The sequence below is a fragment of the Bradyrhizobium sp. JR4.3 genome (genome assembly GCF_040547695.1).
Lineage (GTDB): Bacteria > Pseudomonadota > Alphaproteobacteria > Rhizobiales > Xanthobacteraceae > Bradyrhizobium > Bradyrhizobium canariense.
Genome location: NZ_JBEPQF010000003.1, coordinates 56,545 through 111,149, shown reverse-complemented (window position 1 = coordinate 111,149; position 54,605 = coordinate 56,545). Strand labels below are relative to the sequence as shown.

Annotated in this window: 59 protein-coding genes and 1 tRNA gene (2 of these 60 only partly in view); 35 read left to right on the top strand and 25 right to left on the bottom strand. The window is 64.4% G+C overall.

What is annotated here, in order from left to right:
• Positions 1–361, top strand: the final stretch of a protein-coding gene (locus ABIB91_RS06445; RefSeq protein ID WP_354160826.1) for an AMP-binding protein. 1,142 nt of this gene lie to the left of the window's left edge; 361 of the gene's 1,503 nt are visible here — the last part of the coding sequence; its start codon lies beyond the left edge, outside the window; it ends in the stop codon at positions 359–361.
• Between the two features lie 85 nt (positions 362–446).
• Positions 447–1,673, top strand: coding sequence for a GGDEF domain-containing protein (locus ABIB91_RS06440; RefSeq protein WP_354160828.1), 1,227 nt, complete (start codon positions 447–449; stop codon positions 1,671–1,673).
• Positions 1,674–1,803: 130 nt separating this feature from the next.
• Here the strand turns inward: ABIB91_RS06440 and mfd are convergent, their stop codons facing one another.
• Positions 1,804–5,322, bottom strand: coding sequence for a transcription-repair coupling factor (gene mfd / locus ABIB91_RS06435; RefSeq protein ID WP_354160830.1), 3,519 nt, complete (start codon positions 5,320–5,322; stop codon positions 1,804–1,806).
• Entirely contained in the window at positions 5,319–5,609 is a 291-nt protein-coding gene (locus tag ABIB91_RS06430; protein ID WP_009859479.1) for an FAD assembly factor SdhE, read from the bottom strand. The genes mfd and ABIB91_RS06430 overlap by 4 nt, the downstream gene beginning before the upstream one ends.
• A gap of 184 nt (positions 5,610–5,793) precedes the next feature.
• Here ABIB91_RS06430 and recG point away from each other — a divergent pair, with 184 nt between their 5' ends.
• A complete protein-coding gene (recG, locus tag ABIB91_RS06425) occupies positions 5,794–7,902 on the top strand; it encodes an ATP-dependent DNA helicase RecG (RefSeq protein ID WP_354160832.1) in 2,109 nt (702 codons plus the stop codon).
• Here the strand turns inward: recG and panE are convergent.
• A complete protein-coding gene (gene panE / locus ABIB91_RS06420; protein WP_354160834.1) occupies positions 7,899–8,828 on the bottom strand; it encodes a 2-dehydropantoate 2-reductase in 930 nt (309 codons plus the stop codon). The genes recG and panE overlap by 4 nt on opposite strands.
• Positions 8,829–9,074: 246 nt before the next feature.
• Between panE and ABIB91_RS06415 the strand changes: the two genes are divergently transcribed.
• The gene (locus ABIB91_RS06415) at positions 9,075–9,590 is read left to right on the top strand and encodes a P-loop NTPase family protein (protein WP_354160836.1); all 516 of its coding nucleotides are present in this window, start codon (positions 9,075–9,077) and stop codon (positions 9,588–9,590) included.
• A gap of 28 nt (positions 9,591–9,618) precedes the next feature.
• Here the strand turns inward: ABIB91_RS06415 and ABIB91_RS06410 are convergent, their stop codons facing one another.
• The 3 genes from ABIB91_RS06410 to glmS form a co-directional block, all read right to left on the bottom strand.
• On the bottom strand, positions 9,619–10,476 hold the full coding sequence (locus tag ABIB91_RS06410) for an NAD(P)-dependent oxidoreductase (protein WP_354160838.1): 858 nt from the start codon (positions 10,474–10,476) through the stop codon (positions 9,619–9,621).
• Between the two features lie 104 nt (positions 10,477–10,580).
• Entirely contained in the window at positions 10,581–11,345 is a 765-nt protein-coding gene (locus tag ABIB91_RS06405; protein WP_354160840.1) for a DUF502 domain-containing protein, read from the bottom strand.
• 88 nt (positions 11,346–11,433) lie between these two features.
• Positions 11,434–13,260, bottom strand: coding sequence for a glutamine--fructose-6-phosphate transaminase (isomerizing) (gene glmS, locus ABIB91_RS06400; protein WP_007590830.1), 1,827 nt, complete (start codon positions 13,258–13,260; stop codon positions 11,434–11,436).
• Positions 13,261–13,479: 219 nt separating this feature from the next.
• Here glmS and ABIB91_RS06395 point away from each other — a divergent pair, with 219 nt between their 5' ends.
• The gene (locus ABIB91_RS06395) at positions 13,480–13,698 is read left to right on the top strand and encodes a hypothetical protein (protein WP_354160842.1); all 219 of its coding nucleotides are present in this window, start codon (positions 13,480–13,482) and stop codon (positions 13,696–13,698) included.
• 6 nt (positions 13,699–13,704) lie between these two features.
• Here the strand turns inward: ABIB91_RS06395 and glmU are convergent, their stop codons facing one another.
• Positions 13,705–15,072 (bottom strand): bifunctional UDP-N-acetylglucosamine diphosphorylase/glucosamine-1-phosphate N-acetyltransferase GlmU, encoded by a 1,368-nt coding sequence (gene glmU / locus ABIB91_RS06390; RefSeq protein WP_354160844.1) that lies wholly within the window; start codon positions 15,070–15,072, stop codon positions 13,705–13,707.
• Between the two features lie 173 nt (positions 15,073–15,245).
• Here glmU and ABIB91_RS06385 point away from each other — a divergent pair, with 173 nt between their 5' ends.
• Positions 15,246–16,589 (top strand): hypothetical protein, encoded by a 1,344-nt coding sequence (locus ABIB91_RS06385; protein WP_354160846.1) that lies wholly within the window; start codon positions 15,246–15,248, stop codon positions 16,587–16,589.
• Between the two features lie 110 nt (positions 16,590–16,699).
• The gene (locus ABIB91_RS06380) at positions 16,700–17,080 is read left to right on the top strand and encodes a hypothetical protein (RefSeq protein WP_354160848.1); all 381 of its coding nucleotides are present in this window, start codon (positions 16,700–16,702) and stop codon (positions 17,078–17,080) included.
• On the opposite strand, the gene ABIB91_RS06375 is transcribed toward ABIB91_RS06380, so the two are convergent.
• The gene (locus ABIB91_RS06375) at positions 17,040–18,599 is read right to left on the bottom strand and encodes a glycoside hydrolase family 17 protein (protein WP_354160850.1); all 1,560 of its coding nucleotides are present in this window, start codon (positions 18,597–18,599) and stop codon (positions 17,040–17,042) included. The two genes, ABIB91_RS06380 and ABIB91_RS06375, sit on opposite strands and share 41 nt — an antisense overlap.
• A 330-nt stretch (positions 18,600–18,929) precedes the next feature.
• Here ABIB91_RS06375 and ABIB91_RS06370 point away from each other — a divergent pair, with 330 nt between their 5' ends.
• Together ABIB91_RS06370 and ABIB91_RS06365 are read left to right on the top strand one after the other, a co-directional pair.
• A complete protein-coding gene (locus tag ABIB91_RS06370) occupies positions 18,930–19,520 on the top strand; it encodes a beta-1-3, beta-1-6-glucan biosynthesis protein (RefSeq protein WP_247289897.1) in 591 nt (196 codons plus the stop codon).
• Positions 19,521–19,733: 213 nt separating this feature from the next.
• On the top strand, positions 19,734–22,409 hold the full coding sequence (locus ABIB91_RS06365; protein WP_354160852.1) for a glycosyltransferase: 2,676 nt from the start codon (positions 19,734–19,736) through the stop codon (positions 22,407–22,409).
• A gap of 179 nt (positions 22,410–22,588) precedes the next feature.
• On the opposite strand, the gene ABIB91_RS06360 is transcribed toward ABIB91_RS06365, so the two are convergent.
• Complete coding sequence (locus tag ABIB91_RS06360; RefSeq protein WP_256375789.1) at positions 22,589–22,723, bottom strand: hypothetical protein; 135 nt, start codon at positions 22,721–22,723, stop codon at positions 22,589–22,591.
• 2 nt (positions 22,724–22,725) lie between these two features.
• On the opposite strand from ABIB91_RS06360, the gene ABIB91_RS06355 reads away from it, so the two are divergent.
• The 7 genes from ABIB91_RS06355 (at position 22,726) to ABIB91_RS06325 (ending at position 26,511) form a co-directional block, all read left to right on the top strand.
• Positions 22,726–22,801, top strand: a tRNA-Lys gene (locus tag ABIB91_RS06355).
• Between the two features lie 190 nt (positions 22,802–22,991).
• Entirely contained in the window at positions 22,992–23,522 is a 531-nt protein-coding gene (locus tag ABIB91_RS06350; protein WP_354160854.1) for a hypothetical protein, read from the top strand.
• Between the two features lie 474 nt (positions 23,523–23,996).
• Positions 23,997–24,266, top strand: coding sequence for a hypothetical protein (locus ABIB91_RS06345; RefSeq protein ID WP_007590810.1), 270 nt, complete (start codon positions 23,997–23,999; stop codon positions 24,264–24,266).
• Positions 24,267–25,166: 900 nt separating this feature from the next.
• Complete coding sequence (locus ABIB91_RS06340; RefSeq protein WP_354160856.1) at positions 25,167–25,523, top strand: hypothetical protein; 357 nt, start codon at positions 25,167–25,169, stop codon at positions 25,521–25,523.
• Positions 25,468–26,019: a hypothetical protein gene (locus ABIB91_RS06335; RefSeq protein ID WP_354200659.1), complete on the top strand. Its 552-nt coding sequence runs from the start codon at positions 25,468–25,470 to the stop codon at positions 26,017–26,019. The genes ABIB91_RS06340 and ABIB91_RS06335 overlap by 56 nt, the downstream gene beginning before the upstream one ends.
• Positions 26,020–26,067: 48 nt before the next feature.
• Entirely contained in the window at positions 26,068–26,259 is a 192-nt protein-coding gene (locus ABIB91_RS06330) for a hypothetical protein (RefSeq protein ID WP_007590801.1), read from the top strand.
• Positions 26,260–26,328: 69 nt separating this feature from the next.
• Positions 26,329–26,511 carry a hypothetical protein gene (locus ABIB91_RS06325; RefSeq protein WP_157158529.1) on the top strand — a complete coding sequence of 61 codons (183 nt, stop codon included), beginning with the start codon at positions 26,329–26,331 and terminating at the stop codon, positions 26,509–26,511.
• An 80-nt stretch (positions 26,512–26,591) separates the two neighbouring features.
• Here ABIB91_RS06325 and ABIB91_RS06320 read toward each other — a convergent pair whose 3' ends face one another.
• Both ABIB91_RS06320 and ABIB91_RS06315 read right to left on the bottom strand, forming a co-directional pair.
• A complete protein-coding gene (locus ABIB91_RS06320) occupies positions 26,592–26,798 on the bottom strand; it encodes a hypothetical protein (RefSeq protein ID WP_007590800.1) in 207 nt (68 codons plus the stop codon).
• 158 nt (positions 26,799–26,956) lie between these two features.
• On the bottom strand, positions 26,957–27,619 hold the full coding sequence (locus ABIB91_RS06315; RefSeq protein WP_354160861.1) for a hypothetical protein: 663 nt from the start codon (positions 27,617–27,619) through the stop codon (positions 26,957–26,959).
• A 484-nt stretch (positions 27,620–28,103) separates the two neighbouring features.
• Between ABIB91_RS06315 and ABIB91_RS06310 the strand changes: the two genes are divergently transcribed.
• The 4 genes from ABIB91_RS06310 (at position 28,104) to ABIB91_RS06295 (ending at position 29,588) form a co-directional block, all read left to right on the top strand.
• A complete protein-coding gene (locus ABIB91_RS06310) occupies positions 28,104–28,274 on the top strand; it encodes a hypothetical protein (protein ID WP_007590796.1) in 171 nt (56 codons plus the stop codon).
• A 312-nt stretch (positions 28,275–28,586) separates the two neighbouring features.
• Entirely contained in the window at positions 28,587–28,829 is a 243-nt protein-coding gene (locus tag ABIB91_RS06305; protein ID WP_007590794.1) for a hypothetical protein, read from the top strand.
• 134 nt (positions 28,830–28,963) lie between these two features.
• On the top strand, positions 28,964–29,191 hold the full coding sequence (locus ABIB91_RS06300) for a hypothetical protein (RefSeq protein ID WP_198288291.1): 228 nt from the start codon (positions 28,964–28,966) through the stop codon (positions 29,189–29,191).
• A 106-nt stretch (positions 29,192–29,297) separates the two neighbouring features.
• Positions 29,298–29,588, top strand: coding sequence for a hypothetical protein (locus tag ABIB91_RS06295; RefSeq protein ID WP_354160863.1), 291 nt, complete (start codon positions 29,298–29,300; stop codon positions 29,586–29,588).
• Between the two features lies 1 nt (position 29,589).
• Here ABIB91_RS06295 and ABIB91_RS06290 read toward each other — a convergent pair whose 3' ends face one another.
• Together ABIB91_RS06290 and ABIB91_RS06285 are read right to left on the bottom strand one after the other, a co-directional pair.
• A complete protein-coding gene (locus ABIB91_RS06290) occupies positions 29,590–29,976 on the bottom strand; it encodes an NUDIX hydrolase (protein WP_198288224.1) in 387 nt (128 codons plus the stop codon).
• Positions 29,977–30,118: 142 nt separating this feature from the next.
• Entirely contained in the window at positions 30,119–31,228 is a 1,110-nt protein-coding gene (locus ABIB91_RS06285) for an AI-2E family transporter (protein ID WP_007590777.1), read from the bottom strand.
• A gap of 514 nt (positions 31,229–31,742) precedes the next feature.
• Here ABIB91_RS06285 and ABIB91_RS06280 point away from each other — a divergent pair.
• Positions 31,743–31,970: a hypothetical protein gene (locus ABIB91_RS06280; RefSeq protein ID WP_354160866.1), complete on the top strand. Its 228-nt coding sequence runs from the start codon at positions 31,743–31,745 to the stop codon at positions 31,968–31,970.
• 74 nt (positions 31,971–32,044) lie between these two features.
• On the opposite strand, the gene dapD is transcribed toward ABIB91_RS06280, so the two are convergent.
• Entirely contained in the window at positions 32,045–33,016 is a 972-nt protein-coding gene (gene dapD / locus ABIB91_RS06275) for a 2,3,4,5-tetrahydropyridine-2,6-dicarboxylate N-succinyltransferase (RefSeq protein ID WP_354160868.1), read from the bottom strand.
• A 183-nt stretch (positions 33,017–33,199) separates the two neighbouring features.
• Between dapD and ABIB91_RS06270 the strand changes: the two genes are divergently transcribed.
• Both ABIB91_RS06270 and ABIB91_RS06265 read left to right on the top strand, forming a co-directional pair.
• Positions 33,200–35,248 (top strand): acetoacetate--CoA ligase, encoded by a 2,049-nt coding sequence (locus tag ABIB91_RS06270; protein ID WP_354160870.1) that lies wholly within the window; start codon positions 33,200–33,202, stop codon positions 35,246–35,248.
• 93 nt (positions 35,249–35,341) lie between these two features.
• A complete protein-coding gene (locus ABIB91_RS06265) occupies positions 35,342–35,644 on the top strand; it encodes a hypothetical protein (protein WP_007590765.1) in 303 nt (100 codons plus the stop codon).
• Between the two features lie 3 nt (positions 35,645–35,647).
• On the opposite strand, the gene ABIB91_RS06260 is transcribed toward ABIB91_RS06265, so the two are convergent.
• Both ABIB91_RS06260 and ABIB91_RS06255 read right to left on the bottom strand, forming a co-directional pair.
• Complete coding sequence (locus ABIB91_RS06260) at positions 35,648–35,884, bottom strand: hypothetical protein (protein WP_026233472.1); 237 nt, start codon at positions 35,882–35,884, stop codon at positions 35,648–35,650.
• A gap of 338 nt (positions 35,885–36,222) precedes the next feature.
• On the bottom strand, positions 36,223–36,510 hold the full coding sequence (locus tag ABIB91_RS06255; RefSeq protein WP_354160872.1) for a hypothetical protein: 288 nt from the start codon (positions 36,508–36,510) through the stop codon (positions 36,223–36,225).
• Positions 36,511–36,700: 190 nt separating this feature from the next.
• Here ABIB91_RS06255 and ABIB91_RS06250 point away from each other — a divergent pair, with 190 nt between their 5' ends.
• The 3 genes from ABIB91_RS06250 (at position 36,701) to ABIB91_RS06240 (ending at position 38,334) form a co-directional block, all read left to right on the top strand.
• Positions 36,701–37,288 (top strand): formyltransferase family protein, encoded by a 588-nt coding sequence (locus ABIB91_RS06250; protein ID WP_007590762.1) that lies wholly within the window; start codon positions 36,701–36,703, stop codon positions 37,286–37,288.
• Between the two features lie 211 nt (positions 37,289–37,499).
• The gene (locus ABIB91_RS06245) at positions 37,500–37,844 is read left to right on the top strand and encodes a hypothetical protein (protein ID WP_007590760.1); all 345 of its coding nucleotides are present in this window, start codon (positions 37,500–37,502) and stop codon (positions 37,842–37,844) included.
• Positions 37,789–38,334: a hypothetical protein gene (locus tag ABIB91_RS06240; RefSeq protein ID WP_007590758.1), complete on the top strand. Its 546-nt coding sequence runs from the start codon at positions 37,789–37,791 to the stop codon at positions 38,332–38,334. Before ABIB91_RS06245 ends, ABIB91_RS06240 begins: the two co-directional genes overlap by 56 nt.
• Before the next feature lie 52 nt (positions 38,335–38,386).
• On the opposite strand, the gene ABIB91_RS06235 is transcribed toward ABIB91_RS06240, so the two are convergent.
• Positions 38,387–38,785, bottom strand: coding sequence for a RidA family protein (locus tag ABIB91_RS06235; RefSeq protein ID WP_247392007.1), 399 nt, complete (start codon positions 38,783–38,785; stop codon positions 38,387–38,389).
• Between the two features lie 152 nt (positions 38,786–38,937).
• On the opposite strand from ABIB91_RS06235, the gene ABIB91_RS06230 reads away from it, so the two are divergent.
• Complete coding sequence (locus ABIB91_RS06230; RefSeq protein ID WP_354160875.1) at positions 38,938–39,813, top strand: DMT family transporter; 876 nt, start codon at positions 38,938–38,940, stop codon at positions 39,811–39,813.
• Positions 39,814–40,063: 250 nt separating this feature from the next.
• Positions 40,064–41,494: a caspase family protein gene (locus ABIB91_RS06225; protein WP_007590751.1), complete on the top strand. Its 1,431-nt coding sequence runs from the start codon at positions 40,064–40,066 to the stop codon at positions 41,492–41,494.
• A gap of 75 nt (positions 41,495–41,569) precedes the next feature.
• On the opposite strand, the gene ABIB91_RS06220 is transcribed toward ABIB91_RS06225, so the two are convergent.
• Entirely contained in the window at positions 41,570–41,812 is a 243-nt protein-coding gene (locus ABIB91_RS06220) for a BrnA antitoxin family protein (RefSeq protein WP_027518078.1), read from the bottom strand.
• Between the two features lie 3 nt (positions 41,813–41,815).
• Positions 41,816–42,793: a cysteine synthase A gene (gene cysK / locus ABIB91_RS06215; RefSeq protein WP_354160878.1), complete on the bottom strand. Its 978-nt coding sequence runs from the start codon at positions 42,791–42,793 to the stop codon at positions 41,816–41,818.
• A gap of 223 nt (positions 42,794–43,016) precedes the next feature.
• On the opposite strand from cysK, the gene ABIB91_RS06210 reads away from it, so the two are divergent.
• Positions 43,017–43,235, top strand: coding sequence for a hypothetical protein (locus ABIB91_RS06210; RefSeq protein WP_007590746.1), 219 nt, complete (start codon positions 43,017–43,019; stop codon positions 43,233–43,235).
• A 31-nt stretch (positions 43,236–43,266) separates the two neighbouring features.
• Here ABIB91_RS06210 and tgt read toward each other — a convergent pair whose 3' ends face one another.
• Positions 43,267–44,415, bottom strand: a complete 1,149-nt coding sequence (gene tgt, locus ABIB91_RS06205; RefSeq protein ID WP_354160880.1) for a tRNA guanosine(34) transglycosylase Tgt — start codon at positions 44,413–44,415, stop codon at positions 43,267–43,269.
• Between the two features lie 229 nt (positions 44,416–44,644).
• Here tgt and ABIB91_RS06200 point away from each other — a divergent pair, with 229 nt between their 5' ends.
• From ABIB91_RS06200 to ABIB91_RS06185, 4 genes are all read left to right on the top strand, one after another.
• On the top strand, positions 44,645–45,829 hold the full coding sequence (locus ABIB91_RS06200; protein WP_354160882.1) for a patatin-like phospholipase family protein: 1,185 nt from the start codon (positions 44,645–44,647) through the stop codon (positions 45,827–45,829).
• A 134-nt stretch (positions 45,830–45,963) separates the two neighbouring features.
• Positions 45,964–46,710 carry a TetR/AcrR family transcriptional regulator gene (locus tag ABIB91_RS06195; protein WP_354160884.1) on the top strand — a complete coding sequence of 249 codons (747 nt, stop codon included), beginning with the start codon at positions 45,964–45,966 and terminating at the stop codon, positions 46,708–46,710.
• A gap of 248 nt (positions 46,711–46,958) precedes the next feature.
• Entirely contained in the window at positions 46,959–47,561 is a 603-nt protein-coding gene (locus ABIB91_RS06190; protein ID WP_063996249.1) for a PepSY domain-containing protein, read from the top strand.
• Between the two features lie 219 nt (positions 47,562–47,780).
• Positions 47,781–48,818: an aspartate-semialdehyde dehydrogenase gene (locus tag ABIB91_RS06185; protein ID WP_354160886.1), complete on the top strand. Its 1,038-nt coding sequence runs from the start codon at positions 47,781–47,783 to the stop codon at positions 48,816–48,818.
• A 96-nt stretch (positions 48,819–48,914) separates the two neighbouring features.
• On the opposite strand, the gene queA is transcribed toward ABIB91_RS06185, so the two are convergent.
• From queA to coaD, 5 genes are all read right to left on the bottom strand, one after another.
• Positions 48,915–49,985, bottom strand: a complete 1,071-nt coding sequence (gene queA / locus ABIB91_RS06180; protein WP_354160888.1) for a tRNA preQ1(34) S-adenosylmethionine ribosyltransferase-isomerase QueA — start codon at positions 49,983–49,985, stop codon at positions 48,915–48,917.
• A 141-nt stretch (positions 49,986–50,126) separates the two neighbouring features.
• Positions 50,127–50,591 (bottom strand): peptidylprolyl isomerase, encoded by a 465-nt coding sequence (locus tag ABIB91_RS06175; protein WP_007590736.1) that lies wholly within the window; start codon positions 50,589–50,591, stop codon positions 50,127–50,129.
• Positions 50,588–51,013: a UCP034077 family protein gene (locus ABIB91_RS06170; protein ID WP_354160891.1), complete on the bottom strand. Its 426-nt coding sequence runs from the start codon at positions 51,011–51,013 to the stop codon at positions 50,588–50,590. Before ABIB91_RS06170 ends, ABIB91_RS06175 begins: the two co-directional genes overlap by 4 nt.
• An 8-nt stretch (positions 51,014–51,021) precedes the next feature.
• The gene (locus ABIB91_RS06165; RefSeq protein WP_007590733.1) at positions 51,022–51,585 is read right to left on the bottom strand and encodes a peptidylprolyl isomerase; all 564 of its coding nucleotides are present in this window, start codon (positions 51,583–51,585) and stop codon (positions 51,022–51,024) included.
• A gap of 41 nt (positions 51,586–51,626) precedes the next feature.
• Positions 51,627–52,121, bottom strand: a complete 495-nt coding sequence (gene coaD / locus ABIB91_RS06160) for a pantetheine-phosphate adenylyltransferase (RefSeq protein ID WP_007590732.1) — start codon at positions 52,119–52,121, stop codon at positions 51,627–51,629.
• A 248-nt stretch (positions 52,122–52,369) separates the two neighbouring features.
• Between coaD and ABIB91_RS06155 the strand changes: the two genes are divergently transcribed.
• Both ABIB91_RS06155 and ABIB91_RS06150 read left to right on the top strand, forming a co-directional pair.
• The gene (locus ABIB91_RS06155; RefSeq protein WP_354160893.1) at positions 52,370–52,627 is read left to right on the top strand and encodes a hypothetical protein; all 258 of its coding nucleotides are present in this window, start codon (positions 52,370–52,372) and stop codon (positions 52,625–52,627) included.
• 199 nt (positions 52,628–52,826) lie between these two features.
• Positions 52,827–54,605, top strand: the 5' portion of a protein-coding gene (locus ABIB91_RS06150) for a potassium transporter Kup (RefSeq protein ID WP_051058391.1). 75 nt of this gene lie beyond the right edge of the window; the window shows 1,779 of its 1,854 coding nt (coding positions 1–1,779); it begins with the start codon at positions 52,827–52,829; its stop codon lies off the right edge, out of view.

Below are 54,605 nucleotides of genomic sequence, written 5' to 3'. Positions count from 1 at the left end.
GATCGCGGCCTACGCCCCGCCACAGCCGGCCGGCGACACCCTGATCGCGCAGCCGCCACGTGACTATGTCGATACCGGCTATGCCGCGCGGCTCGATCGTCCCAGCGGCGCGATCTGCATCACCGCGCCGCCCTCCGGGATCATGGCCGTCGGCGGCTACCGCTTCCTCTCCAACGATCTCCAGGAATGGGCCCGCCGGCTCGGCCAGGGCGCCCTGCTGACCGCGCTGCCCGACCGGCTCTCCGGTCACCGGCTCGCGGGCCGAGCCCAGGACAATGCCCGCGCCCGCGAGACGCTCAGTGAACTCGGGCTTAACCCCCTGATGGTCGAAGCTTTTCGCGACCGTTCCGGGCCGGTCTAAGCGTAGTTTCGACCGTTCCATTGACGCTGCATTAAGGCGGCCGGACTAGATTGCGCAGCACCTGTTGCGTGACCAGAGTTTCTCGATGTCCCAGGCCGGCCCGATCCTGTTTGTGTCCAATGGCGAGCGGCCGGCCTTCATCGCGGCGCTGGACGAGGCGCGATTCTTCCCCGTGATCGACACCGGCTGGGCCGGCGCGACGCGCGCGGTCGAAGAGGTGCAGCCGGCCGTTGTTCTCGCCGCGATGGATGCCGGGCACGAGCCGCATCTGGCGCTGCTCGCCAGGAAGATCGCCGAGCAATCGCCTTACCTTCCCTTCGTGGCGTTGGATGCGGCGGGCGCGCTCCCGCACAACGCCCTGCCTTTCTCCTCCTCGCGCGCCGGCCATTCCGAACGCCTGATCGCGCGGCTTCGCGCCGCGCTACGGATTCGCACGCTTCATGCCACGGTGCTGCGCCGGCTGCCCGAGGTGAAAGTCGCGCTGCCGGACGCTGATCCCGTTCGCGATGCTACGGTGCTTCTGATCGGTCGCGGCGCGGCTTACCCCGCGCTTTCCGTTGCGCTAGGCGAGCGTATTGGCGTCGTCGGCGCGCTCTCGATCGAGGCCGCGGCCAAGCATCTCAACACCCGCGACCTCGACGGCGTCGTGCTCGCCGAAGGTTTTACCGCCCGCGTGACCGATGCCTTCCTCACGGTGCTCGCCGAGGACACTCGCTTCCGCAGCCTGCCCGTGGTCGTCACCGCGCATCAATTGACGCAGACTTACGACCTGCCCAATCTCGAGCTGATCCCGGGCGAGCCGGCGAAAGTCGCCGCCAATGCGCTGCCCTTGATCCGCCAGCACGCGATGGAAGCCCAGCTGAGCCGCACGCTGCGCTCGATCGATGCCGGCGGCTGGCTCGACCCGCGCAGCGGCCTGCTCACGGTAGAAGCTTTTGCGCGCGATTTTGCCAAGGCGGTCGAGCAGACGCTGGCTCGTGGCGGCGGCCTCTCGGTCGCACGCTTCGCCTTCGATCCCGGCAATTCCCGAGCCCAGCTCGATGCCGCGCGCATTCTCAGCAGGCTGATGCGGCAGATGGATTTTGGCGTGGCGCAGAAGGACGGTTCGGTCATCGTCGTGTTCGCGGAGACCGACTTCCGCACCGCCCATATGATCGCCCGCCGCCTCTCCGCGGTGATGCGGCACACCTCGAACGGCAAGCACGAGATGCGCAGCGATCCCGTCGTCAGCGTGGACTCCCTGTCGCCGTCGGACACGGCGCGGTCGCTGCTCGGGCGACTGTCGGCCGAGGCGTCGCGGGCGGCGTCGTAGTTTCTTCAAGCTGCTGCAACAAACACCGTCATTGCGCGCGCAGCGAAGCAATCCAGAATCTCTCCGCGGGGAACAGTCTGGATTGCTTCGCTTCGCTGCGCTCGCAATGACGTGGTGAGACCTGAAGCCTCTACGCCGCCTTCTTGCTCTGCGCGAGCTGCGCCAGCTGGCGCATGATCTCGGTGGTGCCGGCCAGACGCTCTTCCGGCGTCTCCCAGTCTTGCAGGAACACCACCTTCATGTCGGGCCGTACCTTCGCGGCCTGGCCGTGGCTGCGGATGAAGCTCACCAGCCGATCGGGATGGGCGAAGGAATTGTCTCGGAAGGCGATGACGGCGCCCTTCGGACCGGCATCGATCTTGCCGACATTAGCCTGGCGGCAGAACGCCTTGATCGCGGCGACCTTGAACAAATAGCGCACCTCGTCCGGCAGCACGCCGAAACGATCGCGCATCTCGGCACCGAAATTCTCGATCTCCTCCTCGCTGTCGAGGTCGGCGAGCCGCCGGTAGAGTGACAGCCGCACCGAGAGATCGCCGACATAGTCCTCCGGAATCAGCACGGGCATGCCGATTGTGATCGTCGGCGACCAGCGATCGGCGGCGGGCTCGGACACGCCGGCCTTGAGGTTGACGATCGCCTCCTCCAGCATCGACTGGTAGAGCTCGAAACCGACCTCCTTGATGTGGCCGGACTGCTGCTCGCCCAGGATGTTGCCGGCGCCGCGGATGTCGAGGTCGTGCGAGGCGAGCTGGAAGCCCGCGCCCAGCGTCTCCAGCGATTGCAGCACGGTGAGCCTGCGCTCGGCCTGCGCCGTGATCTTCTGCTGCGCTGGCAGCGTGAACAGCGCATAGGCCCGCAGCTTGGAACGGCCGACGCGACCACGGAGCTGGTAGAGCTGGGCGAGGCCGAACATGTCGGCGCGATGCACGATCAGCGTGTTGGCGTTGGGGATGTCGAGGCCGGATTCCACGATCGTGGTCGACAGCAGGATGTCGAACTTGCCGTCGTAGAACGCGGTCATGATGTCCTCAATCACGGCGGGCGGCATCTGCCCGTGCGCGACCGCGACCTTCATCTCCGGCACGTTCTTGTCGAGGAAGTCCTTGACCTCGGCGAGGTCGTCGATGCGCGGCACCACGTAGAACGCCTGGCCGCCGCGATAGCGCTCGCGCAGCAGCGCCTCGCGGATCATCAAGGGGTCGTGCGGGGCGACGAAGGTGCGCACCGCGAGACGGTCGACCGGGGGCGATGCGATGATCGAGAGCTCGCGCACGCCGGTGAGCGCCAATTGAAGCGTGCGCGGAATCGGCGTCGCCGACAGCGTCAGCACGTGCACCTCGGCGCGGAGCTGCTTCAGCCGCTCCTTGTGGGTGACGCCGAAATGCTGCTCCTCGTCGACGATCAGCAGGCCGAGGTCGCGGAACTTGATCGACTTGCTGAGCAGCGCGTGGGTGCCGACGACGATATCGACCGAACCGTCGGTGAGGCCTTTCTTGACCAGATTGAGCTGCTTGGCCGGCACCAGGCGCGAGGCCTGTGCGACCTGCAGCGGGAAACCCTTGAAGCGGTCGGTGAACGTCCTGTAGTGCTGACGGGCGAGCAGCGTGGTCGGCACCACGACTGCGACCTGCTTGCCTTCGAGCGCGACCGCGAAGGCGGCACGCAGCGCCACCTCGGTCTTGCCGAAGCCGACGTCGCCGCAAATCAGCCGGTCCATGGGACGGCCGAGCTCGAGGTCCTTCAGCGTGGACTCGATCGCGCCGAGCTGATCCTCGGTCTCGTCATACGGGAAGCGCGCGCAGAACTCGTCATAGAGGCCCGGCTGCACCGGCAGCTTCGGCGCCTCGTGGAGGTGGCGCTCGGCAGCGATCTTGATCAGCTCGCCCGCGATCTCGCGGATGCGGTTCTTGAGCTTGGCCTTGCGCGTCTGCCAGCCGGAGCCGCCGAGACGATCGAGTTCGACCGAGGTCTGGTCGGAGCCGTAGCGCGACAGCAGCTCGATGTTCTCGACCGGCAGGAACAGCTTGGTCTCGGCGGCATAATGCAGCTCGAGGCAGTCATGCGGCGCGCCGGCGACGTCGAGCGTCTGCAGCCCGATGAAGCGGCCGATGCCGTGATCGACATGGACCACGATGTCGCCGGCGGCGAGACTCGTCACCTCCGAGATGAAATTGTCGAGCTTGCGGCTCGCCTTGCGCGGCCGCACCAGGCGATCGCCAAGAATGTCCTGCTCGCTGATGACAGCGATCTCGTCGGTCTCGAAACCGCTTTCGAGGCCGAGCACGGCAAGCATGGTCTCGTTGCGCGGGGTCGCCTGCACCGTGCGCCAGCTGTTGACGCTGGTTACAGGGGTGAGCTTGTGATCGCGCAGCATCGAGGTCATGCGGTCCCTCGAGCCCTCCGTCCAGAGCGCGATGACCACCTTCTTGCGGCTTGTCAGCAGCCCATGCACATGTGCGACGACGGCTTCGAAGACGTTGACCTTGTTATCATTGCGCTCCGGCGCGAAGTCGCGGCCCTTGCGTGCCCCGGCATCGACCACGCTGGTACCATCGGCAGGCACCGAAAACTGTGTCAGCCGCACCAGCGGCATCCCGCTCTCGCGCTTGCCCCACTCCTCCTCGGTCAGATAGAGCCGGTCAGGCGGCAGCGGCTTGTAGATGGCGCCGCCACCCGGATGCTCCATCGCATCGCGGCGGGCCTGGTAATAGTCGAGGATCTGCTTGAAGCGCTCGCGGATGGCGTCCTCGGCCTGCGGCTCGATCGCGATCGCCGCGCCCTGCAGGTAGTCGAACAGCGTGTCCATCCGGTCCTGGAACAGCGGCAGCCAGTGCTCCATGCCGGGATGACGGCGGCCCTCGCTGACGGCCTCGTAGAGTGCATCGTCGCGCTCGGGCGCGCCGAACTCGGCGACGTAGCCCATGCGAAAGCGGCGGATGGTATCGGTGACGAGCTGGAATTCGGAGATCGGCACGAGATCGAGCGCGCGCATGTCGAGCAGCGTGCGCTGGGTCTCGGCATCGAAGGTGCGGATCGATTCCAGGCTGTCGCCGAAGAAGTCGAAACGGACGGGCTGTTCGAGGCCGGCCGGAAACAGGTCCAGAATGCCGCCGCGCACCGCGTATTCGCCGGGCTCGCGCACGGTCGAGGAGCGGTTGTAGCCATTGTGCTCGAGCCAGGCGACGATGGTGTCCATCGGCACGACGTTGCCGGGCGCGACCGACAGCGCCTGCGCCGCGACGAGTTCGCGCGCCGGCACCCGCTGCACGACGGCGTTCACCGTGGTCAGCACGATCAGCGGCTTGTCGCTACCGGTCAGGGACGCCAGCCGTGCCAGCGTCGTCAGGCGCTGCGCGAGGACGCCGCCATGCGGCGAGACGCGGTCATAGGGTTGGCAGTCCCAGGCCGGGAAGGTCAGCACGGGCAAATCGGGCGCGAAGAATTGCAAGGCACGTTCGAGCTGCTGCATCCGCGGCCCGTCGCGGCAGATCACGGCGAGGCTGACGGCCGGCTTCTTCGGCCGCGCCGCGATTGCGCGCGCGAGATCGGAGACGACGAGGCCCTCGGCACCGTCGGCGACATTGGCAAGCGTCAGCGCGCGGCCGGGCGTGAGCAGCTCGGCCGGCGATTTCATCCCCTGCTTCATACGTCGCGGTCCGCGATCGGAAACGCCTTGATGCGCGCAAACAGCGGGCCGATGACTTCGGCGGGAAGCACCTTGTCGCCGGTGATGGCGGCGTAGAGGTCGGGATCGGCCTCTTCGAGCAGGGTCTCGAGCTGCGTCAGCTCGTCGTCGGACAGATTGCCGATCTCGGCATCCGCGAAGCGGCCGAGGATCAGGTCCATCTCGCGCGTGCCGCGGTGCCAGCAGCGGAACAGAAGCCGCTTGCGGCGGTCGTCCAGCCCGTCGCTCGATCGTGTCGTTCCCGTCATGTCTCAATTCCAGTCAAACGCCAAAAGCCCGGACGTGCCGGGCCGGGGTGATATAGCCACTCAGGCGGGCCCTGTCAGCCCTCGATTTGTCATGCCCCGCTGCCGCCGCAGGGACACGAAAAAACACGTGGATGCCGGGCATAAAGCCGGGCATGACGAGCGAAAACGATCCTAGGTTCGCCTGATGCGCCCCAGCCTGCTCAATCCGCTGTTTGCCCCCGTGACCAGCCTGCCCGGCGTCGGTCCGAAGCAGGACAAGCTGCTGCAATATCTGCTCAGCCGCAATGAGACACCGCGGCTGGTCGATCTGTTGCTGCATTTGCCGAGCCAGGTCATCGACCGCCGGGCGCGGCCGAAGATCCGCGACGCCGTGCAGGGAACTATGGTGACGCTGGAGGTCACCGTCGATCGCCACCGCCCGCCACCGCCGCGCAATGCGCGCGCGCCCTACCTCGTCTACGCCAGCGACGATACCGGCGACGTCGTGCTGACGTTCTTCCGCGCAAAGCCCGGCTATGTCGAGAAGCTGCTGCCGATCGGCGAGAAGCGCTTCGTCTCCGGCACGCTCCAGATGTACGACGGCATCCCGCAGATCGTGCATCCCGACCGGGTGCTGGACGAGGAGGCGATTTCCAAACTCTCCGGCATCGATCCCGTCTATCCCTTGACCGAGGGCCTTGCACTCGGCTCACTCCGCCGCGCGGTCGCCCAGGCGCTGCAGAAGCTACCGGCGCTGCCGGAATGGATCAGCCCGGAGGTGCTGCGCCGCTGCGGCTTCCCGCCGATCGCCGAGGCGCTCACCCGCGTGCACCAGCCGGTTGAGCTCACCGACATTCTGCCCGACCAGCCGTTCTGGTCCCGTCTCGCGTTCGACGAACTCCTGGCCGGGCAACTCGCCCTTGCCCTGATTCGCGCCCAATTGCGCCGCCCGGCCGGCGTGCGCAACGCCGGCGACGGGCACCTCCGCAACAAGATCATCGACGCCCTGCCCTATGCGCTGACATCCTCCCAGCGCGACGCGGCAGCCGCCATCGCGAGCGATCTGCAACAGCCGGTGCGCATGCTGCGCCTGCTCCAGGGCGACGTCGGCTCCGGCAAGACCGTGGTCGCGCTGCTCGCCGCCGCTGCCGTCACCGAGGTCGGCAAGCAGGCGGCGCTAATGGCGCCGACCGAAATTCTGGCGCGCCAGCACATCAAGACCATCGCGCCGCTCGCCGAGCGTGCGGGCATGCGGGTCGCGATCCTCACCGGCCGCGAAAAAGGCAAGGAGCGGCGGGAACTCTTGGCACAGCTCGAAGCCGGCGAGATCGACCTGCTCGTCGGCACCCATGCGTTGATCCAGGACGACGTGATCTTTCGCGATCTCGCCCTCGCGGTCGTCGACGAGCAGCATCGTTTTGGCGTGCGCGAGCGGCTGGCGCTGACCTCAAAGGGCGAGGCCGTCGACGTGCTGGTGCTGAGCGCCACGCCGATCCCGCGCACGCTGGTGCTGACCTATTTCGGCGACATGGACATCAGCGAGCTCAGGGAGAAGCCGGCCGGCCGCCAGCCGATCGAAACCCGCACCATCTCGATGAGCCGCCTCGGCGAGGTCACCGACAGCATCGGCCGTGCGCTCGAATCCGGCAAGCTGGTCTACTGGATCTGCCCGCTGGTCGAGGAATCCGAGGCCGAGGGCACCGAGCACCTGACCAATGCGACCAAGCGCTTCGAAAGCCTGCAGAAGCGTTTCGGCGACCGCGTCGGCCTTGTCCACGGCCAGATGAAGGGCACCGAGAAGGACCGCGTCATGGGCCAGTTCGCCGCCCACGAGATCGGGCTGCTGGTCGCGACCACCGTGGTCGAGGTCGGTGTCGACGTGCCGGCGGCGACCATCATGGTGATCGAGAACGCCGAACGCTTTGGCCTCGCCCAGCTTCATCAATTGCGCGGCCGCATCGGGCGCGGCTCGGAGGCCTCGACCTGTCTGCTGCTCTACTCCGAGCCGCTCGGCGAAATGTCGAAGGCGCGACTGAAGGTGATCCGCGAGACCACCGACGGTTTTCGCATCGCCGAGGAAGATCTGAAGCTGCGCGGCGAAGGCGATGTGCTCGGCGTGCGCCAGAGCGGCCTGCCCGGCTACCGCATCGCCCGGTCGGAGGTGCACGGCCAGCTCATCACGCAGGCCCGCGACGAGGCGCTGCGCATCCTGAAGGACGATCCGAAACTCAAGGGCGAGCGCGGCGAGGCACTGCGATGCCTGCTGTATCTGTATGAGCGGGATGAAGCGATCCCGCTGATCGGGGCGGGTTAGCTGGCCGCTCTCTGGCGCCCGATCTCATAGGCCGCCACATGCGCGCGGGCCAAATCCAGCAGCGGCGTGTCGACGCCGAGTGCACGGGCCCGGTTGGCCATATCGCCGAGGATGTGCTCCGCCTCGGTGATCGAACCGCGCTCGATATCACGCAGCATCGAGGCCTTGAGCGGGGAGTCCGGGGTCGTGAACAGCTTCCGGTCAAACTCGATGAAAGGCGCTCGCGGCTCAAAACCCGAGGCGGTCGCGACGGCACAGCATTCCGCAAACAGGCGGAAAATGGATTGCTCGCCGTTCGGCACGGACAGAATGTCTCCGATGCTTGCACGCATCAGGCAGGTGATGCCGGCTAGCGTGCTGAGCTGGACGAATTTCTCCCACATGTCCTGCATGATCGCTTCGCTGGCGCGCACGTCGATACCGGGCACGTGCAGCAGCGTCTCCAGGGCAAGCACACGCTCGCTCAGCGAACCCTCGATCTCCCCGAAGACAATCGTCTGATTGGCCATGAACTGAACGACACGGCCATCCGCATCGAGCCCGGCACTGACATTCGCGAGCCCGCCGAGGACGCACCTCGCACCGAACCGCGCAGTCAGGGCGTCGACATGTTTCAAGCCGTTGAGGATCGGCAAAATCATCGTGTTGGCGCCGACCGCCGGGGCAAACTGGACCATCGCATCGTCGAGCGAGTAGGATTTCACCCCGACGAGCACGACGTCGAACGTTTCCTTGAGATCGTTGGCCAGGATGACCTTCGGCTGCACGGCGAAGTCGCCATGCGGGCTCACGACCTGCAATCCATTCCGCCGCAATTGCTCCGCACGCCCGGCCCGCACCAGAAAGGTCACGTCGCCGCCGGCTCGGACCAGGCGCGCTCCGTAATAGCCTCCAAGCGCTCCCGCGCCGATCACAAGTACTCTCATTCGAACTCCCAATGCGGAGTGACCGCTTCCGCACAAAGAATAACAGATGGGCCACGCGCCGTCTCCTCCCCGTCATTGCGAGCGCAGCGACTTGTCCGCCGAAGCTTTAGCGAAGGCGGAAGCAATCCAGGATCTTTCCATTGAGGGACTCTGGATTGCTTCGCTCCGCTCGCAATGACGATGCGGATAAGCCCGGCTCTTAAGCGTCCCCTTTCGTCGCGGCTGGCTTTGTGAAATCTTCCCATCATGCGCCGGATCATCGTCGTAGGCTGTCAGGGTAGCGGAAAGACGAGCCTCTCCCGGAATCTCGGGCAAAAGCTGGGGCTGCCCGTGGTGCATCTCGACGTGCTCTACTGGCGGCCGGGCTGGAAGCCATCGGACAAACCGAGCTTCCGGGCGCGCGTCACTGATGCGATCGCGGGTAACGCATGGGTCGTCGACGGCAGCTTCTCGGGACTTGCCTTCGATCTCACGCTTGCGCGCGCCGACACTCTGGTCGTCATCGACCGCCCGCGCTGGCTTTGCCAGTGGCGCATTCTCCTGCGCTCCGCGTTCGATCGCGACAGGACCCGGCCCGACCTCCCGGAGGGGTGTCCCGAACAGTTCGACTGGAAATTGATGCGGGAGGCGTGGCGCTACGACACCGAGCGCGCGCCTGTCATCGAGGCCGAGCGCGTGCAGTTTGGCGCTGACGTCCCGGTCGTGCGCTTGAGACGCGATCGGGACATCCAGGGTTTTCTGGAGTCGGTGCACGGCACATGATCGATGACCGTGGCGTAAGACCGGACGATCAGGATTTCTTCTGCGCGATACCCGCGGCGAAGGCCTTCATCAGGTCGGTATCCGCCGCCTCGCCTTTCGCGTCCTCGGCGAGATGCTCGAACCAGCGCGCAAAGCCTTCGTAAACCTGGCTGGCCGGATGATTGGGTCCGAGGAATCCGGAAATCTCCCGCATCTCCGCAACCCAGCGATAGGCCTTCGGGATCATGTCCAGCAGCGCGACTTCGAGCCGGGCCAGAACCGCGGGCTGGCTGCGTGCGAGCTCGTCGCGCAGCGCGTCGGCCGCGCCCGCTTTCGTTGCCGCGACCACCATCGCCGAGCCGATGCCGGCCAGGCCCTTGACGATACCGGCGTAGGACATTTTGAGCGCGGACGCGGCACCGACCGGCCCTTCGACGATCCGCACGTCGAGCCCGAAATCCTTCAGCACGGCAACGTCCTTGGCGTGCTCGCCGGACATGTAGAAGGCCGGGCCCTTGCCGCCGGGCTGGGGCGGGAACCCGATGATGCCGGCATCGACGAACGGCGCCTGTGCCGAGCCGATGATCTCCTCGATCCTCATCACGGTATCGACGTTGACGGCATTGCAATCGACCACGACCGGCTTCTTCTCGCGCCGAACGATCAGCCCGGCCAGCCGCTCGGCGAGCGCCACGGCTTCGCCCGGCGGCACGATCGAGAGGATGATGTCGGCGTCTGCGATCGCGTCGTCCTCGGCGCCGATCATGCCGGCATCCGCCGCGCGTTTGCGCGTCGCCTCGCTCCGCCCATTCAACGACGTCAGCACGCGCGCACCGTGCTCGCCGAGACTGCGGGCCACGGCACTGCCCATGGCTCCGGGCGCGAGGATCGCAATGGTTTTGGACATCTTGCACTCCAGATCGAACTCCGAGCAACGCGCTCGGTTCAACCGGAGACTAGCAGAGGACGTGACGCCCGCGTGAACGGCGGCCATCCCGCAGAGGAATGGCCCTACTCCACCTTCGCAGGCTGGAGCGCCGAGGCGTTGGCAATACGCGCGGCATTCGCCATGCCCGCCAGCGCCGCCGCCTTCTTCGAATCGGGCGCCGAGCCCGGCTGCACGACGCCGGCCGACATGATCAGGGTGGCAGCGTCCTCCGTGCTCATGTCGACCTCGACGATCTTGCTCTTGGGCACGTAGAAGAAGAAGCCGGTCGTCGGGTTCGGCGAACACGGCAGGAACACCGAGACGTGCTCCTCCTGACCCGGCAGGCTGCGGGAGACGTCCTCGTTCGGCGATTGCGAGATCAGCACGATCGACCACATGCCCGGCGAGGGAAACTCGACCAGGCCGACTTTGCGGAAGCTCGAGCCCTTGCCCGAGAACAGGGTCTCGAACACCTGCTTCAGGCCGCGGTAGATGGCGCGCACCGCCGGGATGCGGCCGAGGAAGGTCTCGCCGACATCGACCAGCGTCCGGCCGATCAAATTGGCCGCGAGGAAGCCGACCAGCGTCAACGTGAAAAATGCGACAATCAGTCCCCAGCCGGGGATGACGTACGGCATGTAGGTTTCAGGCCGATAGGCCAGCGGCACGAACGGCCGCACCACGCCATCAACCCAGGTGACGAACCACCAAACCAGATAAAAGGTGATCGCAACCGGTCCTGTCACGACGAGACCGGTGAGGAAGTAATTGCGAAAGCGGCCTATCAGGCCGGTATGCGGCTCCGGCACGGGATCAAGAGGCGCTGGCGCGTCGTCACGGGGGTTCATTCGGGTTCCAGGTCGGTCGCTTCGTTCAAGCTAGGATCTTCTAGCAGGTTTTGGAAGACCACGAAGCGTTCCGGCCCGACCCCTCTGCCTATTCCACGGTCACGGATTTCGCGAGATTGCGCGGCTGGTCGACGTCGGTCCCCATGATCACCGCCGTATGATAGGCGAGCAGCTGCACCGGGACGGCATAGACCATCGGCGTGAAGGCCGCCGCCATGTCAGGCATGACGATGGTGACGAGGGACTCGACGGTCGCCTCCGCCGCGCCTTTGGCGTCGGTCATCAGGATGATCTTGCCGCCGCGAGCGGCGACCTCCTGCATGTTGGAAACGGTCTTTTCGAACACCCGGTCGTAGGGCGCGATGACCACGACCGGCATGGTCTCGTCGATCAACGCGATCGGACCGTGCTTGAGCTCGCCGGCGGCATAGCCCTCGGCGTGGATGTAGGAGATCTCCTTCAGCTTCAGCGCGCCTTCGAGGGCGAGCGGGAAGCTGGTGCCGCGACCGAGATAGAGCACGTCACGCGATTTCGCGATCTCGCGCGCGAGCTTCTCGATCTGGAGCTCGGTGGTGAGCGCATCCGACATCAAACGCGGGACCTCGACGAGCCCGTGGACGAGCTTGGTCTCGTCCTCGTCGGACAGTTCGCCGCGGGCCTTGCCGGCCGCGATCGCAAGATTTGCCAGCACCATGAGCTGGCAGGTGAAGGCCTTGGTCGAGGCGACGCCGATCTCGGGGCCGGCCAGCGTTGGCAGCACGGTTTCGCTCTCGCGCGCGATCGTCGAGGTCGGCACGTTGACGACGGCCACCGTGTGCACGCCTTCGGCCTTGGCGTAGCGCAGCGCGGCCAGGGTGTCGGCGGTCTCGCCCGACTGCGAAATGAAGATGGCGAGATCTCCCTTGCGCAACGGCGCCTCGCGGTAGCGGAATTCGGAGGCGACATCGACTTCGACCGGCACGCGCGCGAAACGCTCGAACCAGTATTTTGCAACGAAGCCGGCGTAGCTCGCGGTGCCGCAAGCGGTGATGTTGATGCGCTGGATATTCTTGAAGTCGAACGGCAGCTTGACCGGCAGGGAGACCCGCTCGGTCGCCATGTCGACATAGCGTGCCAGCGTGTGGCCGACCACTTCCGGCTGCTCGTGGATCTCCTTGGCCATGAAGTGGCGGTAATTGGCCTTGTCGACCAGCGAGGTCGAGGCGGCGTGCTTGGTCTTCTCGCGCTGGACGGCGTGGCCGTCCTTGTCGAAGATCGCAGCGCTCGTATGGGTCAGCACGACCCAGTCGCCGTCCTCGAGATAGCTGATCGTGTCGGTGAACGGCCCAAGCGCGATGGCATCGGAGCCGAGATACATCTCGCCGTCACCATAGCCGATCGCCAGCGGCGGACCATTGCGGGCGCCGATCATGAGATCGTCCTCGCCGGCGAAGATGAAGCCGAGCGCGAACGCGCCGCGCAGCCGCGCCAATGTCAATTTCACAGCTTCCACGGGCTTGTTGCCGCGCGTGAGCAGATCGTCGACGAGATGCAGCACGATCTCGGTGTCGGTCTGGGTGTGGAACACCGTGCCTTTCGTCTCGAGCTCCTCGCGCAGCTCGCGGAAGTTCTCGATGATGCCGTTGTGAACGACGGCGACACGCTCGGTCGCATGCGGATGGGCATTGTTGACGGTCGGCTTGCCGTGGGTGGCCCAGCGGGTGTGACCGATTCCGGTCGTGCCCTTGAGCGGCTCGGCTTCCAGCCGCTTCTCCAGATTCTTCAGCTTGCCCTCGGCGCGGCGGCGCTCGAGATGCTTGCCTTCGAGCGTGGCGACGCCTGCGGAATCATAGCCGCGATATTCAAGACGTTTGAGCGAATCCACCAATTGCTCTGCAACCGGCTCGCGCCCGAGAATGCCGACAATCCCGCACATGCGGATCAATATCCCCCAAATCGTCGAAAAATCGCCTAAACGACGCGCTCGGTTTTTAGCGAAGTTCCTAAGGAACCAGATACTCAATAATTATTGCTGATTGAGACAGCACCGACGGCAACGAGCCTCGCCTGCGTCGAACTGGCTGGGCCTTAAACCGCGCGCGTTAACTAGTTGTCAACGAATTTGGCCAACCCTTGCGTACCAGGGAGACAGGCCATGAAAGGCTCATCCGACCGCAAAAGTCTGTCATCGATGTCGGTGCGCGCCAGCGAGACCACCGGCACGCACCTTGCGCATTGGCCGCCGCCCCAGCGCGGCAAGGAAAGCAAGCCCGTCAACATCAAGCACGTCGCCGGCGAGCCGGCAAAGCGTGCCAAGCCGCGCGGCTGGCGCCTGACGCGCGCGATCTTCTCGGAATTCGCCGACGACGAATAGCGGCGCTCATTTCGCCGGCTTCTTTTCAAGCTTCTTGCCACCCGTCTTCATCTCGCGATAGCGCGCCGCACCACCTTCGCGGATGGTCTGCGGACTGCGCTCCAGCGCCATGGCGTCATCAGGCACGTCGCGCGTGATCACCGAGCCCGAGCCGATATAGGCGCCGTTGCCGATGGTCACCGGCGCGACCAGCGAGGAGTTGGTGCCGACGAAGGCGCCCTGCCCGATGATCGTCTTGTGCTTCTTGAAGCCGTCGTAGTTGCAGGTGATGGTGCCGGCGCCGATGTTGGAATTGGCGCCGATGGTGGCGTCCCCGATGTAGGAGAGATGGTTGACCTTGACGCCGGCCTCCAGCGTCGCGGCCTTGGTCTCCACGAAATTGCCGATGCGCGCGCCGTCGCCGAGCGAGGTGCCGGGCCGCAGCCGCGCATAGGGGCCGATGGAGACCTTCTTGCCGAGCGTGGTCTCGACGATGTGCGAGAAGGAATGGACCACCGTGCCGTCGCCGATCGAAACGCCGGGCCCGATCACCACGAAGGGTTCGATCGTCACGTCCTTGCCGAACACGGTATCCGCGGCGAGGTAGACGGTTTCGGGCGCGATCAGCGTGACGCCGGCCTCCATCGCTGCCTTGCGCAGCCGCGCCTGCATCACGCTTTCGGCCTCGGCGAGCTGCGCCTTGGTGTTGATGCCGCGCACCTCGTCCTCGCTGGTTTCGATCACCACGGCATCCCATCCTTGTTCGCTGACAATGCCGACCGCGTCGGTCAGATAATATTCGCCCTTGGAATTCGCATTGCCGATCTTGTCGAGGATGGCGAGCGCGCGGCGGCCGTCGATCGCCATGACCCCGGCATTGCAGAGGTCGATCCTGCGCTCCTCGGCGCTGGCATCGGCCTGCTCGCGGATCGCGACCAGGCGGTCGCCCTCGACGATGAAGCGGCCATAGCCGGTGGGATCGGCGGCGCGGAAGCCGAGCGCCGCAATCGCCGCGCCTTTGGCCAGCGGCGCGCGCAGCCGCGCAAAGGTCTCGGCCGAGATCAGCGGCGTGTCGCCGAACGCAATCAGCAAATCATCCACGCCCCGCGCAATGGCATCGCGCGCCGCCAGCACCGCATGTGCGGTGCCGAGCCGTTCATGTTGCACGAAGGTGAGCGCGTCGGGGCGGATGCGCTTTGCTTCGTCCGCCACCGCCTGATGGTCGGGTCCGATCACGACCGCGAGCGAGGTGCCGGTTCCCCTGGGCGCCGCGGCGAGCACGTGGGCGAGCAGGCTCTGGTGCGCGACCGGATGCAGCACTTTCGGCAGGTGTGAGCGCATACGCGTGCCTTCGCCGGCGGCGAGCACGATCGTGAGGCTGGAACGCGCGGTCATCGAAATCCTGTCAATCCGGCCGAATCAATCGGCGCCAGCGGCAACGGCCGCCCTCATGAGCTATCGCCTTGCTACCCCCGCAAACGCCCGGAGTTCAAGTGCGACACGCTTTTCCTGTTAATGTTCCCTGATTGATTCGGGGAAGCCGGACAGGGGTTGGGCACTTAACGTTCATGGCAAAGGATTCCGACCCACTGGCGGATGCCTTCGGCGCCAAGGAGACCGGCGGGCTGTTCTCCGGACTTGTGGCCGAGGAGAGTTCGTTCGATCGCGGCATGATGTGGCGGCTGGGCTCATGGGGCGTGGCGGCCGTCGGCGCCGTGGTGATTGCCGTATTCGCCAACCAGGCCCAGCTCGGCTGGCGGCGCGACCAGGTTGCGTCCGCCGATCTCGCGCGCCAGGCCGACCGGCTCCAGATCCTGACCAAGGAGAGCCAGAACGAGGCCCGCCGGCTCGCCTCCGCCATCGAGACGCTGAACACCGATCGCGACCGGCTCTATTCGCGCGTCACCGTGCTGGAGCAAGGGCTCGATTCCGTCACCGGCGCCATCGCCAAGCAGACGACGCCGCAGGCGTCCGTTGCGAAACCTCAGGAAGCACCAGCTTTGATCGGACCGCCGGCGCCCGGCATCGCGCCGGTCGTCTCGACACCAGCTCCGGCCAACGACAAGCCGCGCACCGAGGCCGCAAGGGAGCCGTCGAGCCCGCCGCCGCAGAGCGCAGCGGCGGCCTCGCTGGTCGCGCAGTTGCCGGCGACGAATTCGGCACTGCCGATGCTTCCGTTGGTCCCGTCCAAATCGATCATGGCGCCGCCCGATCCGGCCGCCCCGAAACTGGTTCAGCCCGAATCCACTGAGAAGATCGCTGAGAAGGCTGCCGAGAAGAAGCCCGATCCGGCGCCCGCGCCGATCGAAGTCGCCGCTGCACCCACCAAGCCGCCGGAGGCTGCCGAAAGCGAGGCTCCCGCGATCGCGGTCCAGCAGACGCGCTTTGCGATTGATCTCGGCGGCGCCAACTCGCTCGATGGCCTGCGCGCGCTGTGGCGCGGGCTCACCAAATCCAATCCCGAGATCGCAGCGCTGCGGCCGATCATCATGATCAAGGAAGGCAACACCGGCCTCGGCATGCAGCTCCGCCTCGGTGCCGGCCCTCTGATCAATGCAGCGGCTGCGGCAAAACTCTGCGCCGGCCTCGCCGAGAACGACCGCCACTGCGAGACCACCGTGTTCGACGGCCAGCGGCTGTCGATGCGCGGCGGCCAGGAAAAACAAGAGAAGACTCAGGATCGAGTTCAGGAGAAGAACTCCGACAAGAACCAGGACTCGGTGCCGCAAGCCGAAACCGCACCGGCGCCCGCGCCCGCCGCCAAGCCCGACAAGCATCGCCGCAGCTATTCCTCGAAACGCTCGTCGAAGCGCGAGGAACCCGCGCCTGCTCCTGCGGCGCCGCCGGCCGCACAGCCGAAGCCGGAGACGGCGTCGGCGGGATCGACGCTGTCGTCGTTCTTCAGAAGGTAGCTTACCTCGCGGCAATTCATCAGCGTAATGGGCGAAGGATCTCACACAGGGCGCGAGAAACTTGCGCCTCCCCTGTTGCCCCCTCTCTCCTTCCCGACCATATTGCCGCCATGACAAAAAAGCCCTTCCGCCTCACGCCCTACCAGGCGCAGTTCCTGATCGTCGTCGGCTTCGCATCCGTCGGCTATGCGCTCTATCTGCGCTACCTCGGAATCGAAAACTCGCAGGTCGGTCTTGCCTGCGACGCCGGGCTTCAGACCCTGATCTGCAAGGCGCGCTCGGTCTCGACCGTGCTGTTCAAGAATTCGGTATTCGGCATCGTCGCGCTGGTGGTGGCCACGCTGAACCTGATGCGGCCGTCGATCGTGCTGCTCACCGTCGGCATCATCGCCGCCGGTCTCGGCATCGTGCTCTACAATGTCGTGCTCTCGGGCCTGGCGATCGGCCTGCTCATTCTTGGATTTGCTCGGCCCGCGCCCGCCACAGCGTGAGCGCGAACAAGAGATAGATCGCGCAGGTCCACAGCGACTGCCAATTGTCGCGGCCCTCGTTGAAGAGCACATAGGCCGCCGACAGCGTCAGCACGCCGGCGAAGACCGACTCCGCGATCGGACGCTGGCCGATCTGCGGCCGGTTCAGCATCAACAGCGCGAACGGCACCACCGCCATCGTCAGCGAGGCGTAGGGGAAGTCGTGGTAGCGCGGGTCGAACACGAAGCCGAGCGCGGTCTGCGCCGCGATCACCGCGGCCACCGCCAGCGTCAAGCCGAGCACGGCGGTGAGTTTCGACCATTTCCGGCCCTCGCGCGGACCAAGCAGATCGAGGAAGGTCGGGAGGCTGCGGCCGATCACCATCGCCTGCGCGCAGAAGATCGGCGACAGGATGCCGGCCGCGAGCAGCATGCCCCAGAGCAGCCAGCCGCCGATGCCGTAGCTCTCGTAGTACATCTTGTCGGCGCCGATCCCGAGCAGGATGCCTGCCGAGGTCGCCGAGATCGCCACACCGAGCCAGGCCGAGAAGCGCGGCGTCCAGGGCCTGCGCCGCAACGTCAGGCCGGCGACCGCGAACACCAGCACGCAGAGGCCCATGCCGGCGCCCATGTACCATTTCCAGTAAGGGAAATTGCTGATCGGCTGGCCCGGCGGGTATTTCAGGCTGCGGCGCACCGAGTCATAGAGGCCCCAATAGCCGCCGACGGTGCCTTCCAGCTTGCGCTTCCACGGCTGGTCGTAGGACTCGATCAGATTGACGCGGAATTTCTGCGCTTTCGCGAGACTCAGGATCTCCGAGACCACGCGCGCCTGGTTGGTGCGCGACGGCAGAGCGCCCTCGCGCATGCGTCCTTCGCTCGGCCAGCCGGTTTCGCCGATCAGGATCTCCTTGCCGGGAAATGCGACCGCCATGCGCTCGCGGATCTGTTCGACATGGGAGGCGGCAAACTTCGCCTTGACCGGGAAGTCCTCCCAATAGGGCAGGATGTGGATCGTGACGAAGTCGACGGCGTCATAGATCTCGCGATTCCTGAGCCAGAACTCCCAGACATCGGCATAGGTGACGGGCACGCTGACCTGCGCCTTGACCGAGCGGATGATGGAGACGAGGTCCGCGGTCGTCATCTCGCCGCGGAGCAGCACTTCGTTGCCGACGATGATGCTGGTGATGGTTCCGGGGAAATCCTTGGAAAGGCGAATGGCGAGCGCGGCCTGCTCGAAATTCTTGGTGCGGTTGCTGGAGAGCCAGATCCCCTGGAGCACTTTCAGTCCACCGATCCGGGCCGCGATCGCCGGCACCTGGTCGAGCCCGTTCTCCATCGAATAGGTGCGGACGCAGTCGGTGATCTCCTTGAGCTGGCGCAGGTCCTGCTCGATCTGGTCGGCCTCGATATGGGTCCACGCGTTCAGCGGCGACTGCTCGCCGCGGAACGGCGCGTAGGAGACGCACTGGACCTTGTCGGCGGGATCGATCGGGGCGCGCGCGAGCGAGATCGGCGTGGCAAGCCACCACCACACGGCAGCGATCGCACCCAGTGAAACGAGCAGAAGCGCCAGTGGCGTACGAAGAGAAATCGGTTCCGTCCTCCGCGAAGGGCCGTCGATTACCTGCTACCACGCCATCTGCCAAGGGGGTGACTCCGTTATGGATCCATCCCTCCCCCGAGGAATTTACCTGCGGCCGTTCGACCGAGGCCTAGGATCGTGACTTTGCTGGACAAAATTCCAGATTCAGGCCATGGACTCGGGAGGACTTTTCCGCCGCATTGGAGACCTATTTGGACGCCATCACGCAGGCGCGTCCGCGAAGGTCCTGACGCGGACGGTCAGTGATATATTGGGGAATTCATGCGGCAACGGGTGTTCGAGTTACGAAATGCGGTCCTGCGGCAGTTCGCCGCCACCTTGGCCGTTTCTTCCCTTGTCATCCTGATGGGTATCGGCGCGGCCTCCGCCCAGAGCGGCACGCCCGCCCCCGACCAGAGCAAGGCAGCCGCCCAGCCCGCCGACGCGGCCAAGGATGCCGCCCAGAATCAGCGCCGCACGGACGAATTCGCCGAAGCAGCCCAGGTCATCAGCGGCCCAGCCGGCAACCCCGAATGCGTTTGGCTCGGCCGGCGCGTGGTGCGGTTGATGTGGCGGGATGACCTCGATACCGCATTCCGCCATCTCGACCTCTACGACCGCTTCGGCTGCCCCGGCGGCCATATCCAGGCCGCCTTCCGCTGCCTGACCCGCTTCGGCGGCCAGATCGATCCCAAGGTCGCCGAGACCCTGGACAGCCGTGTGCACGCTTGCTGGATCAATCCGGCATCCCAGCCGCAGCAGGCGGCAGCCGCAGCCTCGCAGCCGGCCGCTCCGGCAGCGGGCAATGCGCAGCCGCAGCCGGCCGCGAGCCCCTCGCCGGCGGCAAGCCCATCACCGGCGCCCCCGAAATAGCCGCGATTGTTTCAGCCTCCGTTCAGGAACGATCGGCGATAGAGGCAATTGGCACTGCTGCGAATTTGAAATGTGCATGCCCTCATACGGTCATGAGGCGATGACAGTTGTGAAACCGCGCGGCAGAGGTATGCTCCATTTGCCGCGGACTTGGTCGGATCTCGGGGTCGGATCCGCTTCCCTGCCCCCTCAGCCCCTTTTGGTTTAGCCGCGATGCGGGTTGTCGCCGCCGTTCTGTTGCTTGTGTCCGCGCTCCACGCCGGCCTCTGGGGGGTCTTGCGTGACAAGGAACCCGCGCCCGACTTCAAGGGCTTGCTGCCCAGCGTCTCCTATGCGCCGTTCGAGGGCTCGGCTCACCCCGATATCGACAACATTCCGACGGTGGAGAAAATCCGCGCCGACCTGAAGACGCTGTCGACGATGACGCGCGCGATCCGTCTCTATTCGTCCACGGGCGGCGTGGAACTGGTGCCGCCGATCGCGGCCGAGTTCGGCCTCAAGGTCACCGTCGGCGCCTGGATCGACAAGGACAAGGATCGCAACGAGCGCGAGATCAAGGCCGCCATCGAGCTCGCCCGCAAGAACAGCAACGTCAACGGCGTCGTCGTCGGCAACGAGGTGATCTACCGCGGCGAGCAGAAGGTCGAAGACCTCATCGAGATGATCAAGAAGGTCAAGGGCGCGGTCCGCGTGCCCGTCACGACCGGTGAAATCTGGAACATCTGGCGCGACAATCCCGACCTCGGCTCCAACGTCGACTTCATCGCCGCCCACGTGCTGCCCTACTGGGAGAACTTCCGCTCGGACCAGGCGGTCGACCAGGCCGTCGACCGCTACAATCTGTTGCGCAACCTGTTCCCCGGCAAGCGCATCGTGATCGCCGAGTTCGGCTGGCCGAGCGCGGGTTACAATTTGCGCAACGCCGACCCCGGTCCGTTCCAGCAGGCACTGACCTTGCGCAACTTCGTCAGCCGCGCCGACGCCATCGGCATGGAATACAACATTGTCGAAGCCATCGATCAGCCCTGGAAATACTTCGAAGGCGGCGTCGGTCCGTACTGGGGCATCCTCAACGCCAGCCGCGAGCCGAAATTCGCCTGGACCGGGCCGGTGGAGAATCCCGACTATTGGAAGCTGATGGGTGTGGCGCTCCTGGTCGGTATCCTGCTGTCGCTGCCGATCCTGCGGCTGCAGCAGCCGACGGCGAAGCAGGCGTTCCTGCTGTCGGCCACCGCCAACGGCGTCGGCGCCTGGGCCGCCACCGTGTTCGCGTTCTGGAACGGGCACTATTTCATCTTCGGCTCGGCCTTCGCGCTCACGCTCGGCATGATCCTGCTTGTTCCCCTTGTGCTGATCGCGATGGCGCGCATCGACGAGATCGCCGCCGTCGCCTTCGGCCGGCCGCCGCAGCGCCTGCTCGCGAAGGACAAGCCAGTCGAGAACGTACCGGAGAATTACTTTCCAAAAGTCTCGATCCACATCCCCGCTTATTTCGAGCCGGTCGAGATGCTCAAGCAGACGCTCGATGCGCTGTCGCGGCTGAACTATCCGAACTACGAATGCGTCGTCATCATCAACAACACGCCGGACCCTGCCTTCTGGCAGCCGATCCAGGATCATTGCCGCGCGCTCGGTGAACGCTTCAAGTTCATCAACGCCGAGAAGGTGCAGGGCTTCAAGGCCGGTGCGCTGCGCATCGCGATGGACCGCACCGCCGTCGACGCCGAGATCATCGGCATCCTCGATGCCGACTACGTCGTCGATCCCGACTGGCTGAAGGACCTCGTGCCGGCGTTCGCCGATCCCAGTGTCGGCCTGGTGCAGGCGCCGCAGGAACATCGCGACGGCGATCTGTCGATCATGCACTACATCATGAACGGCGAATATGCCGGCTTCTTCGACATCGGCATGGTCCAGCGCAACGAGACCAACGCCATCATCGTGCACGGCACGATGTGCCTGATCCGCCGCGCCGCGATGGACATGGCCGGCGGCTGGTCGTCCGACACGATCTGCGAGGACAGCGACCTCGGCCTTTCGATTCAGCAGCTCGGCTGGACCACGCACTACACCAACCACCGCTACGGCCAGGGCCTGCTGCCCGACACCTACGAGGCCTTCAAGAAGCAGCGTCACCGCTGGGCCTATGGCGGTCTCCAGATCGTCAAGAAGCACTGGCGGAACTTCCTGCCGGGACGGAGCCGGCTGACGCCCGACCAGAAGCGCGAATATGGCCTCGGTTGGCTGAACTGGCTGGGCGCCGAGAGCCTCGGCGTGGTCGTGGCACTGCTCAACCTCGTCTGGGTGCCGATCGTCGCCTTCGCCGACATCGCCATTCCCGACAAGATCCTGACGCTGCCGATCATCGGCGCCTTCATCGTCTCGCTCGCGCACTTCTTGTCGATGTACCGCGCGCGCGTCGCGATCAAGCCCGGCCAGATGCTGGGTGCGATGATCGCCGCGATGAGCGTGCAGTGGACAGTGTCCCGCGCCGTCGCGCAGGGACTGATCACCGAGCACATCGCGTTCGCGCGCACCTCCAAGGGCGGCCTGTCCAGGATGTCGATCGAGTTCCAGGCGTTCTGGGAGGCCGTGATCGGCGCCCTGCTCCTGATCGGCGCCGGCGTGCTGGTGGCCTCCAACAGCTATCGCCAGATCACCGAGATCTACATCTTCGCTGGCGTGCTGGTGCTGCAGAGCCTGCCGTTCCTGGCTGCGGTCGCCATCGCCATCCTCGAGCTCAGCCGCATCAACTCGTTCCAGTTCTGGCGCGACAGCGCGATCCGCACCGCCGAGCTGATCGGCCTGCGCCCGGTCGCGCTGCCGACCCCCGCCGGCACGCCGCAGCAATTGCCGGTGCCGAGCGAGGTCCGGCGGGAAGCGAACTGACGGGGCTCCGAACGCGGCATCCGGCCCATGGGCGGACGTCGCGGGTTCTTCGGCGTGGATGGCGGCCCGCCATCTCGGTTGAAAATCCCGGCTCAAGCATTGGAAACGGCGAGCGAATTCCCGCTGTTGCCTTCAACTTCGGCAGCCACCCGAGCTATTGACGTCCGCGCCCCATCCCCCTACACAGCGCGGGCCGAAAGCATGATCCGGAAACAGCCGGTTTTTCCGCAACGCTTGCGTCGATGTGGCGGCAAGACATGCTTTTCCAAATGACCGAAGACGATGGCGATCTCTTCAAAGCCATCAGCGGCCATGGGAGCGCGTAGCTCAGCCGGTAGAGCACGTGACTTTTAATCACGGGGTCCTGGGTTCGAGCCCCAGCGCGCTCACCAACAGATACTCCGCTTTAAAATTTTCGGTTTTATCGGAGCCTTGCTCATGCGGGGCGCATTCCGGGCCACTTGGACCCTTTTGCCGCCATAGGAAAATAGGGCTGCCGAGCACGTGCAGCGTGCGCCTCCATCGTGCCACTATCGACTCCTTGATTCGGAGTTAGTCTAGACGGCGAGTAGAAGCGTCGAGTTGGCCGTGTTCTGGCTGCCGCTCCTTGCGGGTATCCTACTTAGCGGGATTGCCGGCAGTGCTTGGTACGGCGGCGACAAAATTCCAGCAATTTGGATCGCTTTCTTCGGAGTGGTCTGTCTATTGCTGACCGCTGCTCTCCAAATACAAAACTTCGCGTATGCCAACCTGCTGCAACCAGAAATCGATATCGAAGCACCGACCCAACGAACAATTTTGACGTGGAATCCGCCTACCAGCTTTTTCATCAACTCCCGTCCCGAGAACAAAGCGCCGCCCGGAAGAGACAGCTCCGAGTCCCCGGCGATCATTTTCGAGAACAGGAGCAACGTCATCGGGCAGGACGCGTCCAATGTTGCGCCCGCTCAGCTCAATCAGCGCGTCGACACGATCTGGCGAATAGCCGGTGCGTCCGCGCTCAAAATCGGTCGTGAAGGCGCACATCTGATCTTCCAGCACCGCGAACCCGCCAACGTGGTAAACCTGCACTTAGGAAACGTGCGGCGGGAGCGGTGGTTGGTTCTTGCCTGAACCACGCCAATTCATAGCGTTTAGCTCCTTTTGGCCGCCGGCAGTCAATGTCCAGCCATCGCGCTCATTGCGTATCAGCTTTTGCTGTTCGAGCTTCTGCGCCAGACGGTACACGTCCAATTTCCGATAGTCCCCGGTACTCCACCGGACATGCGCAGCCGTCTAAAGGGAACTACCCTGCCGGCTTTTGGACCATTTCGGATGACGCGCAGCAAGGAGCGGGGCAGCCCACCGATCCTCATTTGCCGCAAATGCAGGGGGCGAATGGACTACCTCGCGACGCTGCCTGCGATTGTGAACCTACCGGCAGTGTATGCTTACAGGTGCCTCCCCTGCCTGAGAGTCGACACCGTCGCTCTGGAGTAGCCCGCATCGAGCGCCGAGGCTTATCCACACCCACGACCCGCAGTAGCTCGCCGCCGACCGACGCCCCTACCAATCGATAATTTGCAGCCTGCATCGAGGCGCGTTTTGATGGGGCATGCCTCGCTCCGCCGTCATAGCGCCACTCATTTCAGTCGCCGCCCGGTCAAGATCACTTTCGGCGAGCTGCGCGAGATGGGCTTAAGCGGCGTCATGGTCTGGTGCCACTGCGGCCATCACGTCGCGGTCAGCGCCGATCGCTGGCCCGACGAACTGCGGCTTTCTGATCTTGAACGGCGGTTTATCTGCCAAGTCTGCGGTAGTCGCGGCGCCGATGTGCGGCCTGACTTCGCCCCTCCCAAAATGGGCACCAACGTATGAGGCCCGCCAGGCTTAGCCGGCGGGCCCTTTGATGGCTCACTGAGGAGGCTTCTTCGTTGCGGTCGGTGGCTTCGCTGTGCCACTGCTGGGGGTATCATAATGCGCCGAGTTACGTCCGCCCCCAGGCTTCCCATTCATTTTGCCCGCCGATGCTGGAGACGTCATAAAGCCGGCGGCGATCATCGCGCCGCCGAACGCAACAATCACAAACAAAGCAGTAGCTCTTACGATTTCGGCGCGTTCTCCGGCCTGTCGTTCCCCCGTGTAGGCCGGGACTCCGCCTCCTGCCAGTGGAGTGAACCTTTATGTAGCCGGCTTAGACCAATGAATGTCCGGGATTTTGCTGATCCCTCTCGGGGCTGGAACGCCGCCGCCTGCGCTTCATTTCAAGCGGGCGGCGTTTTCATGAGGAAAGCCTATGGTACGCGCGCACCCCCAGCTTTGGTGCGGAATTCAGTATCTATTCTGACTGAACAAGCGCCTAGTCATTCGATCACCGGCCCATCACGGCATCTATCGGTGACTGAGAGCTGCTCGTGCTCCCGCCCTACGCGGAGCCACCCTATGCCAACCAGAAAAAAACAAACCATTCCCCTGACAACGCGACTTGCTCAATTGGCGGAGGAAGCCCGCCGCCGCGCCGAGGCGGCTCCGCTCGGAGCGAAGCGCGAAACTCTCCTGAAAGCGGCGCGCATAAGCGAAACCGCCCTCCAGCTCCAGCAATGGATTAGCTCACCTGGATTGAGAGCACCGAGCTAACGGGAAGGGCCGCCCGGTGGGCGGCCTCTTTTCTTTGCCTCACTGTGACGGCTTGGCTGGCCCCCGACCCGCCAAGGCGCACGGCCGACGGCCGGAACGATCCGCCAGCAGCGCAATTGCTCCCTGAGTAGGAGTTGCGTCATGCGTCATGCGCCGTCGATTGTGCCGCTGGATCGGCTCGACCGTGAGATTTACCTGGTGCTGGAAGACTTCGGCGCGCGTGCCGGCTGCTCCTGGCGCGAGACCGACGAGCAGGACACCGACATCGAGACCATCATCCGCGACCTGCTCTCCGGGCAGTACGCCTATCCCGTCCGTATTGTCGCCTTCAACGCGATCGAGGGCCGGTCTCGCGATGCCACCAGCGAGATCGCAGATGAGCTTGCCGAGCGTGTCACGAGTAGCGAGATCACGCCGGCGTTGCAGGCCTTCGTCCAGGCAAATGCTTCCCGACCTTTTGCTGTACAACTGGCGCTCCCTCTACGGGGAGCAGCCTGACTCCAAATCTGTGATCGTGATGTTGCGCGGGGATCGCGGTGACGGTGCACAACAGGCACAGTCGTCGGAAGTTCGCGCTTCTCCTCGGCTTGATTTTTTGGTACCAAATAAAATGAAATCAGCAAAAAAGATTCGTGCCAAAAAACATCGCGGCCGCCCCGCTACTGGTCAGGGCGTCCAGATCGGCACGCGCTGGCCGGAGGTGACTGTGGCTCAGATCGACGCATGGGCGTCGGGGCAGGAAGACACTCCGGCTCGCTCTGAATCCATCCGTCGGCTGGTCGATATTGGCTTGGGCAAACCCGCCCCCGCCCTCGCGGTTACGTCTGCCGCCAAGGCCTCGTCCGAGCGGGCTCGGGAAATGGCGGGTAAAGCGATCGACAAGCTCAAAGACAACAAAGCGAGCCCGGATGACCAGGCCAGCCGCAAGCGGCGGCTCGTCAAGGGACCCGAGGAATTCCAGAACGTTCGACGCGATCGGCCAAATCGAAAATGATTTGACCGGCGCCCGCTTGGTCAATCTCGGCCTCAAGGCAAAAAGCAAATGATCAAACCCAAACGGTCGGCCGAGCAACAAATCGCGGACGAAGCCGATCGAAGGACCCTCAATCCGATAGCATCGAGACAGACAATAGCGGACAGTCAAGCCACTCCGGAGTTTCAGGAAAACCTCAAACGCCTGAAGTCCGAGCGGCTGGAGCGTGAGGCTCGACTGAATCCGAAGCGCAAGGTCTGATTTGAGCTTGTCGAGCTTTCGCCTCGCCTGGTTGGGCCGGTCAGGCCAACGGGCCGCGTTGGATGGAGGGTGCAGAAGGTCGTGGAAATGTTGAATCGACGGTGGATGATCTTCCTGCTGGTTTCCGTGGTGATCGTTTGCTCGATCTTCGCAGGCGCTCGGTACTATCTCAGCAAATGCCATGGCATGGATGCGTGCGCGGCCGCCGAAGCCGAGAGCCATGAGCGAGACAAGCCGGCCGAGCCACAATAGTTTTCGGATAAAAGCCCGCTGCGAAGACGGACGACCCCAACGGCGAGCTCGCGAATGAAAGTCAGGACCGCGACGACGGACTACACCACGCCGCCGAAGTCGATGCCTTCCTTGGCAAGCGCCTCAGCTTCCTCGGCGGACGTTGTCGGCTTCGTATCGAGGTAGGGGCGCTCAGACGCTGGCAAAATCGTGCGGAGGTTCTGGCCGTCTGTCCGCGTGATGCGAGCAACCCAGCGCTTGGGCCCGTGCTCAAGCCGTTCGATATGGTACTGCTTGTACGTAATCATGACCGTCGGACGCAACTGACGCTGACACAGGCTTTATTCTATCCAACCAGGCATCGCCGCACAACGGCCGCTCAAACTGGGTTAGGGCCCGCCAGCCCGTCAACGCGAACCCGGCCGCGATGGCGCACACAGCCCCAGATGATTTGCCTGACCTACCTTCAGCTCTCCGGAGCTGACACCGTAGCCGGCGTGCTCAGCGGAGCTCCTCCCACCGAAACTGGCCCGATAGATTTCGACTGCCGGGCGATCCGCTTACGGATCGCGGCGGACAGTCCGTAGCGCGCATGCGCTCGTCGAACGGAGGACGTGACGTCCGACATCATGGCATTTTGCAGCGAGTCGATCTTCGCAATCAGTGTGGACAGCTGCGAAGATACCTTCCTCACATCGACCCGTTCGTCCGTGATGCTCTGTCGCAGCGAAAGCAGCACCATCGAATCCGCCTGCAGCACAGCCGCGTTTTGTTGCAATGCCTGGTTGCTCTCCTGCAGCGAAGCCGTGTGTTGCTGCTGGGTCGACTGAATATCCTTCAAGGCAGCGACAACCGGATCCGGCTTTGGCGCTGAAGCCTCTTGCCGCGGTAGCAACTCAGCCAGGCTGCTCAGATTGAGCGACGGCAAGCCGGACGGCCATGTGTAGATCGCCGCCGCGCCGTTGATGGCCAGCGCACACACCGACAGCGTCATAACCGACGTCCGGCTGGACCGCTTGACGGGTTCTGGAGCGTCCAAGCTTGCGGGTTCGTCGGCGGCGATGGCCGCAGCCAGTGCTGCAGGGTCGAGCTGTTCGACAAGGCCTTGCATTTCGAAAGTCGCGGTCATGGCATTGACCCCAAATGAGAGCAATAGGAAGCCGTCGCCGGAACGTCCTCGCGACGGCTCCCTTACGCAGCACCCATCTACAACTGTCTAAAATTGTCGGCTTTTCAGCTTAATTCCACGTTAGCGGCCGCGGCCTGCCGCACGCCCCGCCGCCCCGGCCGACTACGGGGTCGTGCGACAGACATAACTCGCAGGCCGATGCGAGAGCTCCTCCCGAGCCCGGGACGCCGCCTCGGCCCGAAGCGGATTTTCCGAAGTTGGCAGACTACCCCTGTTTTGCCCGACGCGTCAACCGGCGTCTCCGCCGGATGCAAGACCGCCGTGCGCCAAAAAGAAAGCGTTGCGCCAGCAGGACTTAGCTACTGTGCATGGGGTTGTTTTCGCGATTTTGGCCAGCGTGTGTTCGTGCGCCGGCCCCTGCCCCAAAAGCCGCGAGACAACCCGCTCAAAAAGTGTAGGATTCGACAAAACAGGGAGGAGCGGCATGTTTGAAATCAGCGGTTTCGACACGGCAGGAATCGTCAGCCTCAAGCGGCTGTCACTCACCGCCGCCCTCAAGAAGGCCAAGGAACTTATCGCCGACGGGTGCTGGGGCGTTCAGGTGATTGGTCCAGGGGGCCAAGTCTACACCTCGTTCGAGGAGCAAGCCGCGTAGTCCGCCCGCCTTCGGCAGCATTCGGAATCACCCGCCCATCCGATCGGGCGTCGCGCGCTCTCGCCCTTGCGGTGATCGACGTGAAAACCCCAGCGCCTGGTGGAGCGCTGGGGCGTTTTCAAAATATCAATTGGTGAAGCAATGAGGCCTTCGTAGCAGCGATCTCGGCCATCGCTTGTGAACTGCTTCACACGTCCTTCGATCTTTCCACACCTTGACGAGGCTCAACCGCCGCACGCCGTGCCGTTGCCAATCAACTCGTTTGGGAGCACGCTCTCTCCAGGCGCGCAGACGCCACTCAGGGAGAAAGCCATGAAGGACACGGGCCTGGATCATCGCCACCGCGACAAGGATGGCGCGATCAGCAAGAAGCACGGCAACACGCTGGTCGGTACGTTGCGCAAGATCTACGGCAAGGGTTTTGCTGCCGGTTATCCGGATACGACTGAACTCAGCGAGGTCCTGCACCAGCTGAACGAGACATCGCTCAGCCAGTTGCGACGCGATCACGACACCGGGCATCTCGGCCACAAGATCGACCACGTCCCGAAGTGAGGACTTCACGAGTCCCAACTTCAGGTAGTTGAAGTCAACTGCGCTGCCGGGCGGTCTCCGCGAATTTGCCGTTTGAGCCCTCGCCGCCCGAGCGCTAGAATGAGCCTTTTACGGAGGCTCATTTGAAACAGTTCATGATCATCACCGCCATTGCACTCGCCGTGACGGCTCCCGCCCGCTCGCAAGCTCTCGTCGATCCCAACAAGGTTGCTCCCGAATATCGCGAGGCGGCAGAGAAGCGGCGGGCCGAGCAGATGCGGCAGCGCGAATGTGCGCTGAAGGCGGATCTCGAGAAGGTGCTGCCCAGGGATCGCACCGTCTATCTCAACCATTGCCTGGACACGATAGCGGCCAAGCAATAGGCGGCTGTTTCAAGCGGCTTGAAGTCCCGGACGCGTTCAAGCTTTCTTCAGACATTTGGGATCACCTGACGATCCATTTCCATCAGTCATTGTCGATCGACCGCGCATGAGTTTCGTCCAGATTCAGTGCACGCGCTGCAAGACCGTGTTCCGCGACCGCGCGGGACGGTTGCAGGACGGCTATTCCAGGCAATGTCCGAGCTGCGAGGTGGTGCTGTTCTTCGCGGAGGATTCGCCGAACCCTCAGGTCAAGCAGGCCATGAAGCGCGCGCGCCAGGCTCGCAAGGAGCAGCGCGAAACCGAAATGGCCAGGATGTCCGCGCCGCAAGCGCGCGCCAATTTTTCGCGGGCCCACACCGGACGGATACAGCTCTCATCGGAGGACGACGGGGACTAGCTCACCCGCGCTTCTGCGGAAACAGGCGGTCACGGATATAGCGCGAAGTCGGCGTCAGGCGGATGCCGCGCGGCTTCTGCCAGACGGCGCGATCAATCTCGTGCTTGTCGCCGATCGCGAGCCTGCCCTTGGCGCCCTTGGCGATGAAGATCGCGTCGCTCATCTTGCGGCCGGAGCGCTTGTTCCTGGTCGTCACTTCCTTCCAGAGGCTGATCCGGCCGAGCTTCAGCTTGGGCAGCTCTTCCTTGATTTCCCGCCGCAGGCAGTCCTTGTCGGATTCGCGCGCCCGCTTGCGGCCGCCCGGAAACATCCACAGGCCGTCCGACCGCCGTCTGACCAACAAGACCTTGCCGCGCTTGGCGGCAACCAGTTTGGAAGACTTCGCCATGTCCGCCGTAATCGAAACCAGAATCGAGCTTATCGTAACTTGTCTAGTCGGATAGACAAGTTCCGCGGACCTCGATCACACGGGGCAAGGCCGTCAGGGCCGATCGGACCCGGCGGGCCGATCCCGCGGTTCGAGGCGCCGGTCAGCCCTCGCCCGCCGCTGTCCCCGCCCTTGCCCCCGCCTCTGCCCGGTCCTCCGTCCTGATCCAGGCCATCATCATCTCCCAGGCCACCGACAGGATGATCGGGCCGATGAACAGGCCGACGATGCCGTGGGCGAGCGTGCCGCCGATCACGCCGACGAAGATGACGATGGTCGGCGTGGTCAGGCCGCGCCCCATCACCAGCGGCTTCAACATGGTGTCGAGGAAGCCGACGACGACGAGAAACACGGTGAGCAGCAGCGCGGTGGTGACGTCCTTGGCGGTCCAGATCCAGATGATCACCGGCAGAAGCACCAGGAAGGCGCCGATCTGCACGATCGAGAGCAGCAGCACGATGAAGGCGAGCAGGCCTGCGCTCGGCACCGCGGCAAGCTTGAAGCCGATGCCGGCGAGCAATGCCTGCACGATCGCGACGCCGATCACGCCTTGCGCCACGGCGCGGATGGTCGCGCCCGCGAGCCCCAGGAAATGCTCGCTCTGTTCGGGCACGATGCGAAACAGGAAGCCGCGGCCGGCCGCAACCAGCCTCGGCCCGTGCGGAAACAGGAAGCCGGCCACGAACACCGAGACGAGGAACTGGAGCGTGCCGACGCCGGCATCGCCCGCGAGCGACAAGAGCGGTCCCGCCAGCGGCTGGAGATACGGCGCCACCTCGCGCAGCACCGCGCGGATGTTGTTGTAGGCCTGCTCCCAGAGCTCGAATAGCCAGGGGCCAACGACCGGCCACGACTTCAGCTGTTCCGGCGCCGATTGAAGCGCAAGGTCGCCGGTGCCGAGCTGGTGCGCCAGTTCGCGCACGCCGTCCACTGCGCTGATGCCGAGCCAGGTCGCAGGACCGATGACGATGCCGAGCGTGATCAGGGTCAGGATCGCCGCCGCGGTCTTAGGCCGGCCACCCAGGATCTTGGCGACCCAGCTGAAGGCCGGATAGAACGCGACCGCGAGCACGCCGCTCCAGGCAAGGATCGGCACGAAGGGGCGAATGATCAGGAAGGTCCAGATGATCAACAGGCCGAGCAGGCCGACGCGGATCACGAGCTGGATGATGTCCTCGCCCGTCAGGAGCTGACGCAGACTTTTCACGGGCACGGCTTTCCTTGCGGCATTGACGCGGGTTCCGGCACTTGCGCGGCCCAGCGTTATTGCCAGCCGCGCACCCGGCGTCAAGACGACCGGGCCGGCCCGAGCCGGTGATTAGGAACGCATCGGGCTATTCGGCATTCCGAGGCGATGGCACGCCGCCCCAGAGAGCCCGTCGCACATGCGGGAATTCACCGCGGCATCCACTTTTCCCTGAAGCCAAACGCCGCACCGGGCTATTGGCGCTACGCCTATGCCGTCGGCGACAGGGCCCGCTCCGGGCGTGTGCAAGGCAGGCTGCCGTTGCTCGCCATCAGGCGCGTACAGATGCGCATCGACCGCGATATGCGGAGCCTCCGGACCGGCGATTGATCTTGCGGCGGCGCCGCGCGCGCCGGCAAGGCCGCGACCGACTGCCGGCTTGGCTAACGACGATTAACCGGATTTCATCCAACCGGTTTACGCCGTTGCAAAGGCGCGCACCTACGCTTCCATCGAGCTCCCCCAAACCACTTTCGGTGCAATGGCCAATACCATCTGGACGATCGAAGAATTCACCTGCGCGGGTTGCAGCATGAACTACACCGCGACAAGAGAGGAGCACGCCGAAGCGCATTCCGGCAGCTTCAAGTGCAGCATCTGCAGCGGCGTGGTGCACACCTGGTCCGGCAAGCACCATTTCTTCGGCTGGAAAGCGGTGAAGGCCAAGCCACCCGTGTTCGGAAGGCGCTGGGCCGGGGTGCCGTGGTAGGCCAACCGACGAAGCGGGCAAGCTGAGGCTGTTCTGCGATGGCGGCCAGGGAGCAACGCTGCGGCCGTCGTGGCCTAGCTGTGAAGTTGCGCGTTGAGGCCCTCCCAATTTGGCGTACGTTTGGTTGCCTCGATCGCGCCGCTCTGGGAATTACGACGAAACAGAAGGCCCTTCTGGCCTGATAGTTCTCTGGCTTTCAGGATTCGGCCATCTTCCAGAAGGATGCGCGCGCCCGCCGTGACATAACAGCCGGCTTCGACGATACAATCGTCACCCAATGAAATGCCGATGCCGGCGTTGGCTCCGATCAGGCAGCGCTCACCAACTGTGACCCTCTCTTTCCCTCCTCCGGACAGAGTGCCCATGATCGATGCTCCGCCGCCAACGTCGCTGCCGCTTCCCACAACCACACCGGCGCTAATGCGGCCCTCGACCATGCAGGGGCCGAGCGTACCCGCGTTGAAATTGCAAAAGCCCTCATGCATGACGGTTGTGCCCGGCGCCAGGTAGGCTCCGAGCCTTACACGGTCCGCATCTGCAATTCTCACGTCCGCAGGCGTCACATAATCCGTCATGCGCGGAAATTTATCGATGCCTGCCACCTCAAACGCGAGGGCACGCTTTCGCGCCACCATTCGCGCTTCCGGGACACGAGAGCATTCACAGGGACCGAGTGTCGTCCAGGCAACGTTGGGTAAAAGACCGAAAATTCCTTCAAGATTCAGGCAATGGGGCTGGACGAGCCGGTGGCTCAGGAGATGAAGTCGAAGATACGCGTCGTGCACATCAGTCGGCGCAGATGCAAGAGAGTGAATTTCTGTACGAATGGAAACGATCTCGACATCGCGGATATCATCGTGTCGCGCATATCCGTCCGCCGATGCACCCAACGATCTGACGATCTCGTCGCTCGTCAGCCGTACCGTCACGGCCTTATCGGCCGCCACAACCAGGCGCAGCCGAGGAAACCAGGAATCCAGCACGCGACCATCTGCGGCAACCGTCGCAAATCCCTCACCACTCGCGCCCCTCAGCTCCATCGTCATTTGAATGTCCCACACTGTGATCCCAGGCGCAGTGCATACGCGTTCCCGGCGAAATGGCAACTTCTGGTGGCTCAAAGGCGATCGCCCGGATTTGGCGAGCCAGACGCGGCTGCGCGAACTGCGGCTTCTACTTCGTTCCATCGCCGGCTACACTCCTCTCCCTGCAATCAAAATCGATCCGCAATGACCTCACCCTTCGTTCCCCAGATCGCCCTCTACCGCAACTGGCTCGCCGAGCGGCGCGGCCTCACCTTCGCGACCTACGAAGACATGCGGCAATGGTCGGTGCGCGATCTCGACGGCTTCTGGCACAGCATCTGGGACTATTACGATCTGCAATCGCCAACACCGTTTGCGGCCGTGATCACCGAGCGCAAGATGCCCGGCGCGATCTGGTTTCCTGGCGCCCAGGTCAACTATGCCCGGCAGGTGTTCCGCCATGTGGATGCGGCTGACGCCGCCGGCCTGCCCGCGATCGTCAGCTGCGGCGAGGACGGCAAGCTCTACGAGACGAGCTGGCCGGAGCTGCGGCGCAAGGCGGCCGCGCTCGCGCTGCATCTGAAAGAAAAAGGCATCAAGCCCGGCGACCGCGTCGCCGCCTATCTGCCCAACATCCCCGAGACCATCATCGCATTCCTGGCGAGCGCCAGCATCGGCGCGGTCTGGAGCGTGTGCGCGCCCGATATGGCCGCGCCTGCCGTGATCGACCGCTTCAAGCAGATCGAACCCAAAGTGCTGATTGCCTGCGACGCCGTCACCTATGCCGGCCGCCGGCACGATCGCAAAGACGTCCTCACCGAGCTGCGGCAATCGCTGCCGACGGTCGAGCACGTCATCCTGCACAGCGAGGCCGCCGCGCCCGCAGCGCCGGTCGCCCTGCTGTCCGAAATTGTCGCAACAACCGGCGCGGAGATCGACGCATTCGAGCCGGTCTGGCTGCCGTTCGATCATCCGCTCTGGATCGTCTATTCCAGCGGCACCACCGGCCTGCCGAAGCCGATCGTGCACGGCCATGGCGGCATCGTCATCGTGGTGCTGGCGCTGCTGGGATTGCACAACGATCTCGGCTGCTCATACCACGAGAACTCGTTCGGCGAGCGCTATCACTGGTACGCTTCGACCGGCTGGATCATGTGGAACTCGCAAGTCGGCGGCCTGCTCAGCGGCACCACCTGCTGCATCTTCGACGGCAGCCCCGGCGGCGCCAGGGACAAGCCGGACTGGACCACACTGTGGCGCTTCGTCGCGCAGTCGAAAGCGACCTTCTTCGGTGCGGGCGCCGCGTTCTTCGCCAACTGCGTCAAGGCCGAGATCGATCTCGCCGCCGCCGGTGATCTCTCACAGCTTCGATGTCTCGGCTCGACCGGCTCTCCGCTGAGCGCCGACACGCAAGCGTGGTTCAACGACCGCTTCGCGGCGCTCTCGAAAGCCAACGGCAGCAAGGCGCAGGCCGATATCTGGTGGGCCAACATCTCCGGCGGCACGGATTTCGCCGGCGCCTTCATTGGCGGAAATCGCCAACTGCCGCAGACGCCGGGCGCGATGCAGTGCCGTCTGCTGGGTGCTGCCGTGGAAGCCTTCGACGAACAGGGCCGCGCCGTCATCGGCGAGGTCGGCGAACTCGTCTGCACCGAGCCGATGCCGTCGATGCCGCTCTATTTCTGGAACGACAAGGGCGATGCGCGCTATCGGGCGAGCTATTTCGAGACCTATCCGGACAATTTCGACGGCAGCGGCCGCGGGCCGGTGTGGCGGCATGGCGACTGGCTCAAGGTCGACCCTGACGGCTCCTGCATCATCTATGGCCGCAGCGATGCCACCATCAACCGGCATGGCCTGCGCATGGGCACGAGCGAACTCTATTCCGCGATCGAGGCCCTGCCCGAGGTGCTGGATTCCCTCGTCGTCGATCTCGAATATCTCGGCCGTGACAGCTACATGCCGCTGTTCGTGGTGCTGCGCGAAGGCGTCGCCTTCGACGGCGCAATGCAGGCGAAGATCAACAAGGCGATCGAGGCCGGCCTCTCCCGCCGTTTCCTGCCCAACGAGATTTTTGCGGTCGCCGAAATTCCGCGCACGCTCTCGGGCAAGAAGCAGGAACTGCCGATCAAGAAGCTGCTGCTCGGCCAGCCCGTCGAGAAGGTCATCAACCGGGAGGCGATGGCCAATCCCGCCTGCCTTGATTGGTATCTTGCCTTTGCACGCGACTATCTGGCGCGGACCGAGACTTGAGGGGAGATCGGCCCAATTGCGCCGATGCCGTTTGGACTCCGTTCACCGATCGCCGCTAGAGCAGGATAGATCTTCCGAAAACGAACGCGCGCCATGGCCGACCTCAACGCCGTCCTCACCAGGCTCAACGACCGTTTGCTCCGCCTCGAGGGCGAGCTGTTCGTGCTGCGCTCGCTGGCCCGCGCGACGCTGACGGCGGGCGATGACCACGCGGCGCGAATGCGCAAGCTGGTCGAGGCCGCAAAGGTCGCGCTCGACGACGAGGCCACGCGCCCCCTCGACAAGCCGACGCGCAAATATGTCGATGCGGCGACCGCGCTGGTAGAGGAATTGCTGGTCGAGCCGACCTCGGCGCGGCCGTTGTTCACCGTCATCGACGGCGGCCGGCGCGACTGAGCGTCAAACTGGCCGGCCGTCATCCGTCGCTGCGATATCGCCCGACTTGAGCCGGCTGAGGCCGGCTTCGATGATCGCGATCTCCTCGTCGATCTGGCCGATCGGCAGGCTGAAATCGTAGCCGGACCTGCTCTTCAGATCGACCGCAAGCCGCTGTCTGTGCATCATCAGCTCGTCGAGGCCGCGCCGGTTCTTCAGTCGGACATAGACGTCGACGATCTGCTCAATCGCGCTCGGCATGAAATAGGTCCCGGCGAAAAAGCCCGCACGGCGCACCCACGCCGGCGGGACAATCTCGGTGTCGCGGTACGCAATACAAATCCGCGACGGATTCGTCGATACGCCAAGCTGGTTGAGATCATGTTACCGTCAGATGATTTCGTGATGGCCGAGCACGAAAAAGCCGCTGGCAATTACGCCAGCGGCCAAATCCGGGTTCGAAAACGGATGCGGGTTGAAATGTCGCCAGCCCCGGTGGGTCCACGTTCTACCGGCAAATCCTGGATAACTCTGTTAAAAACGAAACACAGGAACCGGCCTATCTCCACTTGCCGCCCGACCGTGGTGGCGCGGCCACGCTAGTCCGAAACGCAAAAATGTTTGCGCGGCAGCCTACGGTAGGCGCTGTAGCGGTAATGCGGCCGGTACGCGTAGCCGCGATAGAGTGCCGGCGGCTCCTGGCCGTAATAGGCGCCGTGATCAAAATTGATGACCGGCCCTTCCGCGCAGCGATAGGTGTCCCAGGTCGGGCCGATGAACGGTGCCACCCCAACCTCGGGCGGAACCGCCGGATAGGGTGGTCCGCCAGCGCGCGCCGCAACGGTTACGACCGGGGCCGCGAGAAGGACAAACCACGCGCTCCGCATGCGTTCGCTCCGAGCCGATGCCATGCGCGCATGGAAGCACCGGACCGGCCGACGCCGCAATCGCGGAATTGATCGCGCACCCCTCGCCCGGTGCATTGTTGATAACCGGCGCAAACCCGGCGCGGGTGGTGACAGGACCTCCGGACGTGTTATCGGGAGATGACGCAGTTGCGAGACGGATCGGACACCCATGCGCATTACCCTCGTCGGCTCCCGCCATTTCGGCGTGACCACCCTGAACATGCTCCGGGAGCACGGTGTCTCGATCGTGCGGGTCGTGGTGGCCGACGCCGAGGATCGTCTCGCCGCGACAGCGAAGGCGGCAGGCATCGGGGTCGTGGTCCAGGCCAACCCCAAACTGGTGGTGGCCTCCGAGATCGCCCCCGACACCGATCTGATCGTCACCGCGCACAGCCACGCCCGGATCGGCAAGGACGCGCTCGAGGCCGCGAAGCTGGGCGGGATCGGCTATCATCCCTCGCTGCTGCCGCGTCACCGCGGCAAGGCGGCCGTGGAATGGACCATCAAGGAAGGCGATCCGATCGCCGGCGGCACGATCTATCACCTCGCCGACCGCATGGACGCCGGCGCCATCGCGGCCCAGGAGTGGTGCTTCGTCAAGAAGGGCGAGACGGCGCGGGAGCTATGGGAGCGCGCGCTGGCCCCGCTCGGGCTCAAATTGCTGGCCGACGTGATCGATTACGCCAAGGTCCACAAGGCGCTGCCGTCCAAGACTCAGGACGAGCAGTTCGCGACCTCGGCGCCAAGTCTTTCCTAAAGCCCTTTCCTAAGCCCCTTTCCTGAGTCGCTGTCCTGACGTTTACCCTTAACGTGAGGGCTCGTTGATTCTGCTTCGAAAATTGCAGCCGGAAACCCAAATAAACCATTGTTCCCACAGGAACAATTTTCGATTTGGCACCGCACCAAATTTCCGTCACATTTGGCCCGAATAAGGGTCAGCATATCAGACAAATTCAAGGACGGATTTTATGCGTTTTGCTCGCATTGCGGCGTTCTGTGCCGCTTCAGTTTTCACCCTCGCCGCGCCCGCTTTCGCCCAGACTCCCTATGACGGCAACTGGCAGGTCACCATCGTGACTAAGAGCGGTTCCTGCGAGCCGACTGCAAGCTCCTTGCTGACGGTTGCCGACGGCAAGATCACCGCGCCGGGCGCTAACGTTTCCGGCACCATCGGCAGCGGGGGACTTGTGAAAGTTTCGATCAATGGTGCATATGCCAACGGTCAACTCAGCGGCAACGCCGGATCGGGGAAGTGGAATGGAGCATCTGCAGGCATACCGTGCAGCGGGCGGTGGGAAGCATCGCGCCAATAGAAAAATCGTGACGAACGGTCTGGGCCGGCGGTTGCTGATCGCGGCCGCCGTTATGTTTGCGGCCGGAATTGCCAACTCCGAGAGCAAGGCCCAGTCCGGCCCGTTCGCCCCGCTGGCCGGCAGCTGGAGCGGCTCAGGCACGGTCACTCTGGATGACGGCTCGACCGAGCGGATCCGCTGCCGGGCCAAATACGCTCCGATCGGACCGACCATGGAGTTGTCGCTGACCTGCGCCAGCGACGCCTACAAGTTCAACCTCGGCGCCAACGTCAGGGCTGAAGGCAGCGCCATCGCGGGCAGCTGGTCCGAGGCCAGCCGCAATATCAGCGGCTCCCTTTCCGGCCGCGGCGCCGGCGGAAACTATGAGCTGCTCGCCTCCACCGCCGGCTTCAACGCCAACATCTCGCTCAAGACATCCGGCAACAAGCAGAACGTCACGATGCGCGCCGACAGCCAGTTCCGCGGCGCCAACATCTCGCTCTCGCGCTAAGCCGATACGAGTAGATTGACAATCGACCCGGCGATCTCGCCGGGTCGATTTTTTATGTGCCCGGCACGAACGCCGTGACCTCGATCTCGACCTTGGCCCGGTCGTCCACGAGACCGCCGATGTAGAGCAAGGTCGAGGGCGGGAAATTGCGGCCCAGCGTTTCCTTCCAGGCCGCGCCGATGCCGGCCCCGGCGGCCTCATATTCGCTGCGGCTGGTCAGGTACCAGGTCAGACGAACGATATGCTCGGGGCCGGCGCCGGCCTCACCCAGGAGCTTGATGATCCGCTTCAGCGCGGTCCCGACCTGCGCTGCCATGTCAGGCGCGTAATTGCCGGTCTCGTCGCCGCCGGTCTGCCCGGCTAGCACCACCCAGCGGCCCGGCCCCTCGACCACGACACCGTGGGAAAAGCCGCGCGGTTTTTTCCACTCGGCCGGCTGCAAGATGTGCATGAGCGAAGATCTCCCGATTGTTCTCGTTGTTCACTGATGCCTTAGCACGCCGCCATGCATCGCTGCACCGGCAGATTTGGCCGTTGCAAACGGCGACGATGTCGCCGATACCGGCCCTCCCTCAGGACCCCTCGCCTCCTACACCCGCGCCGATGAACACGACACCGTCCAAAACGATGGCTGCCCTGTGGATGGCGGGCTGGCTGTCGCTGATGCTGGTCATGGCCGTCGCCGGGCGCGAGACCACGCGCGAGCTGAACGTCTTCGAGATTATGGAAGTGCGCTCGCTGATCGGGTTCACGCTTCTGCTGCCGATCATCTACCGGGCCGGTGGCTTCAAGGCGGTCGCGACCAAGCGCCTGCCCCAGCACCTCGCGCGCAACGGGGTCCATTATTTCGCACAGCTCGGCTGGTTCTACGCACTGACGCTGATCGGGATCGGCCAGGTCGTCGCGATCGAATTCACCATGCCGATCTGGACGGCGCTGCTGGCCGCGACATTCCTGTCCGAGCGCATGACCGTCTGGAAAATCGCGGCGATCGTGCTCGGCATCGTCGGCGTGGTCATGATCGTGCGGCCCGCCACCGGCGAGATCAATCCGGGCCAGCTGATCGCACTGGGAGCCGCGATCGGCTTCAGCATTTCCATGATATTGGCGAAATCGCTGACCCGGACCGAAAGCGCATTATCGATCCTGTTCTGGATGATCGTCGTGCAGATGGTCGTGGGCCTGCTTCCGACGCTCTATGTCTGGACCTGGCCGTCAACCTCCCTGTGGGGTTGGCTGTTCGTCATCGGGGTCTGCGGCACATTCTCGCACTATTGCCTCGCCAGCGCGCTCCGGTACGCGGATGCGACCATTGTGGTGCCGATGGACTTTCTGCGGGTTCCACTCACGGCGACCGTCGGTTGGCTGCTCTATTCCGAGCGGCTCGATGCCTGGACCGTGCTCGGCGCGGCGCTGATCCTCTGCGGCAATCTCCTGAATTTGAAGCCGGCTTCGCCGGTTCCTGTCCGCGCGCGCTGAACCTCCCGACGCCTCGTGCGACAAAACCAAGTGGCCGTGTGATTTGGATCACGTTGGAGGGGCTTTCCATCGTGCACATTCTGCCACACAGCAGCGGGTTGAACGCGACGAACTGCCGTTTGGTGGTGCCAAGTCTTGGTGGTGCCAAGTCTTGGTGGTGCCAAGTCTTGGTGGCGCCAAGTCGGGCAATTCGTGTAAGTTCGTTGCCAATTTGTTGCTGCCTGCAATTCGATTCTGTTGGGGATTCCAGATGCGCACTCTCACCCTCCTCGCGTCGCTGATGTGCATGGCACTGTCGGTCAGTGCCGCGAAGGCCGACCGCCGTGTGGCTTTCGTCGTCGGCAATGGCACCTACAAGAACGTCGCACAATTGCCGAACCCGCCGATCGACGCCAAGGCGATGGCGGCAACGCTGCGCAATGTCGGCTTCGAGGTGATCGAAGGTTCGAACCTCTCGCGCGATCAGATGACGGAGAAGCTGCTGGACTTCGGCCGCAAGGCGCAGGGCTCCGATGTCGCAGTGTTCTATTATGCCGGTCACGGCATCGCGGTCGGCGGCTCCAACTATCTTCTGCCTGTCGATGCCGACATCAAGTCGGAGATGGACGTCAAGCTCGGTGCTGCCATCAACATCGATCTGACGCTCGAGCAGACCATGGGCGACGCCAAGGTCAAGCTGGTCTTCCTTGACGCCTGCCGCGACAATCCGTTCGCCGCCAAGATCAAGTCGAACTCCGCGACCCGCAGCGTCAACGTGCAGAGCGGTCTTGCCGAGATGAAGTCCGGCGAAGGCACGCTGATCGCGTTCGCCACCGGCCCGGGCCAGACCGCGCTCGACGGCCAGGAGGGCAACAACAGCCCGTTCACCCGTGCGCTGATCGACAACATCACCAAGCCCGGTGTCGAGATCCAGCAGGCGATGACGTCGGTCCGCGCCCAGGTCAACGAGGAGACCCACAAGGGTCAGCTGCCCTGGGGCCACACCAATTTGACCGGCGCGGTCTATCTCAACCAGGCTCCGACGACCCAGGTCGCCAATGCCGCACCGACGGCTGCTGGCAGCGCGCCAATGGCGACCGGCGGCAGCTCGGACGGCATCGAGCTCGAATACTGGCGCTCGGTGAAGGAGAGCAACAAGCCGGAAGAGCTCAACGCCTACCTCTCCGCCTACCCCAACGGTCAGTTCAAGGCGCTGGCGCTGGCACGCCTCGCGGCCATCAAGAGCGGCCCCTCGACCGCGACGCGTACCCTCACCGCTGGCGTCGATCCCGCGACCTTCACCGATGAGGCCACCCAGCTTACCGAGGACCAGATCGGCCTCGACAAGAACCTGCGCCGCGACGTTCAGCGTCGCCTCGGCGGGCTCGGCTTCGACAACAAACAGACAGGCGTGTTCAGCGAGGAGACCCGGTCGGTGCTCAAGCGGTGGCAGGCGGCGCGCGGCTATCCCGCGTCGGGTTACCTGAACAAACTCCAGCACAAGGCTCTGCTTTCGGAGGTTGTGGCCGGCCCGCCGACCGCGAGCGACAACAGCCAGAAGGCAGCCCGCCGGGCCGCCGCCCCCGCGGCCAGCAGCGCGCCCGCACCGGCTCCCCATCGCAGCAGCGGCGGCGATCCTGCCGGAGCAGCCTTCGTCGGCGGTGTCGTCGGCGGCATGATGGGCGGCATGTTCCGCCGCTGAGGCGACGCCAATCGCAGATACAAAAGCCCGGCTCGCGCCGGGCTTTTTCGTTGCGAATAGCCAAACCTTTGGCGTCTACTTCCCCGCGGCCTTTCGCAGGGCCTCGTTGATGCGGTCCTGCCAGCCGGGACCGCCGGCCTGGAAATGCTCCAGCACGTCCTGGTCGATGCGCAGCGTGACCTGCTCCTTGACCCCCGGCGCCACGTTCTGTTTTGGCGGTGCTGCGGCGACCTTTGCCGTCACTTTCTTGAACGCCGCCTCGGCCTCCGTCCTGGCGTCGCCCAACGTCCGCGGCCGCCTCGGTGGTTGATCCGCCATGTCCTAGATTCCTTCAAACAGAGCCGTCGAAAGATACCGCTCGGAGAAGGACGGCACTATAGCCAGGATGGTTTTTCCCGCGGCTTCCGGCCGCTTGCCGATCTCGAGGGCCGCGGCGATCGCGGCGCCCGAAGAGATGCCGCCCGGAATGCCCTCATGCCGCGCCAGCGCCCGCGCGGTTTCGATCGCCGTCGTCGAGTTGATCTTGACGATCTCGTCAATCACCGAGCGATCGAGGATGTCAGGGACGAAGCCCGCACCGATGCCCTGGATCTTGTGCGGCGTATGCTGGCCGCCCGACAGCACCGGGCTCTCCTCCGGCTCGACCGCGACCACGCGCAGCGAGGGCTTGCGCGGCTTCAGCACCTGGCCGACGCCGGTGATGGTGCCGCCGGTGCCGACGCCGGCGACGAAGAAGTCGATGTTGCCGCCGGTGTCGTTCCAGATCTCCTCCGCGGTGGTGCGGCGGTGCACCTCGGGATTGGCGAGATTCTTGAACTGCTGCGGCATCACCGAATTCGGCGTCGTCTTCAACAGCTCTTCGGCGGTCGCAATCGCGCCCTTCATGCCTTGCGCGGCGGGTGTCAGCACCAGTTCCGCGCCCAGAAAGGCCAGCATCTTGCGGCGTTCGATCGACATCGACTCCGGCATGACCAGCTTGAGCCTATAACCGCGCGACGCCGCGACAAAGGCCAGCGCGATGCCGGTGTTGCCGGAGGTCGGTTCGATCAGCACGGTGTCCGGCTTGACGATGCCGGCCTTCTCCATCGCGATGATCATGGCCGCGCCGATGCGATCCTTCACGCTTGCGGCGGGATTGAAATATTCAAGCTTTGCCAAAATAGTCGCGTTCACGCCGTGCATGCCCGGCAACCGGCGCAAGCGCACGATCGGCGTGTCGCCAAAAGCATCGACGATCGAGTCATAGATCCGGCCGCGGCCGGGTTGGTGCGCTGCACCCGTGGTGGACGATGCGTCCATGATGAACTCCCTGTGGCGATGATTTATGCTTCTGTTGCAGCTCTTGCGAAGTTAGAGACAGCCTGCGGCGACACGCAAGCGACATTGCGGCACATGTTAAATACGCTGCATCGCAAAATCACGTGAGCAGTAATTATCAGAAAACCAACGCATTTGTGTTGCGACCTCGTCAACTGATTCTGCTTATGTTAGACTTAGGTCTCAAAGCAGAGAGGTCACCACGATGTCAGCAGTCGCTGAAGTGTTGTCGACCGTCGCATCGAACCGCGCTCCGCGGTGCAGTGAGTTGCCCACCTGTCCCGTCTGCGCCGACTCCATGGTCGCCGCCGAAGGTTCTGCGTATGTGTCGGAACACCTGATCAGCTATCTCTGGACCTGCGACAATTGCGGCTACGGCTTCGTGACCAAGCACGCCGTCAAGCAGCGCATTCTCTGCAACTGACGTTTCCTCTGCACTGACCCTTGCAATTGACCTAGCGCGGGGCGATGTCGCCCCTCGCCCAGTCCTCGCGCGTATGCCGATAGAACTCCTCGAACGTGCCCTGTGCGACCGCGTCCCTGATGCCCTGCATCAGGAACTGGTAGTAAGCGATATTGATCTCGGACAGCAGCATCGCGCCCAGCGTCTCGCCCGCCTTGACGAGATGATGCAAATAGGCGCGCGCGTAGCTGCGCGCCGACGGCCAGGAGCTCTCTACGTCGAGCGGACGGGGATCGTCGGCGTGGCGCGCGTTGCGCAAATTCACCTGGCCGAAGCGTGTGAAGGCAACGCCATGCCGCCCATTGCGCGTCGGCATCACGCAATCGAACATGTCGATGCCGCGCTTGACTGCCTCGAGGATGTCGTCCGGCGTGCCGACGCCCATCAGATAGCGCGGCCGCTCTTTCGGCAGCAGCGGCGCCGTCTCGTCGATCATCGCCAGCATCACGGCCTGCGGCTCGCCCACGGCGAGGCCGCCAATCGCATAACCATGGAAACCGATCTCGACGAGGCCTTGCGCGCTGGCATGGCGAAGCTGGGGGATGTCGCCGCCCTGCACGATGCCGAACAGCATGTAGCCGTCGGGCGCGCTCTCGAAGGCGCGCTTGCTTCGCTCGGCCCAGCGCAGCGACAATTGCATCGCGCGGTCGATGTCGGCGCGCTCGGCCGGCAGTCGCACGCATTCGTCCATCTGCATGGCGATGTCGGAGCCGAGCAAACGCTGCACCTCGATCGAGCGCTCCGGCGACAGCTCGACCTTGGCGCCGTCGATATGCGAACGGAAGGTCACGGCCTGCTCGCTGACCTTGCGCAGATCCGCCAGCGACATCACCTGGAAGCCGCCGGAATCCGTCAGCATCGGCCCGTTCCAGCCGGTGAATGTCTGCAGGCCGCCAAGTGCCGCGATCCGCTCGGCGCCGGGACGCAGCATCAAATGATAGGTGTTGCCGAGCACGATGTCGGCACCGGCCTCGCGCACCTCGCGCCAGTGCATGCCCTTCATCGCGCCGGCGGTACCGACCGGCATGAAGGCGGGCGTGCGCACCACGCCGTGCGGCGTGGTCAGGCGCCCGGTGCGCGCGCCGCCATCGGTGGCGAGCAGTTCGAAATGATTGGGCAGACCGGTGTCAGGACGATTCATGACGGTGCTTATTGCGTGTCGGAGCAGGCCGATCAACCCGCTCAGGCGATGCTTCGGCCGGCTTATGCATCAGACTGGGACAATGGACACCAATATCGGGGACACGGGATTGTGCACCGGCGGCGCTTGTTAAACAAAACGATACAGTGTAGTTTTACCTTGGGGGTTGGACGAGATGCCGCGGCGATGTTGCCGGCGGCGGTAGATGCGTGATCGCCAGCCACCGACAATGCCATTCCTTTCAAGTTCGACTGAGCCGTCCGCCCGTTCGCATGGCGGGACAAGGCAGACCGGCGCCCGCCTGTTCGGATTGCTGGTCCTGACGTGCAGCCTGGCGCTCGGCGCCTGCACCTCCCTGCCCCGCACGCCCTATACGGCCACCGAAGCCAGCACGTCGCGCGTGCTCGATATCGACGGCCTCCGGCGCTACGCCGACGAACCCATCACGAAATTCAGCTTCGAGAAGGACACCAGCACCGCGACCAAGTCCTACCTGGCGCTGTCAGGCGGCGGTGCCGATGGCGCCTATGGTGTCGGCGTGCTGAACGGCTGGACCGCGGCCAGAACCCGTCCCACCTTCTCGGTCGTCTCGGGCGTGAGCACCGGCGGCCTGATCGCCCCCTTTGCGTTTCTCGGCTCGCGATATGACGACACGCTGAGGGAGGTCTACACCAGCGGTGTCGCCGAGAGCCTGTTGAGCGATCCCAGCATCATGCGCGTGCTGTTCGGATCCGGCCTGTTCGGCAACACGCGGCTGCGCGAGCTCGTCGCCCGCTATGTCGGCCCCGAGATCATGGCGCAGGTCGCACGTGAAAACGCCAGGGGCCGAAGGCTGCTGGTGGTGACCACCGATCTCGACACCCAGCGGACCGCGATCTGGGACATGGGCAAGATCGCCGCGGTCGGCACGCCCGAGGCGCTCAAGCTGTTTCGCGACGTGATGGCGGCCTCCGCCAGCATCCCGCTGGTGTTTCCGCCGATCATGATCGACGCCGAAGGCGAGGGCCGCAGGTTTCAGGAGATGCATGTCGACGGCGGCGTGACCGCCCCGGTGCTGACACTGCCGGAAGCCCTGCTTTTCCAGGGCAGTCGCCTACCCGGCCCTGCGAAACTGGACATCTACATCCTCGTCAACAAGAAGATCGAACGCAATTTCGAGCTCGTCTCCAACAGCACCATCGACGTCGCCTCACGCAGCCTGTCGTCGATCACCCAGTCGCAGACACGTTCGATCATCTTCTCGACCTATGATTTTGCCAGGCGCAACCGCCTGGGCTTCCATCTCTCCTACATCGCGCGCGACTATCCGGCGGCTCCCTCGGAAGGGTTCGACACCGCCTATATGCGGGCGCTGTATCAGTACGGATATGAGAAGGCGGCGTCTGGCCAAGCCTGGACTTCGACGCTTCCGTGAGCGCTCGCCGAGGAACGGGGCCGTGCCGGGACGGTTGACGATGAGGCCCATTCGGCCAGATTAGCCATGACGCACCCGTTGCTGCGCGTTATAGAGCAATCACGGATGTCACGACCGCGCAGGAATCATTGGGCATGGGATTGACTGCGACCAGGACAAGACCGGCAGCTCAGCGGCGCGAGGTGCCGAAATCGCGCGGCGGCCGGCCGACGAAAAGCGCCGCGATCGAGCGCGATCAGCGGCTGATCGAAGTCGCCACCCGCCTGTTCCTGGATCGCGGCTTTGACGCGACCTCGCTCGATGCAGTCGCTGAAGCCGCGCGAGTGAGCAAGCCCACCGTCTATGCCCGTTACGGCGACAAGCGCGGCCTGTTCGCCGCCGTGCTACGGCGCGAGATCGCGCGATGGCTTGCACCGCTATCCGCGGCCGCCGAGACCCAGCTCGGGAGCCCCTCGGACATCTCGGTCGAGCAGCGGCTGGTCGAGATCGGGCGCGAGATGCTGACATTCACCTGCGGTCCCGATGCCGTCGCCTTCAGCCGCATGATGACGTCGCAGGCCATCAACTTCCCCGAGATCGCCAAGCTCGGCAAGGAGGAAGGCTGGCTCAAGGCCGTCGCCACCACGGCACGCTTCTTCGACCATCTGGTGGCGCAAGGCGCACTCAACATGGAAGACACCACGATCGCAGCCGAGGTGTTTCTCGACGTCGTCGTGGGACACACCCACCGCATGGCGACCTTCGGAACGACCCTCGAGCTGAAAGACGCCGAAAAGCGTATGCGGGTTGCAATCAAGCTGTTCCTGGCCGGAGCGCTTGGCCCCCCGGACCGCCTCCAGGACGCCGTCAAGACCACGCGGCGGCGGCGCCCATCCCGCTGACAATTCCGTGAGATTGCGATCTTTCCAGTGAATCCTGCGCCCGCGCCGTTGACCAAAACAAAACGATACGGTATGGTTTAGTTATAGGGCGATGCGGATCGCTTTTTCACCAGCCCCAAGAGGTCCGCACCGCCTCGATCGCCGCGGCGGTACAGCCCGTCACGACGCTCAGCGGCCGACCGATGCCCAAGGTCGGCCGCAAATTCTTTACGATCATCCGGCACACTCGCTGGCCGAGGGTTTCGAGCATGACGACAGCCAAACGACGTATCTCGGGATTGCTCGCAATCGCCCTGTCCGCACTCCTCCTCGCGGCGCCGGCGCGAGCGATCGTGAGCACGGGCACGCCGACCGCCCTTCACAGCGACACAGATGGTGACGCTGAGGCCGACCGCCAAGCGGTCAGTCGCGAGATCGAGCGCTTCCGCAGCTCGTCGATCTCGATCAACCAGGCCATGGCGATTGCGGAAGCCCGCCACGCCGGTGCCACCACGGCGGATGTGAGTTTCGACGGAGCCTCCGGCGTGCCGGTCTACCGGGTCAAGACCCTGCACAACGACCGGATCTGGCGCCACACCATCAATGCCGCGACCGGCGAGCTCGTCGGCGGCGAAGCCGCCCTCCCGCTCGCCGAGCTCGATCTCGACGACCGCAGCAACCTCGCAGCGCTCGGTGCCATCAAGCATCGGCTTGCGGATGCCGTGCACGTCGCCGAGCGCGCGGCCTCCGGCAAGGCGATCAGCGGCGGGCTGGTGCGCGAACGCGGCCGGCTGAATTTCGCGATCGTCGTCATCAGTGGCGACAACCTCAAGGAGGTCATCCTCGAACCGCCGGGCGCCCGGACCAAATAGCGGCAGCCCCATTCCGCCGAAAAGCCATTGACGGGCGCAAAACTCTCCCGCATAAGCTCCCGCCATGTTCACGACCACCAAACGCGCGACTAAAACCACCACGGCCTTCGGGGCCCGGGGAGGCGTGCGCGTGTAGTCGTCGACTAGAACGCAATCCACTCTACCGAAGCCCCGCCCTTGTTGGTCCGGGGCTTTTTTGTTGTCTGAATTCTCAAATCAATGGAGGACACAGTGAGTAACGATCCCGTCGTCGCGATTGTCGGCGTCACCGGTGCGGTGGGCGCCGAATTCATCGCCACCATGGACAAGCGCGGCTTTCGCGTCGGCAAGCTCAAGGCGCTCGCCAGCGCCCGCTCAGCCGGCAAGACGGTGTCGTTCCGTGGGCAAGACGTCGTCATCGAGGAGCTGACCGAACGCGCCTTCGAAGGCGTCGAAATCGCCCTGTTCTCCGCCGGCGGCAGCATTTCGAAGAGGTATGCCCCGATCGCGGTCAAGGCGGGCGCCGTCGTCGTCGACAACTCCTCCGCCTTCCGGATGGACCCGAACGTGCCGCTGGTGATCCCCGAAATCAACGCGAACCGCATCCGGGACCACAAGGGCATCATCGCCAACCCGAACTGTGCCGCCATCACGGCGCTGGTGCCGCTATGGCCGATCCACCAGACCAACCGCATCAGGCGCGTGATCATCTCGACCTACCAGGCCGCCTCCGGCGCCGGCGCCGCCGCCATGGACGAGCTGGTCGAGTCCACCCGCGCCAACCTCAACGGCCAGGTCTATACGCCGAAAGTGATGCCGCATCCCTACGCCTTCAACCTCTTCAACCACAACACGGCGATCGACCCCGACACCGGCTACAACGACGAAGAGACCAAGGTCATCAACGAAACCCGCAAGATCTTCGAGGACGACAAGATCGCGATCGGCGTCACCTGCGTCCGTGTGCCGGTGCTGCGGGCTCATTGCGAAGCCATCACCTTCGAATGCGAGAAGCCGATCAGCGAGGATCAGGTCCGTGCCATCATGGCGCGAGCGCCCGGCGTCAAGGTCGTCGACGACCGTCCCAAGAACTACTTCCCGATGCCGATCGACGCCACGGGCCAGGACGACGTCCTGGTCGGCCGCATCCGCAAGGACCTCAGCGACCCCTCCGGGCATTCGATCTCGATGTTCGTGGCAGCGGACCAGCTGCTCAAGGGCGCTGCGCTCAATGCAGTGCAGATCGCGGAGCTCTTGCCGCAGCGGGTGATGGCGTAACGGGAGGTGCGTAGGGTGGGTTAGCGACAGCGTAACCCACCACTGTCTCTACCGCGTAAACAGAAGGGGTGGGTTACGCCTTACGGCTAACCCACCCTACGGCGCCCGAAACAACAAACACGCATCGCCATACGAATAGAACCGATAGCCGGTCGCGATCGCATGCGCATAGGCCTGTTGCATCGTCTCCAGCCCGGAGAACGCCGACACCAGCATGAACAGTGTCGATTTCGGCAAATGGAAATTGGTCAGCAGAACATCGACGGCGCGGAAGCGATAGCCGGGGGTAATGAAGATCGACGTCTCGGCGGCGAATGGCTCGATGGTGCCGTCCTCGCTGGCTGCGCTTTCGAGCAAGCGCAACGACGTGGTGCCAACCGCGATGATGCGGCCGCCGGTCTTGCGCGCTGTGTTGAGCCGCTCCGCCGTTTCGGCCGAGAGCGTGCCCCATTCGGCATGCATCTTGTGGCCTTCGGTGTCGTCCACTTTCACCGGCAGGAAGGTCCCTGCCCCGACATGCAGCGTGACGCGGTTGATGCCGACGCCGCGCGCGTGCAGCGCCTGCTCCAGCGCCGGCGTGAAATGCAGGCCGGCTGTCGGCGCGGCCACGGCGCCCTCATTCGCCGCGAACATGGTCTGGTAGTCGGCGAGATCCTGATCGTCAGGCGTACGTTTCGAGGCGATGTAGGGCGGCAGCGGCGGGCTGCCGAGATCGGCGATGGCCTGATCCAGCGTCGGGCCGTGGAACGAAAATGACAGCGTCACCTCGCCTTCCGCGCCCTTTGCCTCGACCTCGGCGTCGAGATGGCCGAGCAGGCAGACCTTGCCCTCATTGCCGAAGCGGACGCGGTCTCCGGCTGCGAGTTTCTTGGCCGGCTTCACCAGCGCCTGCCAGCGCGAGCCGTCGAGGCGCTTGATCAGCGTCGCCTCGATCTTCGGCTCGGTCTCGCGGCCCATGCGACGGCCCTTCAATTGCGCCGCGATCACCTTGGTGTCGTTGACGACGAGCTGGTCGCCCGGCTTCAGCCATTGCGGCAGATCGGCGATGACCTGGTCGCGGAGCGTGCCGGGATCGACGACCAGCATCTTCGCGGAGTCGCGCGGGCTTGCCGGGCGCAATGCGATGCGCTCGGCGGGCAGGTCGAAATCGAAGAGATCGGTGCGCATCTCGGGCTCGGAGCCGTACAGTCACTCCTCATCCTGAGGAGCGCGGAACGCGCGTCTCGAAGGATGAAGGCCCCGCTGCTGCAGCTCGGCCTTCATGGTTCGAGACGGCGCTACGCGCCTCCTCACCATGAGGAGAAACGCCTACTCCGCGTCAGCCGCCATCCGCGCCTTGACGATCTTGTCGGGGTTCTGCACGGGTTCGCCGCGCTTGATCTTGTCGACGTTCTCCATGCCCTCGGTGACCTTGCCCCACACCGTGTACTGGTTGTCGAGGAAGCGGGCGTCGTCGAACACGATAAAGAACTGGCTATCGCCGGAATCCGGGCTGGCGGCACGCGCCATCGAGGTGGTGCCGCGCACATGCGGCTCCTTGTTGAACTCGGCCTTCAGCTTCTTGCCGGAGCCGCCGGTGCCGGTGCCCTGCGGGCAGCCGGTCTGCGCCATGAAGCCGTCGATTACGCGATGGAACACGATGCCGTCGTAGAAGCCTTCGCGCACGAGTTCCTTGATGCGCGCGACGTGGCCGGGCGCCAGATCAGGCCGCATCTCGATGGTGACGGGGCCCTGCGTGGTTTCGAGGATCAGTGTGTTTTCGGTGGCGCTCATGCTCGTCTCTCTTGGGTTGGGGGTGAAGTCTTGCCAGGTGAAGTCTTGCGGTTGCGAAACTGGATCGCGAATGGACGCCCTGCAGCGGCGCCGGCCATCGCATCGGTAAATGGCATCGGCGTGCAGCGTTGCAATGCCTCCATCACCGCGACCCGGTATTGCAGCCGGTCCTCGTCGGAGGCCTCGGCGGATTCATAGGTAATCCTCGGATGGCCCAGAATGTTTCCAGCCCGGTTAAAGCTCACGACGACGGTGATGTCGATCGGGCGGGCCTTGGCGGCGGGCGGCGGCTTCCAGCAGGTGCGCAGATGCCGGAAGATGTCCTGGATGGTGTTGACCTGTGCGTCCTCGGCGATTGCGCCGGGGACGCCGAGCAGCAGCACCGCGGCAACCAGCAGGAGCTTGCCACAGGCGCGCGCCATCGCCTCTCCTACTTGATGTCGGAAGCGACCTGCACCTTCACCATCTTGTCGGGATCGGTGACGGTGCCGCCGCTTGATCCGGGAGGCGCCTTCTTCAGCTTGTCGACGACGTCCATGCCCTGCACGACCTCGCCGATCACGGTGTACTGGTTGTCGAGGCTGCCGCCGTCGGCGAACATGATGAAGAACTGCGAATTGGCGGTGTCGACGCTGTCGCCGCGCCGGGCCATGCCGACGATGCCGCGCGCGAAATGCACCTTGGAGAATTCCTGCTTGAGGTTGGGATATTTCGAGCCGCCGGTGCCGTTGAAGTTCTGACCGTCGCCGGTCTGCGCCATGAAGCCGTCCATGACGCGGTGGAACGGCACGTTGTTGTAATAACCCTCGCGCGCGAGCTGCTTGATGCGCTCGGCATGCTGGGGCGCGAGGTCCGGCCTCAGCTTGATGACGATGCGGCCCTTGGTGGAGTCGATGACGATGGCGTTGGCCTTGTCGAGGCCGGCCGGCAAGGCTTGCGCGAAGGCCGGCACCGCGAACAGAACCGCGGCCAGAACTGCGAGAATTCGGATCATGATAACTCCCGATCAGAGATGAGAAAGGAAACGCGCCGTTATCAGGCGAATTTTGCCTTGAGCTGTGCCGCAACCAGCGGCGGGACGAAGGCCGAGACATCCCCGCCCATGGCGGCGATCTGGCGCACCAAAGTGGCGGTGATCGGGCGGACCATGGGAGAGGCCGGCAGGAAGACCGTATGCACCTCGGGCGCCATCGCCTCGTTCATGCCGGCGAGCTGCATCTCGTAGTCGAGATCGGTGCCGTCGCGCAGGCCCCGAATCATGATCGTCGCACCGTACTTGCGCGCCGATGTCACCGACAGGTCGTCAAACGTCACTGCTTCGAGCACGCAGCCGGCCTGGGCCGCCACCGGCCCGCAGACGTCATGGAGCATCTTCAGCCGCTCCTCGGTCGAGAACAGCGGCTTCTTGCCGGGGTGCACCCCGATCGCGACAACGAGCCTGTCGCACAGCGACACGCTGTGCCGGACCACGTCCAGATGGCCGTTGGTGATGGGGTCGAAGGAACCTGGATAGAAGGCAATGCGCGGCATGGCCACGTCCTACCGCGCCCGGCCCGGCCCGGCAAGCCGGTCAGGTTCCCTGGCGGTTTTTCCGCAAAACCGTGTCGGAATGCGCCCAATTGTTTCGTCCTGAGGGCGGCCACGAAACAAAACGGAGCGCGAACGAAACCATTTCCCGCGTTCGCGAAGACGTCCGGAAACTGGCCATGGTTACTAATCCGGCCAACGAACGACGGGCCGCACAAATGGGCGTAGCGGCCGCATCACAGGGGACTGTCATGATCAAGGCTCTTTCGGCGATCGCCATCTCTGCGTGTGTTGCTGCCGCTCTCACCCTCCTGCCCGGCTTCGCCCCGACTGTCGAGGCGAGCGTGCCGCAACCGCTCGCCAAGAGCGACCGGCTCGATATCCGCACCATCGGCAAGGACTGCTCGCAGCAGGCCTGGCCGAATTTCGAGGCGTCCTGCCTTCGCCAGGCCGGCACCAAAGCCGACATCCGCGAGGCTCGCCTCGTGACCGCAAACCGCACTCCGTAGCGGCGTCTGTCAGTTTCGCGTCAGGTAGCGACAAATCCCATAGATAAACCCCATGGATATTTGCGACGTCCCGTCGCAGACTGCCCGATGCTCGCGCCCGCCGGAATGACCCGTCGGGCGCGATCCCATCGAGGGGTCGCCATTGTCCAGTACGCCTGCAGTCGCCTCCGGCCATCAACCTGATCCACTGCCGCTTGCAATGACCATGGGCGCCCTCGGGGTGGTCTATGGCGATATCGGCACCAGTCCCCTCTACGCGCTCAAGGAAGCCGCCAAGGCCGCCGCCCACGGCGGCACATTGACGAACGATGCCGTTCTGGGCGTTGCCTCGTTGATCCTCTGGGCGCTGTTGCTGATCATCTCGCTGAAATATGCGCTGTTGATTTTGCGCGCTGACAACCGCGGCGAAGGCGGCATCGTCGCCCTGCTGGCCTTGCTGCATGCCCGCAACGCCCAACCCGGTACTTGGCGCGCGCATCTGCTGGTCGTCGGCCTCGTCGGCGCCGCCCTGCTCTACGGCGACGGGGCGATCACGCCGGCGATCTCGGTGCTATCAGCCATCGAAGGTCTGAAGGTCGACGCACCCTCGCTCGCGCCGGCGGTGGTGCCCGTGACCGTCGTCATCCTGATCGGACTGTTCATGATGCAGAAGCAGGGCACCGGCTTCATCGGCCGCATCTTCGGACCGGTGATGCTGGCCTGGTTCTTCGTGCTGGCAGCGCTCGGCATCCACGGCATCGTCAAGGCGCCGGCGGTGCTGGCGGCGCTGAGCCCGCTCTATGCGTTCGACTTCCTGATCCACCAGGATTTTCATGTCTCCTTCGCGATCCTGGGGGCCGCCTTCCTCGCGGTGACCGGCGGCGAAGCCATGTATGCTGACATGGGGCATTTCGGCCGCCTGCCGATCCGGCTGGCCTGGTTCGCGATCTGCCTGCCCGCGCTGGTGCTGAACTATTTCGGCCAGGCCGCGCTGCTGATCACCGACCCCTCCATGATCGAGAATCCGTTCTTCCAACTCTGCCCCGACGCCCTGCACTATCCGCTGGTCGCGTTCTCGGCGGTCGCGACCGTGATCGCCTCGCAGGCCATCATCTCGGGCGTGTTCTCGCTGACGCAGCAGTCGATTCAGCTCGGTTTCCTGCCGCGCATGCAGATCCGTCACACCACGAGCGCAGCGATCGGCCAGATCTACGTGCCGTTGGTGAACTGGCTGCTCGCCGCCGCAACGCTCGGCGCCGTGCTGAGCTTCGGCAGCTCGGAGGCGCTGGCCGGCGCCTACGGCATCGCGGTGTCGCTGTTGATGGCGATCACCACGCTGCTCGCTGCCCTGGTCGCGATCCAGTGGGGCTATTCGCCGTGGCTGGTGGTGGCCGTGAACGGCTTCTTCTTCGTGATCGACGTGATCTTCTTCTCGGCCAATTCGATCAAGCTGTTCGAGGGCGGCTGGTTTCCGCTGATGCTCGCGGGCTTCGTCGCTTTCCTGATGCTGACCTGGCGCAGCGGCGTGAAGCTCGTCGAAGCGGCACGCGCGAAGCTGCGCCAGCCCGAGGAGGATCTGATCGAAACCGCGGTCAACAAGTGCAGCGCCAGGCTGCCCGGCACCGCCGTGTTCCTGGCGTCGGCGCCGCGCGGCGTGCCGCTGGCGCTGACCCAGTTCGTCAAGCACAACCACGTGCTGCACGAGCGCATCGTCCTGGTCACCGTGCTGATCGAGGAGCTTCCTCACATCGACGACGAAGACCGAATCGAGGTGATCGAGATCATTCCCGGCATTACCCGCGTCGTTCTGCATTACGGGTTCATGCAGAACCCGACGATCTACGAAGGGCTGACCTTCGCCTGCCGCCACGGCAAGCTGCCCGGCATCGACCTCTCCGACATCACCTATTACGTCGGCCGCGAGACCATCATCCCGCGCGAGGACGTGCCGGGCATGTGGGTCTGGCGCGAAACCGTGTTCGCCTTCCTGCAGCGCAAC

Bases quoted from the DNA above. Each gene is read 5' to 3' on its own strand.
- ABIB91_RS06440 (WP_354160828.1), top strand. From the start codon at position 447: ATGTCCCAGGCCGGCCCGATCCTGTTTGTGTCCAATGGCGAGCGGCCG.
- mfd (WP_354160830.1), bottom strand. From the start codon at position 5,322: ATGAAGCAGGGGATGAAATCGCCGGCCGAGCTGCTCACGCCCGGCCGC.
- ABIB91_RS06430 (WP_009859479.1), bottom strand. From the start codon at position 5,609: ATGACGGGAACGACACGATCGAGCGACGGGCTGGACGACCGCCGCAAG.
- recG (WP_354160832.1), top strand. From the start codon at position 5,794: ATGCGCCCCAGCCTGCTCAATCCGCTGTTTGCCCCCGTGACCAGCCTG.
- panE (WP_354160834.1), bottom strand. From the start codon at position 8,828: ATGAGAGTACTTGTGATCGGCGCGGGAGCGCTTGGAGGCTATTACGGA.
- ABIB91_RS06415 (WP_354160836.1), top strand. From the start codon at position 9,075: ATGCGCCGGATCATCGTCGTAGGCTGTCAGGGTAGCGGAAAGACGAGC.
- ABIB91_RS06410 (WP_354160838.1), bottom strand. From the start codon at position 10,476: ATGTCCAAAACCATTGCGATCCTCGCGCCCGGAGCCATGGGCAGTGCC.
- ABIB91_RS06405 (WP_354160840.1), bottom strand. From the start codon at position 11,345: ATGAACCCCCGTGACGACGCGCCAGCGCCTCTTGATCCCGTGCCGGAG.
- glmS (WP_007590830.1), bottom strand. From the start codon at position 13,260: ATGTGCGGGATTGTCGGCATTCTCGGGCGCGAGCCGGTTGCAGAGCAA.
- ABIB91_RS06395 (WP_354160842.1), top strand. From the start codon at position 13,480: ATGAAAGGCTCATCCGACCGCAAAAGTCTGTCATCGATGTCGGTGCGC.
- glmU (WP_354160844.1), bottom strand. From the start codon at position 15,072: ATGACCGCGCGTTCCAGCCTCACGATCGTGCTCGCCGCCGGCGAAGGC.
- ABIB91_RS06385 (WP_354160846.1), top strand. From the start codon at position 15,246: ATGGCAAAGGATTCCGACCCACTGGCGGATGCCTTCGGCGCCAAGGAG.
- ABIB91_RS06380 (WP_354160848.1), top strand. From the start codon at position 16,700: ATGACAAAAAAGCCCTTCCGCCTCACGCCCTACCAGGCGCAGTTCCTG.
- ABIB91_RS06370 (WP_247289897.1), top strand. From the start codon at position 18,930: ATGCGGCAACGGGTGTTCGAGTTACGAAATGCGGTCCTGCGGCAGTTC.
- ABIB91_RS06365 (WP_354160852.1), top strand. From the start codon at position 19,734: ATGCGGGTTGTCGCCGCCGTTCTGTTGCTTGTGTCCGCGCTCCACGCC.
- ABIB91_RS06360 (WP_256375789.1), bottom strand. From the start codon at position 22,723: ATGGCCGCTGATGGCTTTGAAGAGATCGCCATCGTCTTCGGTCATTTG.
- ABIB91_RS06345 (WP_007590810.1), top strand. From the start codon at position 23,997: ATGGGGCATGCCTCGCTCCGCCGTCATAGCGCCACTCATTTCAGTCGC.
- ABIB91_RS06340 (WP_354160856.1), top strand. From the start codon at position 25,167: ATGCGTCATGCGCCGTCGATTGTGCCGCTGGATCGGCTCGACCGTGAG.
- ABIB91_RS06335 (WP_354200659.1), top strand. From the start codon at position 25,468: ATGCTTCCCGACCTTTTGCTGTACAACTGGCGCTCCCTCTACGGGGAG.
- ABIB91_RS06330 (WP_007590801.1), top strand. From the start codon at position 26,068: ATGATCAAACCCAAACGGTCGGCCGAGCAACAAATCGCGGACGAAGCC.
- ABIB91_RS06320 (WP_007590800.1), bottom strand. From the start codon at position 26,798: ATGATTACGTACAAGCAGTACCATATCGAACGGCTTGAGCACGGGCCC.
- ABIB91_RS06315 (WP_354160861.1), bottom strand. From the start codon at position 27,619: ATGACCGCGACTTTCGAAATGCAAGGCCTTGTCGAACAGCTCGACCCT.
- ABIB91_RS06310 (WP_007590796.1), top strand. From the start codon at position 28,104: ATGTTTGAAATCAGCGGTTTCGACACGGCAGGAATCGTCAGCCTCAAG.
- ABIB91_RS06305 (WP_007590794.1), top strand. From the start codon at position 28,587: ATGAAGGACACGGGCCTGGATCATCGCCACCGCGACAAGGATGGCGCG.
- ABIB91_RS06300 (WP_198288291.1), top strand. From the start codon at position 28,964: ATGATCATCACCGCCATTGCACTCGCCGTGACGGCTCCCGCCCGCTCG.
- ABIB91_RS06295 (WP_354160863.1), top strand. From the start codon at position 29,298: ATGAGTTTCGTCCAGATTCAGTGCACGCGCTGCAAGACCGTGTTCCGC.
- ABIB91_RS06290 (WP_198288224.1), bottom strand. From the start codon at position 29,976: ATGGCGAAGTCTTCCAAACTGGTTGCCGCCAAGCGCGGCAAGGTCTTG.
- ABIB91_RS06280 (WP_354160866.1), top strand. From the start codon at position 31,743: ATGGCCAATACCATCTGGACGATCGAAGAATTCACCTGCGCGGGTTGC.
- dapD (WP_354160868.1), bottom strand. From the start codon at position 33,016: ATGACGATGGAGCTGAGGGGCGCGAGTGGTGAGGGATTTGCGACGGTT.
- ABIB91_RS06270 (WP_354160870.1), top strand. From the start codon at position 33,200: ATGACCTCACCCTTCGTTCCCCAGATCGCCCTCTACCGCAACTGGCTC.
- ABIB91_RS06265 (WP_007590765.1), top strand. From the start codon at position 35,342: ATGGCCGACCTCAACGCCGTCCTCACCAGGCTCAACGACCGTTTGCTC.
- ABIB91_RS06260 (WP_026233472.1), bottom strand. From the start codon at position 35,884: ATGCCGAGCGCGATTGAGCAGATCGTCGACGTCTATGTCCGACTGAAG.
- ABIB91_RS06255 (WP_354160872.1), bottom strand. From the start codon at position 36,510: ATGCGGAGCGCGTGGTTTGTCCTTCTCGCGGCCCCGGTCGTAACCGTT.
- ABIB91_RS06250 (WP_007590762.1), top strand. From the start codon at position 36,701: ATGCGCATTACCCTCGTCGGCTCCCGCCATTTCGGCGTGACCACCCTG.
- ABIB91_RS06245 (WP_007590760.1), top strand. From the start codon at position 37,500: ATGCGTTTTGCTCGCATTGCGGCGTTCTGTGCCGCTTCAGTTTTCACC.
- ABIB91_RS06240 (WP_007590758.1), top strand. From the start codon at position 37,789: ATGGAGCATCTGCAGGCATACCGTGCAGCGGGCGGTGGGAAGCATCGC.
- ABIB91_RS06235 (WP_247392007.1), bottom strand. From the start codon at position 38,785: ATGCACATCTTGCAGCCGGCCGAGTGGAAAAAACCGCGCGGCTTTTCC.
- ABIB91_RS06230 (WP_354160875.1), top strand. From the start codon at position 38,938: ATGAACACGACACCGTCCAAAACGATGGCTGCCCTGTGGATGGCGGGC.
- ABIB91_RS06225 (WP_007590751.1), top strand. From the start codon at position 40,064: ATGCGCACTCTCACCCTCCTCGCGTCGCTGATGTGCATGGCACTGTCG.
- ABIB91_RS06220 (WP_027518078.1), bottom strand. From the start codon at position 41,812: ATGGCGGATCAACCACCGAGGCGGCCGCGGACGTTGGGCGACGCCAGG.
- cysK (WP_354160878.1), bottom strand. From the start codon at position 42,793: ATGGACGCATCGTCCACCACGGGTGCAGCGCACCAACCCGGCCGCGGC.
- ABIB91_RS06210 (WP_007590746.1), top strand. From the start codon at position 43,017: ATGTCAGCAGTCGCTGAAGTGTTGTCGACCGTCGCATCGAACCGCGCT.
- tgt (WP_354160880.1), bottom strand. From the start codon at position 44,415: ATGAATCGTCCTGACACCGGTCTGCCCAATCATTTCGAACTGCTCGCC.
- ABIB91_RS06200 (WP_354160882.1), top strand. From the start codon at position 44,645: ATGCCATTCCTTTCAAGTTCGACTGAGCCGTCCGCCCGTTCGCATGGC.
- ABIB91_RS06195 (WP_354160884.1), top strand. From the start codon at position 45,964: ATGGGATTGACTGCGACCAGGACAAGACCGGCAGCTCAGCGGCGCGAG.
- ABIB91_RS06190 (WP_063996249.1), top strand. From the start codon at position 46,959: ATGACGACAGCCAAACGACGTATCTCGGGATTGCTCGCAATCGCCCTG.
- ABIB91_RS06185 (WP_354160886.1), top strand. From the start codon at position 47,781: ATGGAGGACACAGTGAGTAACGATCCCGTCGTCGCGATTGTCGGCGTC.
- queA (WP_354160888.1), bottom strand. From the start codon at position 49,985: ATGCGCACCGATCTCTTCGATTTCGACCTGCCCGCCGAGCGCATCGCA.
- ABIB91_RS06175 (WP_007590736.1), bottom strand. From the start codon at position 50,591: ATGAGCGCCACCGAAAACACACTGATCCTCGAAACCACGCAGGGCCCC.
- ABIB91_RS06170 (WP_354160891.1), bottom strand. From the start codon at position 51,013: ATGGCGCGCGCCTGTGGCAAGCTCCTGCTGGTTGCCGCGGTGCTGCTG.
- ABIB91_RS06165 (WP_007590733.1), bottom strand. From the start codon at position 51,585: ATGATCCGAATTCTCGCAGTTCTGGCCGCGGTTCTGTTCGCGGTGCCG.
- coaD (WP_007590732.1), bottom strand. From the start codon at position 52,121: ATGCCGCGCATTGCCTTCTATCCAGGTTCCTTCGACCCCATCACCAAC.
- ABIB91_RS06155 (WP_354160893.1), top strand. From the start codon at position 52,370: ATGATCAAGGCTCTTTCGGCGATCGCCATCTCTGCGTGTGTTGCTGCC.